Source organism: Rhizobium alarense (assembly GCF_021555155.1).
Classification (GTDB): domain Bacteria; phylum Pseudomonadota; class Alphaproteobacteria; order Rhizobiales; family Rhizobiaceae; genus Rhizobium_D; species Rhizobium_D alarense.
Map to the genome: position 1 here is coordinate 1 of NZ_JAKGBU010000013.1, position 53881 is coordinate 53881.

Consider the following 53881-nt stretch of genomic DNA (forward strand, 5'->3'; position numbering starts at 1 on the left):
CCCGCTCGCCGATCACGCCGCAATCCTCCCAGACTGCGGTCCAGAACGCCGCCCGGTCGTCGACGGACCAGGCATGCAGGGCATCGTAGTCGGCCAGCGGCCGACCGGCGCGGGTCTCGCAGGCGCGTCGGAAAAGAGCCATCGGGCTCGTCTCAAGAATTTCGTCCGTCGGCTGCCAAAGAGGTATTTCTGTCGTCATGCGCTCCTCCACTCCATCGGGGCTTCTATATCATGTTGCGGCGCAATAAGAAGAGTGGTCCGCCAGACTGCGGCAGGCGGTGCTGCAATTTGGCCACCCCCATTTGATTTCTGCCGCATGAACGCCTATTGCCAAACCGCAGGCTGCGCACACGGCCGAGGACCACCCGCCCCATGTTTCCGTTCCGATTCCTTCAGACCCGTTTTCTTTTAAGGACGTTCCTGCTGCTCGTCGTCTTCGGCGCGATCACCCGGATTGCCGCCCCTTATCTGCTGCCGAGTGCCGCGATGGAGCGGGAACTCAAGTCGGCAATATCTGCCTGGACCGGCACGGAATTCACCAGCGGGTCGCCGGCAAGCTTCAGTTTCTGGCCCTATCCGCAGGTCAGGATAGAGCAGATTCGGCTGAAGCGGCCGGCCGATGCCGAAAGCACCGCCTTGATGGAAGCGGATTCGATTTCGGCAACCTTCAGTCTGCTCGGCTCGGCCTTCGGCGAACCGGATTTCGACGGTTTCGAGATCGTGCGGCCGGTCTTCACGCTCGCCTGGGACGACACCGGGACGCTCAACTGGCCGAGAAGCGCCTGGATGGAGCGCGCGGTGGCGGATGCCGCCGACCGCGACGAGGACCGGGCGCTGCCGCACAGCCGCATCGGCACCGTGACACTCGTCGACGCCAGGATCAGCGTCGACAACCGCAAGCGGAAGGAGCGTTATGAGGTTACCGACGTCAACGGCACGATACGCTGGCCGGGCGTATCGGGCAGGCTCGACGTCACGCTGCGCGGCGTGCTGAAGGGCGAAGTCGCGACCTGGACGCTGGAGACGAACGAGCCGCTCAAGCTTGTCGCCGGCGAGAACGCGGCGATCACCACGGCTTTTACGTCGGATCCGCTGACGGTCGGCTTCGAAGGCATCGGCAATCTGTCGGCAAACGCCTTCATATCCGGCAAGCTGCAGCTTCATGCGCCTTCGATCAGCCACCTGCTCGACTGGCGCGGCGCGGACCTGCCGGGTGCGGCGGAACTGGGCGGCGTCTCGCTGGAGGCAACGGTCACCACCGCAGGGCACACGGCGAAACTCGACGACCTGACGCTTCGCCTGCAGGAATCGCAGGCGACAGGCGTCCTCGACGTGGCGCTGCCCGGTGGCACGCGTCCATCGATCGGCGGCACGCTCGCCTTCGATACGGTCGATCTCGCCACGCTCTATCGCTCGCTGACCGCCCCCGCCGCCGCCAACGGTCCCGACGACCGGACCCGATCGATTCCGCAGCGCATCGGGCTCGACCTGCGCCTGTCGGCGCGACAGGCAGCCCTTTCGCCCGTCACGCTGAACGATCTTGCCGCCGGCATCCGGACGGATGGCCCGGTGACGTCGCTCGACATCGGCGACGCCGCCATTTTCGGCGGCCGGATGAACGGTCGCCTGACGCTGGTGGAGCATGGGCAACGCGGCGGTCAGATGCAGCTTTCGTTCAACGATGTCGATCTCGGCGCACTTTCCGGCGCCTTCCGCCTCGTCGGCCCCCTGCCGACCGGACGCAGCAGGGCGGACATCACCCTTTCTTCGTCCGAACCGCTCGACGCGTTCACCGGCGAAGACCTCAGCGGCACCTTCCGCATCGCCATCCGCGACGGTGTCATTCCGAATTTCGACCAGGGCGCATTCCTCGATCTCGCGAGCAAAAGCCGCTATTTCCGCATGAGCGACGCGGCCGACGGCAGCTTCGCCTTCGCTGCGGCGCTGATCCAGGGCAAGATCGACAGGGGGCTTGCGGAGATCGATAAAGCGACCTTCGAAGGGACGGACAAGCACCTCGACCTCTCAGGCGTCATCCCCTATCGCAGCGGCAGCCTGGCGCTCGCCGGCACGCTGGCGGACAAGCCCGGCGCCAGTGGCGTGACGACACCGTCGACGAATTTCTTCGTCGGCGGCGCCTGGCCGGAACCGCTCATCTCGCCGATTTCGGTCCTGACGCGCCAGCCGCAGCCGTGACCGCCGTCACCTGCCGGCGAAGGCCGCCTGCTCGTCGCGCTGGCGCTGCATCTCGCGCCGCTTCGTCATGATGGAGGCAATGACCACGCCGACGGCGACGACGGCGATGAGCAGCGTGCAGGCCGCGTTGATTTCCGGTGTAACGCCGAGGCGCACCTGGCTGTAGATCTTCATCGGCAGGGTCGTGGCGCCCGGCCCCGAGGTGAAGCTCGCGATGACGAGATCGTCCAGCGACAGCGTGAAAGCCAGCACCCAGCCGGAAAACACCGCCGGCGCGATGACCGGAAGAGTAACCTCGAAGAACGTCTTCACCGGCGTAGCCCCGAGATCCATCGCCGCCTCCTCGATCGAGCGGTCGAAGGAAAGAAGCCGTGACTGCACGACCACGGTAACGAAACACATGGTCAGCGTTATATGCGCCAGCGTCACCGTCCAGAAGCCGCGATCGAAACCGATCGCCACGAAGAGCAGCAGGAGCGACAGGCCGGTGATGACCTCCGGCATGACGAGCGGTGCATAGACCATGCCCGAGAACAACAGCCGTCCGCGGAAGCGGGTGTAGCGCACCAGCGCCAGCGCCGCCATCGTCCCGAGGATCGTTGCGACCGTCGCCGAAACGAGGGCGACCCGGATCGTGACCCAGGCGGCGTCGATGAGGCTCTGGTTGCGGAAGAGCGCGCTGTACCACTGCGTCGAGAAGCCGGCCCAGACGGTAACGAGCCTCGAGGCATTGAACGAGAAGATCACCAGAAGCACGATCGGCAGGTAGAGGAAGGCGAAGCCGAGCACGACCGAGACGATGTTGAACCGGGTCCATTTCATGGCCGCTATTTCCCCTGTTCCTCGGCTTTCGCCTGGGCGTTCTGGAAGAAGACGATCGGTATGACGAGGATCAGGAGCAGGATCGTCGCGACCGCCGCGGAGACCGGCCAGTCACGATTGACGTTGAACTCCGTCCAGAGCGTCTTGCCGATCATCAGGGTCTGCGATCCGCCGAGCAGATCGGGGATGACGAACTCGCCGACCGCCGGGATGAAGACGAGCATGCAGCCCGCGACGACGCCGGCGAGGGACAGCGGGAACGTCACTTTCCAGAAGGCGGCGACCGGCGGACAACCGAGATCCTGCGCCGCCTCGATCAGTGAGTGGTCCATCTTTTCGAGCGCCGAGTAGATCGGCAGCACCATGAAGGGGAGGTAGGAATAGACGATGCCGATATAGATCGCCCAGTTCGTGTTGAGGATGATCAGCGGCTGGTCGATCGCGCCGAGCGACAGCAGCAACTGGTTGAGCAGGCCCTCGGGCTTCAGGATGGCGATCCAGGCATAGACGCGGATCAGGAAGCTCGTCCAGAACGGCAGGATCACCATCATCAGCAACATGGGCCGCAGCGTGCGCGGCGCCTGCGCCATGCCATAGGCGATCGGGTAACCGATGAGCAGCGTCAGGAATGTCGACACCCCGGCGATCCAGAGGCTCGACAGATAGGCGTTGAAATAGAGCGCGTCCTCCGTCAGCCAGACGAAGTTGTCGAGGCTCAGATCGCCGATTTTCTGCCAGATGCCGGAGAGACCGTCCGCCAGCGAGAAGACGGGTTCATACGGCGGCTGGGCGATCGCCGTCGTCGACAGCGAGATGCGGAAGACGATGAAAAAGGGAATGAGGAAGAAGAACAGCAGCCAGGCATAGGGCAGGAGGATGACGAGGCGGCTGAAGATTGCGGAGCCGAGCTTTGTCATCGCCTTAATCCCTCAGGACGACGCCGGCGGTCTCGTTGAACGAGACCCAGACCTTTTCATCGTAGGCGATCGGATCCTCGACCTCGCGTTGTGCGTTGAGCATCGAGGCCTTGACCACTTTGCCGCTTGCCAGCCTGACATAGACAACCGTCATGTCGCCGAGATAGCCGATGTCCCAGACCTCGCCTTCGGCGGCGTTGACGGTGGCATCGGCGGGTGCCGCACGGCTGACGCGCAGCTTCTCCGGGCGGATGGCGAAGCTGGCGCTGGCGCCCGACGCCGGACTTTCGGAACTGGCGGTCCGGATGTTGAACCCGTCGGTGCCGACAAGCTCGATCTTGCCGTTGCCATTGGCCGAGACCTTGCCCTCCAGGATGTTCACGTCGCCGATGAAGTCGGCGACGAAGCGCGAGTTCGGCGCCTCGTAGATTTCGGCGGGCGTGGCGACCTGGACGACCTTGCCGTGGCTCATGACCGCGATGCGGTCGGCCATCGTCATCGCCTCCTCCTGGTCGTGAGTGACGACGACGAAGGTGAGACCGAGTTCCTGCTGCAGGTCCATGAGCTCGAACTGCGTCTCCTCGCGCAGCTTCTTGTCGAGCGCGCCGAGCGGTTCGTCGAGCAGCAGCACCTTTGGCCGCTTGGCAAGCGAACGGGCCAGCGCCACGCGCTGGCGCTGGCCGCCCGAGAGCTGGTGCGGCTTGCGTTTGGCGAACTGCTCAAGCTTCACGAGCTTCAGCATCTGGGTGACGCGCTCGGCGATTTCCGTCTTCGGCATGCCGTCCTGTCGGAGACCGAAGCCGATATTGCTCTCGACCGTCATGTGCGGAAAGAGCGCGTAGGACTGGAACATCATATTGACGGGACGCCGGTAGGGCGGGATGGCGGCGATGTCCTGCCCGTCCAGCACGATCTCGCCCGAGGTCGGCTTTTCGAAGCCGGCAAGCATGCGCAGCAGCGTCGATTTTCCGCAGCCGGAGGCACCGAGCAGGGCGAAGAACTCACGGTGATAGATATTGAGGGTGAGGTCGTCGACGGCGGTGAAATCACCGAACTTCTTGGTGACATTCCTGAAGGATATGAAGGGCTTCGCGCTTGGGTCCGTCCACGGCGAAAAGGATCGACGGATATTGCCGAGAGATTTCATCACCTGTCCCCGATTATCGTTCTTGGCAGTCCATAGAAAATTGCCCGGAAGAGCGTTCCGGGCAATTCGTTTGTGGGGCTTACTGACCCGTGACCACCTTGGTCCAGATCCGGGTGACGATGCGTTGCGTCTTCGGATCGTAGGGATCCTTGGTGTAGAGCTTGCCCATCGTTTCCGCCGACGGGTAGATCGCCGGGTCGTCGAGCACTTCCTTGTCGACGAACTGCTGCGACGCCTTGTTGCCGTTCGCGTAGAAGACGTAGTTCGACGCCTTGGCGATGACTTCCGGTTTCATCAGGTAGTTGATGAAGGCATGCGCCTCCTCGACATGCTGCGCATCGGTCGGGATCGCCATCAGGTCGAACCACATCTGTGCGCCGCCGTCCGGAATGGAATAGTTCACCTCGACGCCGGCATTGGCCTCAGCCGCGCGGTCGCGGGCCTGCAGCACGTCGCCGGACCAGCCGAGCGCTAGGCAGATGTCGCCGTTGGCGAGCGCGTTGATATATTCCGACGAATGGAACTTGCGGATCGACGGACGGACCGTCATCAGGAGTTCGCCGGCCTTGTCGAGATCGGCCTGGTCCTTCGAGTTGGGGTCGAGGCCGAGGTAGTTGAGCGCCGCCGGGATCACCTCGTCAGCCGTGTCGAGGAAATAGACGCCGCAATCCTTGAACTTCTCGATGACCTCGGGCTTGAAAAGCACGTCCCAGGTCGGTGCCGCGTCCGTGCCGAGGATTTCCTTCGTCTTGGCGACGTTGTAGCCGATGCCCGTCGTGCCCCACATGTAGTCGACGGCATAGTCGTTGCCGGGATCGTAGCGCGCGACGCGCTCCTGGACCACGTCCCACATGTTCGAGAGATTGGGGATCTTCGACTTGTCGAGTTTCTGGAAGACGCCGGCCTGGATCTGGCGCTGCAGGAAGCTGCCGGTCGGGACGACGATATCGTAACCGCTGCCGCCCGCAAGCAGCTTGGTTTCCAGCGTCTCGTTGCTGTCGAAGACGTCGTAGACGACCTTGATGCCGGTCTCCTTGGTGAAATCCGCAAGGATCGACTCGTCGATATAGTCGGACCAGTTGTAGACGTTCAGGACCTTTTCCTGCGCGACCGCCGGACCGCCCGACAGGCCAGAAACTGCGGCGACCGTGGCGGCCACCAGAAATGTGCGTCTTATCATTGATATTGCTCCCAGTTTTTATCTTGCTGATCGTTCAGGATGATAGACGGCTACCGATTATGGAGTTTTTTTGAGGCACCACAAGCATCATTCTGCAACGCAACAGATCGAATATTGCTATCACATTTTCTTATTTTCTATCATATTTGAAATCGGTTCTGCCGCGGAAATCAAGCGAAAATTTACTGGAAGTCGAAAAGGCTGAGGCCCGCGACCATTTCATCAAGGCCGAGCGGCCGTGTCACCGGCGGTTCGGCGCGCGCCAGACAGCCCTGCCGCTCGCACAGCCGGCAGGCGGTACCCACCGCCACGTGCGCCCCGCGCGCCGCAGCCGCACCATAGACCGTCTCGCCGGCAAGAGCCGCATCGCAGCCGATCAGCACTGCCGTGCGCCGCACGCGCTCCTCGAACGCGCCCTGCGGCCCTTCGAGCGTGCGCGACACCGTGAGGAAGGAAGCGCCGTCGGGCATCTCGACCGTCTCCACCAGGATCTGGCCCGGCTGGGCGAAGGCGGTGTGAAGCGCGAGCTTCGGACAGCCGCCGCCGAAACGGGCCTGCGGAAAACCCTGCGCGCCGGCACGGCGGAAGCGGTGGCCGGCGCTGTCGACCTCCAGGATGAAGAAGGGAATACCGGCCCGGCCCGGCCGTTGCAGCATCGTCAGGCGGTTCGCCGCCTGCTCGAAGGACACTCCGAAGCGCGACCGCAGGACATCAATGTCGTAGCGCGCGCGCTGGGCCGCGGAGAGGAACGCCTCGTAGGGCATCATGAGCGCATGCGCCGCATAGCGCGCCAGCTCGAAACGGGCGATGCGGCGGGCCTCCGCCGTCGACAGCGCCAGAGCATCGAGTTCCGCAAACAGCTCCTCCTGCAGCGCGATCTGGGCGGTTTCCATTGCCACTTCGCGAAGCTGATCGAAAGGTGACAGGCGTTCGGAGAGGAAGAGGCGCATCGAGTGGCGGTCGAACCGGCGGCGGAGGTTCGGCATGGTATGGACCGGAAGCAAGCGGACGACGACGCCGTGCTCCTTTCGCAGCCAGCCCTTAATGGCATTTGTGAGGTCGTCGCCGGGCGACAGCGCCGCGTGAAACCGCTCCGCCGCCTCGTCCAGCCGCGCGAAATGGTTCGACCGGCCCTCCAGCCGCTCGCGCACTTCGTCCATCGGCAACGTCGCGCCGGCCAGCGATGTCGCATGCCCCTCCCGCGCGAGGAGTTCGGCGAGATCGGTCAGGCGCGATGCCTGTTCGCGATAGGCACGATAGAGCTTCAGGATGCCGCCCGCCACGTTCGGAGCCGCGTCGGCGATCTCGATGAGTTCCTGCTCGCCCGGCAGCTCCCCGGCAAGCAGCGGATCGGAGAAGACGGCGCGCAGTTCCTTGACGCTGCCGCCGCTGTCGCCCTGCAATTCGTCGAGGTCCACCTTGTAGACGGAGGCGAGCCGCAGCAAGAGCTGTACCGTCAGCGGACGCTGATTGCGCTCGATGAGGTTCAGGTAGGAAGGCGAGATCGACAGCCCCTCCGCCATCGCGGTCTGCGTCAACCCCAGGGCATTGCGGATACGTCGCACCTTGGGGCCAGCAAAGATCTTGTTCTCCGACAAATGTCAATTCCTTTACAAACCCGCCAGACGATGCCTGGATTGGACATTTACAGAATTTACATTTTTACAATACGTGCCGGTCAAAGGCAACACATCGTAACTTCAATTTTCTCCCGAAAACCAATTAAATCTCGCAAGTTTGTGCGTCGCGATGTAAATCATGTCACACGACTTGAAACACATCTGAGATCAAAAGCTCGCTTCAAAGGCGCGACATTCAGGCAGGAGGATACTATGACTGATTTTTACACACTCGTTCCGAGTGCACCGCAGGGCCGCTTCGACGGTGTCGAGCGCCCCTACACCGCCGAGGACGTCAAGCGGCTGCGCGGTTCCGTCGAGATTCGCCACTCGCTGGCCGAGATGGGGGCGAACCGCCTCTGGAAGCTCATCCACGACGAAGACTTCGTCAACGCGCTCGGCGCGCTCTCCGGCAACCAGGCCATGCAGATGGTCCGCGCCGGGCTGAAGGCGATCTACCTCTCCGGTTGGCAGGTTGCGGCCGACGCGAACACGGCCTCCGCCATGTATCCCGACCAGTCGCTCTATCCGGCCAATGCGGCGCCCGAGCTCGCCAAGCGTATCAACCGCACGCTCCAGCGCGCCGACCAGATCGAGACCTCCGAGGGCAAGGGGCTGTCGGTCGACACCTGGTTCGCCCCGATCGTCGCCGACGCCGAGGCCGGCTTCGGCGGTCCGCTCAATGCCTTCGAAATCATGAAGGCCTTCATCGAGGCGGGTGCGGCCGGCGTCCATTACGAAGACCAGCTCGCATCGGAGAAGAAATGCGGCCATCTCGGCGGCAAGGTTCTGATCCCGACCGCCGCCCACATCCGCAACCTGAACGCCGCGCGGCTGGCCGCGGACGTCATGGGCGTGCCGACGCTCGTCATCGCCCGGACGGACGCGGAAGCGGCGAAGCTGCTGACCTCCGACATCGACGAGCGCGACCGCCCGTTCGTCGACTACGACGCCGGCCGGACCGTCGAGGGTTTCTATCAGGTCAGGAACGGCCTTGAACCCTGCATCGCACGCGCCGTCGCCTATGCGCCAAATTGCGACCTCATCTGGTGCGAGACGTCGAAGCCCGACCTCGATCAGGCCAGGCGCTTTGCCGAAGGGGTCCACAAGGTCCATCCGGGCAAGCTCCTCGCCTACAACTGCTCGCCGTCGTTCAACTGGAAGAAAAACCTCGACGACGCGACGATCGCCAAATTCCAGCGGGAACTCGGCGCAATGGGCTACAAGTTCCAGTTCATCACGCTTGCCGGCTTCCATCAGTTGAACTTCGGCATGTTCGAACTGGCGCGCGGCTACAAGGATCGGCAGATGGCCGCCTATTCCGAGCTGCAGGAGGCCGAATTCGCAGCCGAGGTAAACGGCTACACCGCGACGAAGCACCAGCGCGAGGTCGGCACCGGCTATTTCGACGCCGTGTCCCTGGCGATCACCGGCGGCAAGTCGTCGACGACCGCCATGAAGGAATCGACCGAGCACGACCAGTTCCGCCCGGCAGCCGAATGAACCTTCCCCTCCCCGTCCTCCGATGCGGATGGGCGGGGAGGCCCTGCGATACCGTCAAGAACCCCGAAGAGAGAGGAGAAATGCCATGACAGTCCAGACCCGGGTCAAGGAGCGCGCCGAGGAACAGTCCTCCGCCATGACACCCGAACAACAGGCGGCGATCCGCATGGTCGCAAACGACCTGCATCGTCTCAACCAGTCCGTCATGAAGGCCGTCGAGGCGGGCGTGTCGGTCGAACTCGTGCGTTCCGCCCGTCATCATGGCGGCGAAGGCAACTGGGGCGACCTGCTGATTCCCGTCATCGTGACGCAGGGCCGGGGCTGAGGCGATGTTGTTCGTGACAGCCTGCTGCATTCTCCTGGCGACGATGCGGATGCCGGTAGCAAGGCCGGCACGGGCGGCAATCGGCGCTCGTCGCCGACGCTGACCCGCGCAACATGTTCCCCAGTTCTCCGGGCCCGGCTCCCCGCCGGGCCTTTTGCCGTCAGCCGCTGCGTTGCGGACGGCGTCCCGCGAAGAGATCGGAATGGCTCTTGAGGAGCCGGAAGAGCCGGTCGGAGACCGTGCGGATATCGCGCCGGTGGCGGTCTTCCGTGTTGGTCACGATCCATTGCTGGTAACGCAACGCCTTTATTTCGCCGCCGCTCCGCTCGAGCGCCGGATCAAGGTCGCCGACGAAGCAGGGCAGGACCGCCTGACCGGCCCCGGCGCGCGCGAGATCGAGAAGGGACCGGGGCCGGCTTGCCACCACGGCGATCCTGCCGCCGGCATTGTCGTGCGGCCAGCGCAGATAGGGCGATATCGCGTCCTCCTCGCCAACGGCAAGCCAGCCGCCGGTCTCGCCATCCGCCGTGTTGCGGCGGCGATAGGCGGCATAGGCTACGTCGCCCGCCAACCGTCGCATCAGGTGCGGCTCGTCGGGCAGAACCGCCCGCACGCCGATGTCGCTCTCCCGATGCGCCAGCGTCGCGCGCCGCTCCGAGACGGAGAGATCGACGCGGAAGGTGTCACGCTCCGTCCGGATCGCCGGAAAGTTCTCGCAGAGAAGCCACGTGACCCAGGTGCCGGCCATCAGGCGCACGATCGTCGCACCGGCCCCCTCGTCGCGCCAGGCATCGACCGCGCGGGAGGCCGATTCCATCGCCTGCACCTGTGCGAGAAGCGCCTGCCCGTCCGCAGTGAGGCTGTAGCCCGTCTGCCGGCGCACGAAGAGCTGGCGCCCGAGCGCGTCTTCCAGCTCGAGGATGCGCCGGCCGACCGTCGCAGGGCTGGTTCCGGCCGCCTGTGCGCTGCCGGTCAGCCCGCCATGGCGGGCAACAAGCAGGAAAACCTGATAGAGATCCCAGGCGACATTTTTCATGAATGAAAGACATCGCACGGATGTCGCCGTATGTGAAGCAGTTCCTGAACGGTAGATTTTGATTGGCGAGGCCTTGCCGACGAGCGTCCCCTCTGTCCGGCACCACCCGCCGCCACGTCAGTCCCATTCAAGGAATAGCGACATGCACGACATATTTGGCACAGTGCTTCTGGTGGAACTCTTCTCCCGGCGGCCCTTCATCGAGGTGCTGACGGGGCAGCCGGGTGCTGTCGGACCGCAACGCCAGCCGGAAACCGCCAAGCCAGCGTCAAGCACTCCCGACGGAGAGCCGCGTGGCATATTCCGGCGCTGGCGGTCGTCCGCGGCGTCGCACAAACGAAAAGGGGCCGCCCAGGACGACCCCTCCTCGGATTTCTGACCGCAACCGCCGTCAGGCGGCGCGCTGCGCACGGCCGGCGCCGCCCTGTCCGTTCGCCTCGAAGCGGAACTGCGCGACGAGCGTCATCAGCTCGTCGGCCTGGCTCGCGAGCTGGCGGCTGGCGCCGGTGGTCCGTTCGACCATCGAGGCGTTCTGCTGGGTCATCTGGTCCATCTGGTTGACGGAACCATTCACCTCCTGCAGGGCGGCGGACTGGTCGCGGCTGGCCGTCGCGATCACCTCGACATGCTGGCTGATGGCAACGATCTGCTGGCTGATGGACGCGAGAACCGCACCGGTTTCCTGCACGAAGCGCGCACCGGTCGAGACTTCCTGCGTCGACTTGTCGATGAGCCCCTTGATCTCGCGCGCCGCATCGGCCGAGCGCTGGGCGAGTTCGCGGACTTCCTGCGCGACGACTGCGAAGCCCTTGCCGGCTTCGCCTGCGCGCGCGGCCTCGATGCCGGCATTGAGCGCGAGCAGGTTCGTCTGGAAGGCGATGTCGTCGATCACCTCGATGATCTGCTCGATCTTCTGAGAGGCTTCCTCGATGCGGCCCATCGCGTCGATCGCATTGGCGACGACGGTGCTGGAATTGTCCGCGCTGCGCTTCGTCTCGGCAACCTTCTGGTTGGCCTCATGGGCGCGTTCCGCGGAATTGCGCACGGTCACCGTGATCTCGTCGACCGCCGCAGCCGTTTCCTCGAGCGAGGCGGCCTGGGATTCGGTACGCCGCGAAAGGTCGTCGGCGGACTGGTGCATCTCGGTGCCGTTCGCCTGGATCGCCTGGGCGTTCGCGCGGATGCGGCCGAGGGTATCCTGCAGGCGGGCGAGCGAGCCGTTGAAATCCTCGCGGAGCTGCTCCAGACGGCCGGTGAACGGCGTGTCGATCGTGCGCGAGAGGTCACCCTGCGACAGGCGGCCGAGGCCGGCCGCGAGCTGTTCGACCGCGAAGTCGATCTGGCGGTCGAGTTCGTGCTTCTCCGCGTCGCTCAGGGCGCGGAGATTGGCCGCCTCGCTATCGCGCTCGGCGGCTTCGCGCTCGATCGCGATCTTGTTCAGGGCGTTGTCACGGAAGACGGCGAGCGCCCTTGCGATGCGACCGAATTCATTGGCCTTCTCAAGGCCGGGAATATCGGAGTCGAGACGTCCTTCCGCAATGCCGGAAACCGCGTCGATCAGCGCACGAAGCGGCTTTGTCGCATAGCGGATCGCAACGAAGGCGAGACAGCCGAAGATCAGCATGGAGATGAGCCCTGCTGCGATCGACAGGTATTGGAGGTCGTGGATCTTCTGGAAATAGACTTCCATCGGGATGCCGATGAAGAGAATGCCCACATTGGCGCCGGCCGTGTTCTTGACCGGGAAATAACCCGTCATGAAGTCGCGGCCGAAAAGCTGCGCCGGGCCGAAATAGGCTGTGCCCTTGGCGAGCACGGCCTGTGCCGGATGTTCGGGGGCAAGCTTGGTGCCGACGGCACGGCTGCCGTCCTCCTTCTTCACATTCGTCGAGATGCGGACGTAGTCGTTGCCCTGCTTGGCGAAGACCGTCGCCACGCCGGAAATCGACTGCGCCGTGCGATCGACCAATGTATGGTCGGCGATCTCCGGCATCGTCTCGGCACCGACCGCCGCGAGTTGCTCATCCTTGACCGTGATCGTCGCGTCGCCATTCGCCGCGCCGTAGAGAACCGCCATGGTCCGTGTGGCGTCGCGGGCATCGTTGGCCGCATCCTGCAAAACATAGGAGCGAAGCCCCAGATGCATGGCGCCGACCATGGCCGCCGCACTGAGGAAGATGAATGCCACGGTCATTGCGGCATATTGCACCGCTACCGAAGACTTGAAGATGCGCATGATGGTGAACCCCCGTAACTCGCGGAAGAGTTTCATGTAAAATAAATAACAAATGCTAAAATTTAGCCACCCGCCGGCGGATGGCTCCCGGTTTCACCGGAAGGGGCCCAAAAGCATTCCGCAAGGACGCTGCGGAGCGCGCGACCTTCACCGCGCGCTCCGGTTTCCATCAGGCATTTTTAGCGAACCTGCCGCCTTGTTTCCTCAGGCGGCTCTGTAGTCCGAATGCGGCCGTTCGTCGGACGGCTCGAGCCGGAACTGCTCGACAAGCATCATCAACGTGTCCGCCTCGCCGGCAAGCTGACGGCTCGCCGACGTGGTGAGTTCCACCATGGATGCATTCTGCTGGGTCATCTGGTCCATCTGGTTGACGGAGCCGTTGACTTCGTTGAGGGCCATCGCCTGGTCGCGGCTCGCGGTCGCCATCGTGTCCACATGCTGGCTGACGGTGACGATCTGCCGGCTGATTGCCGCAAGAACGGTTCCGGTCTCCTCTACGAGCCGCGCGCCGGCGCTGACTTCCGTCGACGACTTGCTGATGAGGCCCTTGATCTCCCGCGCGGCTTCGGCCGAGCGCTGGGCAAGCTCGCGCACTTCCTGCGCGACGACGGCAAAGCCCTTGCCCGCCTCGCCGGCGCGCGCCGCCTCGATGCCGGCATTGAGCGCGAGCAGGTTGGTCTGGAAGGCAATGTCGTCGATCACTTCGATGATCTGCTCGATCTTCTGCGAGGCTTCCTCGATGCGCCCCATGGCGTCGATCGCGTTGGCCACGACGCCTGCCGAATCGTCGGCGCTCTTCTTCGTTTCGGCCACGACGAGATTGGCTTCATGCGCCCGTTCGGCGGAAGACCGGACGGTCACGGTGATTTCCTCGACGGCTGCGGCCGTCTCTTCGAGCGACGCAGCCTGGGATTCGGTGCGCTTCGAAAGCTGGTCGGCGGATTCGCGCAGCTGCGTGCCGCTCGACTGGATCGACAGCGCATTGTTGCGGATCTGGCCGAGCGTGTCCTGCAGGCGCACGAGGGAGACGTTGAAGTCCTGGCGCAACTGCTCGAGACGACCGGTGAAGGGCGTGTCGATCTGCCGGGACACATCGCCCTGCGCCAGGCGACCGAGACCGGCGGCGAGCGCATTGACCGCGAAGTCGATTTGCCGGTCCATGTCCTGCTTCTCGGCATCGTTGCGCGCCCGCTCCGCCTCGGCGACGGCACGCTGCTCCTCGCTCTCGGCCTCGATGCGGATCTTTGACAGGGCGTTCTCCTTGAAGACGCCGAGCGCACGTGCCATGTCGCCGATCTCGTCCCGCCGGTTCTCGCCCGAAATGCCGGTATCGAGGAACCCGTCAGCGAGCCGGCGCATGGCGCTGGTGATCTGGCCGATCGGCCCCTTCAGCGTCAGCACGAGCGCACCGCCCGCGACAAGCGCGATGAAAATGCCGGAGACGGTGGCGAGGAGCGACACCTGGTTCGCCTTCTCCCGCTCACTGCCGGCGCTCGTCTTCTGATCCTCGGCAAATTCGCTGAGCTGATTCCAGATACGGTCGATCGAAGCGCCGGCCGCCTTGAAATCCTCGACGCGCGTCGCGCTGATCTTGACCAGTTCGGCGCTGTCCACATCCATCTTCTTCAAAGCCGGCATCAGCGTCTCGCCGACACTGTCGAAGAACGTCAGGCCGCTGGCGCTGCCGCGCAGGCCGTCCATGTCGCTCTCAACGAGCCGAAGTTCGCTCAACAGCTTCTGGCGGTTTTCCTCCGACGTCTGGCCGAGGAAGCGCGCGGCGGCAATCTGGATGGCGTAGACCGAATTCACCAGCTTGCGGGTGGCGACGAGGATTGCCTCGGAGCGGATGATCGGCTCGTCGAGTTCGCCGAAGATGCGGGTCGCCTCGCGCATCTTTTCGCCGGCTGCCGTCTGGAGTTGGATGCTGATCGTCCGGAAGCGGGCAACGCGACGCGTAACTTCCGCAACGGTGACGTCCACCGGCTCCGACGAGCCGACCAGCTTGCTGATTTCCTTGGCCGTGTTGCTGATCGTGCCGGCGACGCTCTTCTGCGACTTCGGCAATACGGTCGAGACGGCGCGCTGCGTCTTCGTAATGAAGGGGAAGCGCTCTTTGACGAGTTTCAGCTTGTCTTCCGGCGTGCGCGCCTTCGCATAGTCCGTGCCGAATTCGGCGAAGAACTTGCTGCCGTTCGTCAGGCGGTCCGCCTCGCGCAACATGCTCTTCGCGGCATTTTCGTCCTGGCGCACGGAGCGCTGCAGTTTCGTGGCCTCCTCGAGAATCTTGACCTGTTCACCGGAGAGAAAATTGAGGTTCTTCGACATCGCCTGGCGAAGGTCCACTTCGCCGACATAGAGGGTCCAGAGGCCTTCCATGCGGGCTTCGATGTCGGCGGTCTGGGTCTGGGCCTGCTCGAGCTTCGACCGGTCGGCGTCCGGCGCGAGACCGTTCATCGTCGCCGCAAGAACCTCCTTCTGCGCTGTCAGCCGCTGGTAAACGGTGTCGCGGTTCTCCTCGCTGGTGTTTTGCAGGAACTGATTCATGCCGGCATAGACATCCTTGAAGCCGCTCAAGGATTGCAGGACGCTGTTCGAGATCTCCATGCGCCCCTGCAGCAGGCCCGAGGCGTAGAGTCCCGTGAAGCCGACGGCGCAAATGCTGACGACGAAGGGCAGGATGAACAGCAGCACCTTCGTCTGGATCTTGAAGCGGGCGAGAATCTTGTCGATGAACATGGCGGACATCCCAGGTCGGCAACGGACCACCCAGCCCCGAAATCGAGGACTCCCAAGGTCTCACCTGCCGAATAATTCAGATGACATGCGGAGTTGCGCCGCGGTTCCGGAACGCAGTCATTGCAGCGTCGCGCCCCAAGCCGTTCGGGTTCGCGCACGTCCGGAATCTCAATCGATTATATTCAGCATCAATCTTTAACAATTCATGCCATCGCCGGCCGAATGGCGGCGAGGGTTGCGGGCGGTGCGCGGACGCGGGGTGAACAGGCGGCCGGACAGCGCAATCAGGCCCAGAACGCGATCACCGCGCACAGGAAGGTTCCGGCGGCGAGAGCGTGGAGGGCGATGGCGCGGCGCTGCTCAGCTATGGCAGCGGCAATCGCAATGGCGCGGGCACGACGGTGCATATGGGACATGGGCCTTGAACTCCGGCAACGACAAACACGCCCGGCTGATCCGGCTTGTCGGCCCACATCATGTTGTTTCCGGCTGTCTGCGGAGCGGAAGCCTCGGGCTTGCCAATGCCGGAAACGCCGACATCCCAGCAGGATCGCCCCGGCGCGTTAAGGAACCGTGAAGAGCCGTCCCCCGAACGCCTTGCCTCAGGCGTGTTGTCCGGCAGCGTGACCGGACGCCCAGGCCCACTGGAAATTGTAGCCGCCCAGCCAGCCGGTCACGTCGACTGCCTCCCCGACGAAAAACAGGCCCGGCACCGCCTTTGCGGCCATCGTGCGGGAATCGAGATGCGACGTGTCGATGCCGCCAAGCGTCACCTCCGCCGTCCTGTAGCCCTCCGATCCGGCCGGGCGGACGCGCCAGTTGCGCAGGAGGTCGTCCAGCGCCGCCAGCCGCTTGCCGGAAAGATCGGCGAGCGTACCGTCGATCGACGCCTTCGCAAGCGCCAGGGCGGCGAGCTTGCGCGGCAGATGCAGCGAGAGCGCGCTCAGCACGGACTGCCTGCCGTTCTCCCGTCGCGCGGCGGCGAGCGCCTCGGAAACGGACAGATCCGGAACGAGATGGAGCGCGACCTCGTCCCCCTCGCGCCAGAAGGAGGATATCTGCAGGATGGCGGGCCCGCTGAGGCCGCGGTGTGTGAAGAGCATCGCTTCGCGGAAGGCCGTCCGGCCGCGGCGGGCGATGACGTCGACGGAGATGCCGGGGAGTTCACCATGTTCTGCAAGGAGCGCCGGATCGAGCGTCAGCGGCACGAGCGCCGGTCGGGTCTCGACGACGGGGAGGCCGAATTGTTCGGCGACGCGATAGGCGAAGCCCGTCGCCCCCATCTTCGGAATGGATTTGCCGCCGGTGGCGATCACCAGCGAGGCACAGTCGATCGGCCCGTCGCCGGTCGCAATCCGGAACCGGCCGCCGTCATGCGCGATCTCGCCGACCGTCGTCTGCAGCCTGAGCGCCGCACCGCCCGCCCTCATCTCGGCCAGCAGCATCGCGATGATGTCCTTCGCCGAATGGTCGCAGAAGAGCTGGCCAAGCGTCTTTTCGTGCCAGGCGATCCCGTGACGCTCGACGAGATCGAGGAAATGGCGCGGCGTATAGCGCGCGAGCGCCGACTTGCAGAAATGCGGATTGGCCGAGAGGAAGTTGCCGGGAGCCGAATGAATGTTGGTGAAGTTGCAGCGGCCGCCGCCCGAGATGCGGATTTTTTCCCCCGGCGCGCGCGCATGGTCGAGAACGAGGACATCGCGTCCCCGCTTTCCCGCCTCGATCGCGCACATCATGCCAGCGGCACCGGCGCCGATGATGACGACGTCCCGCCGTTCCATCCGTCCTGCAATCCCGTTTCGCCTCTCCCTTGGCTTTGCCGCCGCTCAAAAGTCAACCGCCGCACGTTCCGCCCGCAAATGCACAGCGACGGCAGGCGGGTCCCGCCGAGCCCTCTAGCAAAGGTTTCATCTCCGGCTATGATGCGTCATCTGAAACCCAACCCGGTGTGTCATGCCCTCAAGGAAAGCCGTTACCGCGACGATCGAGAAAACCAGCCGTACCCGAAAAGTTCCTCCCGCCCTCACCGCATCGCGCGGCGTCAAGACCTGGAAAGAGGCGGCGGACTGGCTGAAGATCCGCGGTATCGAGGACATCGAGTGCATCACGCCGGATCTTGCGGGCGTGCCGCGCGGCAAGATGATGCCGTCGTCGAAATTCACCTCCAACACCTCGCTGGCACTGCCCTCGGCGCTCTACCGCCACACGATCTCCGGTGAATATCCCGAGGAGACGGGCAATTTCCGCTATGAGCCGCGCGACAGCGATCTGAAGCTCGTACCGGATCTTTCGACCCTGTCCGTCGTGCCCTGGGAGAGCGACCCGACGGCGCAGGTGATCTGCGACATCGTCGGATCGACCGGCGAGAACGTGCCCTACGCGCCGCGCAACGTCCTGAAGAACGTCGTGCGGCTCTATCGGGAACGCGGCTGGAAGCCGGTGGTGGCGCCCGAGATCGAATTCTATCTCGTCGCCATGAACGACGATCCCGACTACCCGCTGCATCCGCCGAAGGGCCGGTCCGGCCGCTCCATTCTCAGCGGCCAGGGCTATTCCATCGCCGGCATCAACGAGTTCGACGAGCTGATCGACGACATCTACCATTTCTCCGAGAAGCAGGGCCTCGAAATCGACACGCTGATCCACGAGGAAGGCCCGGCGCAGCTGGAGATCAACCTGCGCCACGGCGACCCGATCGAACTCGCGGACCAGGTCTTCATGTTCAAGCGCACGATCCGCGAGGCGGCGCTGAAACACGGCATCTATGCCACCTTCATGGCCAAGCCGATGCAGGGCCAGGCGGGATCGGCGATGCACATTCACCAGTCGGTCGTCGACATCAAGACCGGGAAGAACGTCTTCTCGAATCCGGACGGTACGGAATCGAAGGCGTTCTTCCAGTTCATCGCGGGCATGCAGACCTATGTCCCGAAGGCGCTCGTCATGATGGCGCCCTACGTGAATTCCTACCGCCGGCTGACGCCCGAAATGTCGGCACCGGTCAACAATGCCTGGGGTTACGACAACCGCACCACGGCTTTCCGCGTTCCGCTTTCGGACGCGGCGGCCCGGCGCATCGAGAACCGCCTGCCGAGTTCGGACGCCAATCCCTATCTCGCGCTCGCCGCCTCGCTCGGCTCCGGCCTGCTCGGCATCATGAACGCGCTGGAACCGAGCCTTCCGACCGAGGACACCGCGAACGAAGGGGCGATCGACCTGCCGCGCGGCCTGCTCGAAGCCGTCTCGCTGCTCGAATCCGAGCCGGCGCTCGCGCAGGTGCTGAGCGCCGAGTTCATCGGGCTCTATGCCGGCGTCAAGCGCGGCGAGTTCGAGACCTTCATGCAGGTGATCAGCCCCTGGGAGCGGGAATTCCTGCTGCTCAACGTCTGATCCCTGCCGGCGCGGCGGGACGCCCGAGTGAACGATACGGACATGGTGAGGGTGCCCGCCTCCCCTCGCCGACCCCCTTCATCGCGAGTAGACCCATGCCTTGGCAGAGCCCGATTTCCCCCGGCATTTCCTGGTACGAAGCAACGGTTGGCGAACGGCCGGACTATCCGCCGCTCGCCGGTTCCTGCGATGCCGACGTCGCCATCGTCGGCGGCGGCTTCACCGGATTGCAGGCAGCCTACAACCTCGCGCGCAAGGGCGTGCGCGTCGTGCTGATCGACGCCAACCGCTTCGGCGACGGCGCGTCGGGACGCAACGGCGGCCAGCTCGGCACCGGCCAGCGCGCCTGGCCGGAGGAGCACGAAGCGACGTTCGGCTTCGAACGCGCCAAGGCGCTTTTCGACCTTGCGGAAAACGCCAAGCAGCACATTCTCGATTTCGCCGAAACCCACCAGATCGACATCGAATTCGTCCGCGGCCATCTCAACGTCTCGCACAAGCCGAGCGAGGAGAAGGATTTCCGCCAGAATGCGGAGCTTGCCGCCACGCGCTACGGCTATCCGCACACGGCCTTCATGGACAGGGCCGAGACGCAGGAACGGCTCGGGTCGACCCGCTATGTCTGTGGCGTGCGCGACACAGGCACCGGCCATATCCATCCGATGAAGCTGCTCGTCGGACTTGCACGCGCCGCGAGCCGGGCCGGCGCGGCACTTTACGAACAGACGGCGGCACGGACGATCGAGCGCATCGGCGGCAAGGCGGTGATCACGACGGTTTCCGGCACGATCACCGCGGACCGGGCGCTGATCGCCTGCAATGCCCATATCGGCAATCTCGAGCCGAAGACGGCGGCGCATGTCATGCCGATCCGCTCCTTCATCGGCGCGACCCCGGTGCTCGACAGCCATCCGGCGGTCATTCCCGGCGGCGAATCCGTCTCCGATTCCCGCTTCGTCGTGCGCTACTTCCGCAAGAGCCGCGATGGGCGCCTGCTGTTCGGCGGGCGCGAGGCCTATACGGCCGACAATCCGCGCGACATCACCGAGCATATCCGCCGGCAGGTCGCGGAAATCTACCCCGGGCTGAAGGACGTCGAGTTGACCCATGCCTGGGGCGGCTCGGTCGGCATCACCATGCCGCGCCAGCCCTATGTGCGGGAGGTCATGCCCGGCATCACCTCGATCGGCGGCTATTCCGGCCATGGCGTCATGCTGTCAAACTATTGCGGCAAGCTCTATGCCGAGGAGGTGACGGGCGGCAGCAGCGAACTCGAGCAGCTGAAGGCGCTGAAGATTGCGTCCTTCCCGGGCGGCGCGCGCTTCCGTTCGCCGCTGCTCTTCCTGGCGCTCACCTGGTACGCGCTGCGCGACAGGCTATGAAGGCCCGGTGGAACGGATTTTGTTGCGTTGCACTCTGGCGTTTTTAAATCGATTAGATTATAAACCGAACCAACCCGAAAGAGATCGAGAATTCCGATGAGCAGCCAGATCATTCCCGTTGAGCCCTTCGACTACGTCGTCTTCGGCGGCACGGGCGACCTCGCCGAGCGCAAGCTTCTGCCGGCGCTCTATCATCGCCAGCTGGCCGGCCAGCTCTCCGACCCGACCCGCATCATCGGCGCCTCGCGTTCCGCACTTTCCCATGCGGAATATCGCAAGTTCGCGACGGATGCGCTGAGGGAGCACCTGAAGCAGGGCGAATTCGACGAGGCGCAGGTCAAGGCGTTCTGCGACCGCCTGTTCTACATTTCCGTCGATGCGAAATCGGACCAGGGCTGGGACAAGCTCAAGGAAATCCTCGACGAGGCCAAGGACCGGGTCCGCGCCTTCTATCTCGCGGTCGCCCCCGCGATCTTCGGCGATATTTCGGAGAGGATCCGCGACAACAAGCTGATCACCAAGCAGACCCGCATCGTCGTCGAAAAGCCGATCGGACGTGACCTGGCCTCTGCGACCGAGCTCAACAACACGATCGGCAAGGTCTTCCGCGAAGAGCAGATCTTCCGCATCGACCACTATCTCGGCAAGGAGACGGTGCAGAACCTGATGGCGCTGCGCTTCGCCAACGCGCTCTACGAGCCGCTGTGGAATTCGGCGCATATCGACCACGTGCAGATCACGGTCGCCGAGGCCGTCGGCCTCGAAAGCCGCGCCGGCTACTATGACAAGGCCGGCGCGCTGCGCGACATGGTGCAGAACCACATTCTCCAGCTTCTCTGCCTTGTCGCGATGGAAGTGCCCTCGTCGATGGATGCGGAAGCCGTGCGCGACGAGAAGCTGAAGGTGCTTCGCGCGCTGAAGCCGATCGACCAGTACAATGTCGAACGCCTCACCGTGCGCGGCCAGTACCGTGCCGGGGCCTCCGCCGGCGGCCCGGTCAAGGGTTATCTCGAAGAGCTGGAGGGCGGCGTCTCCAACACGGAAACCTTCGTCGGCATCAAGGCGGAAATCGGCAACTGGCGCTGGGCGGGCGTGCCCTTCTACATCCGGACCGGCAAGCGCCTTGCCGGGCGCATGTCGGAGATCGTCATCACCTTCAAGCCGATCCCGCACTCGATTTTCGACAGCGCGGCCGGCCGCATCGAGGCGAACCAGCTCATCATCCGCCTGCAGCCCGACGAGGGCGTCAAGCAGTCGCTGATGATCAAGGATCCCGGGCCGGGCGGCATGCGGCTGCGCAACGTCTCGCTCGACATGAGCTTCGCGGAAGCCTTCGACGCCCGCAATGCCGACGCCTACGAGCGCCTGCTGCTCGACGTCATCCGCAACAACCAGACGCTGTTCATGCGGCGCGACGAGGTCGAGGCGGCGTGGAAATGGGTCGATCCGATCCTGAAGGCATGGGAGGCGACCGGCCAGCAGGTGCAGGGCTACACGGCCGGCACCTGGGGACCGAGCCAGGCGATCGCCCTCATCGAGCGCGACGGCCGCACATGGCATGAGAATTGAGGACGGCATGGCAGCACGAATGCACGTATTCGCCGACGGATCGGCGCTTGCCGAGGGGCTGGCGGATGCCGTCGCCGCCGCTCTCGGCGCGGCGATCGAAGCCCGCGGAGCGGCCAGCCTTGCCGTCTCCGGCGGTTCCACGCCGAAGGCTTTCTTCAAGGCGCTGGCGACCCGCGATCTCGACTGGTCCAAGGTGACGATCACGCTGGTCGACGAGCGTTTCGTGCCTGCCGACAATCCGCGCTCCAACCACCTTCTCGTTGCCGAGAACCTGCTGCGCGACAAGGCCTCCGTCGCGAAATTCCTGCCGCTTTACAGCGCCGCCGCATCGGTGGAGGATGCGGCGAAGGCTGCGACCGTTTCGGCGGCAGCGCTCGGCGCACCCTTCGACGTCGCAATCCTCGGCATGGGAACGGATGGCCATACGGCATCCTTCTTCCCGGGCGGCAGCGATCTGGCGGTGGCGCTCGATCCGGCCACACCGCGCGGCGTCATCACCATGGAGGCGGCGGGCGCGGGCGAAACCCGGCTCACCTTCACCTTCTCGGCCCTTGAGGACGCGCGCCTGCTGGTGCTGCACATCGAGGGGCAGGGCAAGAAGGACGTGCTCGACAAGGCGAACGCGCCAGGCGACGAAACGGACATGCCGATCCGCGCCGTGCTGCGCCGGGCATCGACCCCGGTCGACATCTACTGGGCGCCCTAGGCGCCGCCCCGCCGGCTTGCCGGCATGAACACCGCGGCCCGTGGCAGCTCGGCAATGCCGGCAGACGGCCGCACAAACCATGAAATCGAGAGGTCAGGATCGTCCCATGTCCGCCGATTCCCGCATCCAAGCCATCACGCATCGTATCGTCGAGCGTTCGAAACCCTTCCGCGAACCCTATCTTGACCGGGTCAGGAAAGCCGCCGCCAAGGGCGTGCAACGCTCGGTTCTCTCGTGCGGCAACCTCGCGCACGGCTTCGCCGTCTGTTCCCCCGCCGAGAAGACGGCGCTTGCGGGCGACCGCGTGCCCAATCTCGGCATCATCACCGCCTACAACGACATGCTGTCGGCGCACCAGCCCTTCGAGACCTATCCGGCGCTGATCCGCGCGGCTGCCGCGGAGGCCGGCGGGGTAGCACAGGTGGCCGGCGGGGTGCCGGCGATGTGCGACGGCGTGACCCAGGGTCAGCCCGGCATGGAGCTGTCGCTTTTTTCGCGCGACCTCATCGCGATGTCGGCCGGCGTCGGCCTGTCGCACAACATGTTCGATTCGGTCGTCTATCTCGGCGTTTGCGACAAGATTGTGCCGGGGCTTGTGATCGCGGCGCTGACCTTCGGCCACCTGCCGGCCGTCTTCGTGCCCGCCGGTCCGATGACCACCGGCCTGCCGAACGACGAGAAGGCCCGCATACGCCAGCTCTATGCCGAGGGCAAGGTCGGCCGCGCCGAACTCCTGGAAGCGGAATCGAAGTCCTATCACGGCCCCGGTACCTGTACGTTCTACGGTACCGCCAATTCCAACCAGATGCTGATGGAGATCATGGGCTTCCACATGCCCGGCGCCTCCTTCATCAATCCGGGCACGCCGCTGCGCGACGCGCTGACGAAGGAATCGGCCAGGCGCGCGCTTGCCATCACCGCCCAGGGCAACGAGTTTACGCCGGCGGGCGAGATGATCGACGAGCGTTCGGTGGTCAACGGCGTCGTCGGCCTGCATGCGACGGGCGGTTCGACCAACCACACACTGCATCTGCTCGCCATGGCGCGCGCCGCAGGCATCCTGCTGACCTGGAAGGACATTTCCGATCTGTCTGACATCGTTCCCCTGCTTGCCCGCGTCTATCCGAACGGGCTTTCGGACGTGAACCACTTCCATGCGGCCGGCGGCATGGGCTTCCTCATCAAGGAGCTTCTGAAGGGCGGCCTGCTGCACGACGACGTGCGCACGGTCTACGGCCAGGGTCTGCACGCCTATACGATCGACCCGAAGCTCGGCGACAACGGTGCGGTTCTGCGCGAACCCTCGCCAGAGAAAAGCCACGAGCCGAAGATCCTCGCCAATATCGAGACGCCGTTCCAGCCGACCGGCGGCCTTAAGATGCTGTCCGGCAACCTCGGCAGCGCCGTCATCAAGATCTCCGCGGTGAAGCCGGAACGCCACGTCATCGAGGCGCCGGCAAAGGTGTTCCACAACCAGCTCGAACTGAACGACGCCTTCAAGAACGGCGCGCTCGAGGGCGATTTCATCGCGGTCGTGCGCTTCCAGGGCCCGAAGGCCAACGGCATGCCGGAGTTGCACAAGCTGACGACCATCCTCGGCATCCTGCAGGACCGTGGCCAGAAGGTGGCGCTCCTGACCGACGGGCGCATGTCGGGTGCCTCCGGCAAGGTGCCGGCCGCGATCCACGTGACGCCGGAAGCCGTCGACAACGGCCCGATCGCCCGCATCCAGGAGGGCGACATGATCCGGCTCGACGCGGTGCACGGAACGTTGCAGGTGCTGGTCGACGCCAAGGAACTCGGCGCGCGCATACCCGCTTCCCCGGATCTTTCTGGCAATGACTTCGGCATGGGGCGCGAACTCTTCGCCCCCTTCCGCGCCGTCGCCGGACCGGCGGACCAGGGCGCGAGCGTGCTCTTCGCCTGACGGACGTGAACCCCTCAAGACAAAAGCCGCGGCGGAAACGCACGCGGCCGTTGTCTTGATCGAAGCAGGCCGCCGCTCAGCCGTAGATGTCGAGCGTGCGGTTCTGGTGGTTGCGGTGGGTGCTGTAGACGAAGATGCGCTGCAGGTCCTTGTCGGTGAGCAGCCGCAGGAAGCGCGCCTCGACGATGTCGTTGGCGTGCACGCGCTGGACGAGGCAACCGATCATCGGAATGCGGGCGCTCTGGATATCAAGATAGAAGTTCTTCGGCAGCTTGAACTTCGTGGAGATGGCGAGCGCGGCCCCGCTGCGCGAGAGCTTGATGATCTGGCAGCGGCGCGACACCAGGTTGACGATGCCGCCATTTTCGGTGAATTCGATCCGCGCCTCGTTGCAGGTATCCTCCATCGGGAAGCTTTTCTCCCGATCGTACATGAAGGATTCTTCCTTGTTGAGGTAATTGTTGCGCGGCGGCTGAACCTGAACGCCCATCTTTCAAGTCTCCCCTAGACCCTTTCTCGTTGAATTGAAGTCTAGGGGAAAACCTTTAACATCGGGTTGAACCGTCCACGCGCAATGCGGGAAATCGAAGGCCGCGCTACTTCGCGCGGTAGCTCACGCCGCCCGTGTCGAAGAGATGGAGCTTTGCCCGGTCGGCCGTGAAATGGACCTTGTCGCCCCGCTTGACGCCGAGGATTCCGGGCGCCTTGGCGATGATCGGCTCACCGGCAACCAGGCCTTCGATGTAGAGAAGCGTCACTTCGCCGAGCGCCTCGACGATCGACACGACACCTTCGAAGAGGAAATCATCGCCTGTCGTGATCTGGAGATCTTCGGGACGAACGCCGAACGTCGCCGATTTTCCGGCTTCCGACGCGGCGGTGGCGATGTCCAGCGTGGAGGACCGGCCGCCGACGAGCTCGACCGTGGTGGACGGACCGGCTGCCGTGATCTTCGCCGGGATGACGTTCATCGCCGGCGACCCGATGAACCGGGCGACGAACAGATTGGCCGGCCGCTCGTAGAGTTCGAGGGGCGGCCCGACCTGTTCGATGTGGCCCTGCGACAGGACGACGATGCGGTCGGCGAGCGTCATCGCCTCCACCTGGTCGTGCGTCACGTAGATCATGGTCGTATCGGCCATCTGTTCGGAGAGCCTGGCGATCTCGATGCGCGTCGCGACTCGGAGCGCCGCATCGAGATTCGACAACGGCTCGTCGAAAAGGAAGACCTTCGGGTTGCGGCAGATGGCGCGGCCGATGGCGACGCGCTGCCTCTGTCCGCCCGAAAGCGCCTTCGGCAGCCGGTCCAGGTACTTCGTGAGCTGCAGGATGTCAGCCGCCGCGCGCACGCGCCGGTCGATCTCCTCCTTGCTTTCCTTGGCGATGCGCATCCCGAAGGCCATGTTGTCGTAGACCGTCATGTGCGGATAGAGCGCGTAGGACTGGAACACCATGGCGATGCCGCGCTTGGAGGGCGGCACGTCATTGACCTTCTCGCCGTCGATCATCATGTCGCCGCCGGTGATCTCCTCAAGGCCGGCGATCATGCGCAGGAGCGTCGATTTCCCGCAGCCGGACGGGCCGACGAAGACGATGAACTCGCCCTGCTTGATGTCGAGGTTGATCCCGTGGATCACGTCGACCGCGCCGTAGGACTTGCGGATATCCTTCAGTATCAGTCCTGTCATGCTTACCTCCCCTTTTTCCGTTACGCGTAGCGGGCGAAGAACCCGCTCCAGGCCGGAAGTTCGATCTTGTCACCCTCGATCCGGCTGTCGTAGCCGTGACCGTCCAGAATCTCGACCGGCTCTGCGGGCCGGTCGACCGCGCGCGGCACCGGGCTCATGTTGAACGCGCAGAAGAGACGTTCGTTGCCGTACGAGCGCACGAAGGCGAGCACCGCCCCTTCCGCAGTCTCGAATGCGATCTCGCCCTTGGCGAGCGCCGGATGCTGCCTGCGGAACGCGAGAAAGCGGCGATAGTGGTGCAGCACCGAGTCTGAATCCGCCTCCTGTGCCGCGACGGTCCGTCCGAGATGCGCCTCCGGCACCGGCAGCCAGGGCTTGCCGGAGGAAAACCCTCCGGCAGACACCGCGCGGTCCCAGACCATCGGCGTGCGGCAGCCGTCGCGTCCCTTGAAGTCCGGCCAGAACTGAATGCCGTAGGGGTCCTGCAGGTCCTCGTAGGCGAGTTCCGCCTCCGGCAGCGCCAGCTCCTCCCCCTGGTAGATACAGACGGAACCGCGCAGGGAGAGCAGCAGGCTTGCGAGCAGCTTCGCATGGGCATCGTGATCGGTAACCCCGAGACCCCAGCGGCTGACGTGGCGCACCACGTCGTGGTTCGAGAAGGCCCAGCAGACCCATCCTTCCGGTGCGGCCTTCTCCAGTGCGTGCTGCGTCTCCGCAATGAAGGCGGGCGTCAGCGGATCAGGCGCCAGGAACTCGAAGGCGTAGCACATGTGCATCTTGTCGCCGCCGGACGTGTATTCGCCGGCGATCTCCAGCCCGCGCTGGCTGTCGCCGACCTCGCCGACCGCGGCGATCGCCGGGAACTCCTCCATCAGCGCGCGGAAACGCTTGAGGAAGTCGAGGTTTTCCGGGCGGTTCTTGTCGTAGAGATGTTCCTGGTAGTTGTAGGGGTTCACCGCCGGCGCCGTCTGGGCGTTGCGCCGCTCGGGTGCGAGCGACGGATTGTCCCGCAGCTCCTTGTCGTGGAAATAGAAGTTGATCGTGTCCAGCCGGAAGCCGTCGACGCCGCGCTCCAGCCAGAAGCGGCCGACCGAAAGCAGCGCGTCCTGAACCTCGGGATTGTGGAGGTTGAGATCGGGCTGGGAGGTCAGGAAGTTGTGCATGAAGTATTGCAGGCGCGTCGGATCCCATTGCCAGGCGGAACCGCCGAAGATCGACAGCCAGTTGGTGGGCGGCGTGCCGTCCGGCTTGGAATCCGCCCAGACATACCAGTCCGCCTTCGGGTTCGACCGGCTCGACCGGCTCTCGACGAACCAGGGATGTTTGTCGGACGTGTGCGACAGCACGAGGTCGATCATCACGCGAATGCCGAGACGGTGCGCCTCGGCGATCAGCAGATCAAAATCGGCCAGTCCCCCGAAAATCGGATCGACGTCCTGGTAGTCGGCGACATCATAGCCGAAATCCTTCATCGGCGACGTGAAGAACGGCGAAATCCAGATCGCATCCGCCCCGAGCGAGGCGACATGCGAAAGGCGCTCGGTAATGCCCTTCAGGTCGCCGATGCCGTCACCATTCGTATCCTGGAAGGAGCGCGGATAGATCTGGTAGATCACCGCGCCACGCCACCAGTCCTTGTCCGGCGAGAGGGGGGATACGCTTGCAATCGTCATTCTCTGTTCCTGTTGTCTCAGCACGTCAGCCGCCCTTGACCGACCCCGCCAGCAGGCCCCTGACGAGATAACGCTGCAGGCTGAAGAAGACGATGAGCGGCACGATGATGGTAATGAAGGCGGATGCCGTCAGGATCTCCCAGTTGCCGCCGCGCGAGCCGAGCAGGTTCACAAGGCGTCCGGTCAGCACCAGTTCGTCATTGCCGGTGCCGAGGAAGACCATGGCGACCAGCAGGTCGTTCCAGGTCCACAGGAACTGGAAGATCGCGAAGGAGGCGAGCGCCGGGAAGGACAGCGGCAGGATAATCTTGACGAAAATGTCGAAATCGCTCGCCCCGTCGACGCGGGCGGATTCCATGATCTCGCGCGGCAGGCCGGCCATGTAGTTGCGCAGGAGATAGATCGCCAGCGGCAGGCCGAACCCCATATGCGCGATCCAGATCCCGACATAGGTCTTGGCCGGCACGCCGAAGAAGGCCCCGACGCCGTTGTAGAGCTTGAGCAGCGGGATGAGCGACATCTGCAGCGGCACGACGAGCAGGCCGACGACGACGGCGATCAGCACCGCCCGGCCCGGAAAGGGCATCCAAGCCAGGGCATAGGCGCAGAAGGCGGCAACCAGGATCGGGATGATGGTGGAGGGGATCGCTACGGTCAGCGAGTTGATGAAGGATGAGCCGATGCCCTCGGCATTCAGCACTTCGCGGTAGTTGTCCAGCGTGAAGCGCGGCGGCACGCCGGCGGTCACGAAGATGCGCTGGCCACGGCCTCCCTCCATTTTGACGTCGGACTCGATCTCGAAGCTGCCATCGGCCTGGACCGTCAGGCGCTCGCCGTCGTTCAGCTCCGCCGTCTGACCCGGCTCGAAGGCGGTCGGCTCGCGGCTGGAGAAGCCGAAGGCGGTGACCTGCCCCGAGCCGCCGTCCAGGATATTGCCGGAAAGCACGAACTTGCCGTCACGCTCGACCTGCTCCTCCGGCGCGGGCGCACGGAAGACGAGGTTCTGCCCGGAGGTGGCAAGCGCCGTCCACCAGCCGGAGACGGCGAGTTGGTCCTTGTCGCGCAGCGACGAGATGAGAAGGCCGGCCGTCGGCAGAGTCCACAGCGCGACGAGCAGGATGACGGAGAGATGGACGACGTAGATCAGCGGTGAGCGGGATGATCCGAGCATCTCAGTGGCCCTCCATTTCCTTGGTCGCGTTGCGGATGTTCCAGACCATGATCGGAATGACGAGGACCATGATGATGACGGCAATTGCCGCACCGCGGCCGAAGTCGCCGCCGCCCCGGAACATCCAGTCGAACATCAGGTTGGCGAGAACCTGCGTCTGCCATTGACCGTTGGTCATGGCGAGCACGATGTCGAAGACCTTCAGGACCAGGATGGTGATGGTCGTCCAGACGACGGCGATCGTGCCCCAGATCTGCGGCACCATGATCTTGAAAAAGATCTGGAAGCCGTTCGCACCGTCGATGACCGCGGCCTCGATCGTCTCTTCCGGGATACCGCGCAGCGCGGCCGAGAGGATGACCATCGCGAAACCCGTCTGGATCCAGATGAGGATGACCATCAGAGCGAAATTGTTCCAGAACGGCAGCGTGACCCAGGCCTCGGGCGTGCCGCCGAACGCCACGACGATCGCGTTCAGGAGGCCGATCTGCTCGTTGCCCTCTGAACGGAAGTCGTAGATGAACTTCCAGATGACCGCAGCACCGACGAAGGAGATCGCCATCGGCATGAAGATCAGCGTCTTGGCGATGTTTCCCCACCAGATCCGATCGGTCAGTGCCGCGATGACGAGGCCGAAGAACGTCGAGAACGCGGGCACGACGAGCAGCCAGAGGAAGTTGTTGAAGATCGACTGGCGGAATTCGCCGTCGTTGAACATCCAGACGAAGTTGCTCAGGCCGACGAATGCGCGGCCGTCGCGGCCGTGGAGGCTGAGACGCACCGACTCGAAGACCGGATAGACGAGGTAGATCGCCAGGGCGGCAAGCGCCGGCGCCATGAAGAGCCACGGGCGGATCGCATTGGTAATGCGAAGATTTTCCGAAGCCTTCTTTCCGGAAAGACCCTTCGACGGAAAGAGGCGGTCGAGCAGCCAGTTGGTGCCGAAGAAATAGGCGGCACAGGCCAGTACACCGGCCACCATTGTCATGATGGCAAACAAGAGCTGCTGCATGTTGTCCTCCCCGGAAAATGCGTGCGGCTGCGTCTATCTTGTTGGCGGTCAGCGACTAGTCCGCCGGCACGACCGCGAATGCCGGAGATGGAGACGCCGGCGGGCAGGCCCGCCGGCGTCCGGATTTACTTGACGGAATCCCAGGCCTTCTGGATATCGGCACCGACATCGGCCGCCGGCTTGCCGCCGGTGAAGTCGATCATGCCGGTCCAGAACGCGCCGGCGCCGATCTTGCCCGGCATGAGGTCCGAGCCGTCGAAGCGGAACGTGGTGGAGTTCAGCAGAATCTCGCCCTGCTTCTTCATCGGCGCGTTGGCATAGGCCTCCGGGTTGGCGCTCTTGAAGGGCGTCAGGAAGCTCGACTGCGCCATCCATACCTCGTGCGCGATCGGCGTCTTGAGGAATTCGATGAAGGCGCGCGAAGCCGGCGTGTCCTTGGTGATCATCACCAGCGTACCGGCGCCGAGCACCGGCTTGCCGAGATCCGGCTTGTTCTCATAGGCCGGCATGTAGAAGAAGTCCGCGTCCTGGCCGACCACCGTGCCTTCCGGGAAGAAGGACGGGACGAAGGATGCCTGATGGTGCAGGTAGCACTTCGGCGGCGAGGCGAAGAGGCCCTTCGGCGAGTCGCGGAAGTCGGTCGAGGCGACGGCCGCGGCACCACCATCGACGAACTTGTCGTTCTTGGCGAACCAGCCGAATTCGTCGAGCGCGCCGACGACGGCCGCGTCGGTGAAGGGGATCTCGTTGCGCACCCACTTGTCGTAGGTTTCGGGCGTCTGGGTGCGCAGCATCAGGTCTTCCACCCAGTCGGTCGCCGGCCAGCCGGTGGCACCGCCGGAACCCAGCCCGATGCACCAGGGCGTCTCGCCATCGGCGACGATCTGCTCGGTCAGCGCCTTCAGTTGCTCCATGGTCTCCGGCACCTCGTAGCCGGCGTCCTCGAAGTTCTCCGGCACGTACCATACGAGTGACTTCACGTCGATCTTGTAGGGGAAGGCATAGAGCGCCGCCGCGCCGTCCTTACCCTTGTAGGTGGACAGGTCCACCCACGACTGGCCGGCAGCATAATTCTCGAGCAGCCAGCTCTTCGTCTCGTCCCCGAGCGGCACCAGGTGGCCCTTGGCGGCGAGATCGGCAATCAGGCCCGGCTGCGGCAAGACCGCGATGTCCGGCGGACTGCCGGCCTGCGTGTCGATGACGATCTGCTGCTCGTAGTTTTCGGAGGAGGAATATTTGACCTCCGCGCCGGTCGCCTCACGGAAATAATCGAGCACGGATTCGACGAGCGCCTGGTCCTCGCCGCGCCAGGGACCGAAGATGGTCAGCGTCTGGCCCTTGAGGTCGTTGGCGGATTTGAACTGGTCGAAGCTTGCCCAATTGAACTTGGAATCCTCGCCCGGCTTGAACTTCAGTTCCGCGGCATTCGCACCGCCGATCAGCAGCGCCGTCGCAGCGGCGGTCGTCAGAAGAAACGCTCTCACGTGATTAGCCTCCCATCACCTTGCAGCCGACATTCAAACTGCCGGCATCCTCCGATTTATTTTCAAAGCGCTTTGGATATACACTCATCCCATTAGATGCTTGCCTTCGTCAAGAGCCGCATCACCCTCTGTGGTGAAAAATGTCGCATACATGTGCGCCGCAGCGCAATTTTGCGCCGCAAAATCACGCAATTTGCTTTGGTGTCTCCAGATGCAGGTGCTAGACCATCATAGCGCTTTGGAGGAGAATTTCCCACATACCGTCGGCGAAATTCAAAGCGCTTCGACTATCGACTGGGCTAAACATGTGAATCTGAAGCAATTATCCCAATTGCTGGGCCTGTCTCAAACGACGATCAGCAGGGCGCTGAACGGCTATCCCGAGGTCAATGCCGACACACGCCAGCGTGTGCTCGAAGCCGCGCGCAAGACCGGCTATCGCCCGAACCGGGCTGCACAGCGGCTGGCGACCGGCCGCGCAGGCTCGATCGGCCTTGTCATGCCGACGGCGGACGGCCACGATTCCGACGTGCATTTCGGCGAATTTCTCGCGGGCCTTGGCGACGAGGCGGTGAAATACGATTTTCAGTTCGTGATCTCGCCCAGCCACCCGGACGACGAGGAGGCGACCTGCCGACGGCTGGTGGCGAGCGGCAACATCGACGCGGTCTTCCTCGCCTATATGCGGGAAAAGGATGATCGCATCGCGATGCTGCGGTCGCTCGGAACGCCCTTCGTCGTGCACGGCCGCTCGATCGGCATCCCGACGGATTACCCCTATCTCGACATCGACAATACCGGGGCGTTCTACGATGCGACGCGCCTGCTCGTGCAACTCGGGCACAGCCGCATCGCACTTCTCAACGGGCCCGAACACCTCACCTTCGCAATCCGCCGCAGGAAGGGCACGCTGAAGGCGCTCGGGGAGAAGGGACTGACGCTGCCCGAGAACCTGATGCAGCATTCCGCCATGACGGACGAGCATGGTTTCCGCGCCGTAGAGCGGTTCCTGCAACTCGACAATCCGCCGACGGCGGTCCTGTGTTCGAGCACGGTGCTCGCGCTCGGCGCGGTGCGCGCCGTCAACCGCGCAGGGCTGAAGCTCGGCAAGGACATTTCACTGATCGCGCATGACGACGTGCTGCCGATGCTGCGCCCTGAGAACTTCACCGTGCCGCTGACAACGACGCGCTCGTCGCTGCGCGCCGCCGGATCGCGCATCGCCAAGCGGCTGATCGCGCGCATCCTCGGCCAGGAACCGCTGCCCGAGCAGGAACTCTGGAAGACCGACCTGATCGTGCGCGCCTCGACGGGCCCGGCGCCCCGCCGCTGACTGGAGCGGCCGCGGCGCCCCCCGCGGCAAAATCAGAACTTCGGCGGCTTGCGGCCGGCGCTGCGATAGGCGGCGATCACCGTGTTCGCCATCAGCATGGCGATCGTCATCGGGCCGACGCCGCCTGGCACCGGCGTGATGACGGCCGCCACCCTGACGCAATCCTCGAAATCCACGTCGCCGACAAGACGCGACTTGCCCTCGCCCCTGTCGGGCGCCGGCACGCGATTGATGCCGACATCGATCACCGTCGCGCCGGGCTTTACCCAATCCGCCTTGACCATCTGCGGCCGGCCGACCGCGGCAACCAGGATATCGGCGTTGCGGCAAACGGCGGGCAAATCCTTCGTGCGCGAATGGGCCGTCGTGACCGTCGCATTGGCGGCGAGAAGAAGCTGCGCCATCGGCTTGCCGAACAGGTTGGAGCGGCCGATCACCACCGCGTTCAGACCGGAAAGATCTTCACCGTGGGTCCGGCGCACGAAAACCATGGCGCCGGCGGGCGTGCAGGAGAGCAGGCCGCCTTCGAGGTCCCCCGTCGCGAGCTTGCCCGCATTGACCACATGGAGCCCGTCAACGTCCTTCTCCGGCAGGATCGCCTGGATGATGGGTTCCGAATTCAGATGCCTGGGCAGCGGAAGCTGCACCAGAATGCCATGGATCGTATCGTCGCGGTTCAACGTCTCGACGAGCGCCGCCAGTTGCTCCTGGGTCGTCTCGACCGGCAGCGTATGCTGGACCGAGATGAAGCCGCATTCCTTCGCCATCCTGCTCTTCGAGGAGACATAGGCATGACTCGCCGGATCGTCACCGACAATGACGACGGCAAGACCGGTTCTCACGCCTGCATCGACCTCCAGCGCGCGCGCGGCGGCCTTGACGGCGTCGATCACGGAAGCGGCGACCTGCTTCCCGTCAATGATGATGGTCACGGTGTGTCTCTCCCTCGAAATCCGGCCGGACAATATCGGGCGCGCGCCGCAGCCGATGGCCTTTAAGCGCCCTATGCTGTCCAATTCGATTATTTGCAAGTGCAAGATGCCGGACCGGCGGCCGGCTGCACCACTTCCCCTCACCTCTGAGAGGCTGCGCCACACGGACCGTCACGGCTGAAAACGACTGCGCCTTTTTGAACCAGTGTTTTTTCGCCTCCGTTTCCTCCGCCGGCCATTGCACGGGGAGAGGCTTTCAAAAATTATGGAGTTATTTCAATAGATTGATGTGACATAACACGCAAGGTTAACGCTGCGTTGCCGCTTGTGCCGGCATTTGAGCCTTTAAGTTAAACGGCTGTTTTTTCGTCCCTGCTACAGCTTTTCGCAACAACGCCATGACAGCGGAAAATCATGCAAGCAGCAGGCACAACTGATCTTGACCATGTTTACGGGACGGAGCGTGGCACCGCCTCGAACGGGCTGAGCTGCCGGCTGTTCGAGGTGGGCCGATGAATCTCTCTTCCGGAAATCCGATCGTCGCCTCGCAGCGTGACATCCTCGGTGTGCCCGTATGCGACCTCGACTGGGCGAGTGCCTTCACCTTCGCCGAAGAAATCGCCACCATGCCCTTCGGCCAGACGGTCATCGCCTTCCTGAACGCCAACAACGCCAACCTGATGTTGCGTGATCGCAGCTATCGCGACGTGCTCGACCGCCAGGTCGTCTTCCCCGACGGGGCGGGCGTCGATATCGCCTCGATCGTGTTTCACGGCCGGAAATTTCCGGCGAACCTGAACGGAACCGACTTCGTGCCGGCGCTCATGACCTATATCGAACGGCCGATGACGGTCGCGATGATCGGCGCGAGGCGCGACACGCTGCACCGTGCCGCCGCGCAGTTGCAGCACCACGCGCCGTGGCATCGCTTCATCCCGGTCGCCGATGGTTACTTCGACCGCTCCCAGTCGGATGCCGTCATGGAACGGGTGCGCGAGATCGCTCCCGACATCCTGCTCGTCGCGATGGGCAGCCCGATGCAGGAAAAATGGATCGACCGGCATGTCGGGCCGAGCCATGCAAGGCTCGTGCTGAGCGTCGGCGCACTCTTCGACTTCGTCGCAGGTGACATGCCGCGTGCGCCGCTGAAGATCAGGAAGCTTCGGCTGGAATGGCTCTACCGCCTGATACGCGAGCCGCGCCGCCTGTGGCACCGCTATATCGTCGGCAATCCGCTGTTTCTCTACCATGTTGCCCGCTACAAGCTGAGCGGCATGGTCGTGCCGCGCCGGGATCCGCCGCAGGCGCCGGCCCTGCCGCGCTGAGGCAGCAGGGTCCGCAAACGGCTCAGTGACCGCTGCTGCTCGGCTCGGCCGCCTCGACCTCGCCCTTGGCGATGGTGACGCCGCGCTTGGGCGCCGCGTTCACCGCCTCGGCTTTCGTGATGTAATCGATCTGCTCCACCAGCACGTCGGCGACGACCTCCTCGCCGAAGCGCTCGTTGAGGCCGTCCTTCACCGTCTTGCGGAACAGGTCGAGATCGAAGCTCTGGAGATTGTCGACATCGATCATCTTCTTGCCGATGAGCACCGAGTAGAGCTGATCCGTGATCATCTGCGCCACCGGAACCGCTTGTTTCGCCGCCAGCTCCCTGTTCGCGACATAGGTCAGCCGCGCCAGGAAATGCCCCTTCACCTCCCCGTCGGCAATCACCGGTATCGTCGAGACGTTGCCGTTGACGACCTCGAGCGCCGCCTGCCGGTCGGCCGCTTCCTGGTCGATCTTCGGCGCGGCCGCCATCTGCAGGGAAAAATAGACCGATGCCAGGGTGACGATGCAGACCCAGACCCCGGTGGCGATCAGCTTGATCACGGCTGATACCCCATGCGGAACTGCTCCTGCGAGTAGGTGCCGTCACCTTCCTGCTCACGCACCGCGTCCTTCAGCAACTGGACCACCGAGCGGACGGCGTCGAGCTGGGAGGACAGGCGCCGCGCGTTCTCGACGAGTTTGCCGCGGACCGTGCGCATCTGTTCGGTAAAGGCCTTCGGCAGATCCTCCGGCAGCATGTCGCGCGTCAGCATCGCCAGTTCATAGAGGCAACGGCTCTTGTGTGCATTCGACGTCTGCAGATCGAAGTTCGGGTCGCGGCCGATACGGCTGTTCTCCATATCGATGATCGCCTCAAGGCGCCCGAGAACCGTACGAAGGCGCAGATCGGTCGTTGCTATGTCCATGGATTGTTTCCTTGCTTCAGGACTTCTTGTTGCTGTCGATGCCGGGGGTCAGGTCGGCAAAGGTCTCGCGCTGCAGCTCCTGCACCATGGCAGAGGAGGCGTTCGACGCATTGCCCTTGTCGGTGACCGTCCCGCGCGAAGACGTGTCGAGGTCGACGTCCTTCATCAGCGTTGACGCGATGCCGACGCCTCCGCGGCGCGAGATGACGTCACCGATCTGGTCGGCCATCATGCTGCGCCACATCTCGCCCGCCGTGCCCTTGCCGTAGAGTTCTTCGCTATCGGCAGGCAGCATCGACTTGACGAAGTTCTGCAGCACCATCGCCTCGAACTTGCGGTAGGTTTCCGGGATCGCCTTGCTGCCGACCGCTTTCGTCTCCGCCGATGCGGAGGACGTCGCACTGTCACGGCTGAGGATGCCGACCGCCGCGTTAAAGCCGCTGCCGGCCTCGGCGAGACTGGTTGCCTCGAAGGTGGCCCTGTTCGACTTGAGCTTCGCCTGGGCTTCCTGCACCGATGCAGGATCGGCGGCCCGCACGACATCGAGCACCAGGTCGCTGGGGGGTGAGATTGCCACGTCTGTTCGCCTCTCGGATAGACCGTATGACTGCCTGCGCCGTCATGGCGAATGCCGTCCAATTCCCTCCGAACCCGCCTGTCCGCCACGAAATTCCGCGGGCGTCGTCAAGCCGCTTCATTCACTGGCTTCGACAGACTTTCATCTTCGTCGTGGTTTGGACTATCGCTGTTCAACCTTACGGGAGGCTGGTGCCATATCATGCACTCATGAAGGCCGAGCTCGGCGCGGCCTGCACATCTACTCGTCGGTTCCGCTGGCGATGCGCTGATCGATGAGGTCGTAGAGGGCCGCGTCCTCGCGGTCGCGGTCTTCGGTCGCGCGGGCGTCCTGCATGTGCTCCTCCAGCCGATCGCCTTTCGTGCGCTCGCGAAGCACGCGCATCTCGTGCATCTGCTGCACACCCGCCAGCATCGTGTCCTTCTGCCGCAGCTTGCCGATCTGGGCAGAGTAGATATGGGAAAAGGTCCGGTGCAGCGGATCGAGCGAATTGATCGCCCCCGCCATGACATCCATGGTTTCCGCGACCTCCTGGCGCTGCTGGGTCGTCGTGGCGAGGTCGATCTCCGCCATCTGCTCCAGATGGCGCTGGACGGCGACGAGGCGCTTGAGCTTTTCCGAGCGGGATTTCATGGCCTTGCTTCTCCTTGAGCGACCCGTCAGCGGCCCTCGAAAACCGGAATGAACGCGGCGGCGAAGATTTCGAGCATCGACGAGATGCCGAAATAGACGAGGAACAGGCCGCCGCAGATGAGGAAGGGCAGCGAGATGAAGTAGATCGGAATCTGCGGCGCCAGCTTGTTGACGAGGCCGACGGCGATGTTGAAAAGCAGGCCGTAGACGATGAAGGGACTGGCGAGCCTCAGCATGATGTCGAAGGTCTGCTTCAGCGTATCGGCAAGCGTGATGAGCGCACCCTGCGGATTGAAGCCCGCACCGAGCGGCATCGTCGTGTAGGACTCGACGAGCGCGCGCAGGATCACATGATGGAAATCAAGCAGGAACAGGACCATCAGCGCCGCGAAGCTGATGAGGTTCGTGAGCTGGTTTTCGGCCGTGTCCTCGATGACGTCGGGCGACGGCGGCGCGTTGAAGCCGATCATCATGGTGAGCACGGTCCCGGCGAACTGCAGGCCGAGCACGAAATACCGCGCGATGAGACCGATGACGGCGCCCGTCAGCGTTTCGAAGACGATGAGACGAACGTAGCTCGCCACGGGATCCGCCGCCCGTGGATAGATCGTATCCCAGAGAAGCGGCAGGATCGCCATCGAAATGGCAACCGCGAGGAACAGCCGGATCTGCATGGGCAGCCGGGCCGACGAAAAGCCGGGCAGGAGCATGAAACATCCGCCCACGCGGCAGAAGGCTGCGAAGAGCGCAAGCACCGTGCCCTGCGGATCCTCGATCATGAGATCGAGCCGAGGATCTTGATCTCGATGCCCTTGGCAAGCTCGACATGGGAGAGAACCGGCAGTGTCGCGAAGAGACGCTCGATGATCATGCGCACATAAGAACGGGATTCGGGCGACGTGACCAGCACGAAAGGCGTGCCGCGATCGAGAAATTCGCGGATGACCTTCGTCGCCTGCTCGCTGAACTCCTCGAGCTGGCGCGGATCGATGTCGAATTCGACAACTTCGCCCTTGGCGTCGCGTTTCAGCGCCTGGTGGAAGATCATGTCCCATTTGTTGCCGAGACGGAGCACCGGCAGGACGCCGTTTTCGGCGAGGTCGCCGCAGATCTGCTGTGCCATGCGGATGCGCACATGTTCGACGATCTGCTCGGTCTTGCGGACATGCGGCGCGAGTTCGGCAACGGCTTCCAGGATGAGATGCAGGTTGCGGATCGAGACGCGCTCCGCAAGCAGCAGCTTGAGAACGGCCTGCAGCCCGGAATAGGACATGTGCGACGAGCAGATCTCGTCGGCGAGCTTGCGGTATTCCGGATCCAGGCGCTCGATCAGCACCTTCACGTCCTTGTAGGACAGAAGCTGCGGCAGGTTGTTGCGGATCACCTCCGACAGGTGGGTCAGAACGACGGAAACGTTGTCGATCGGGTGGAAACCCTCGCGGCGCAGGTCGTCGACGAAGGCCTCCAGCACCGAGACCGCCGGCATTCCGAATGCGGGCTCGCGGATGTCGTCTCCCGGAACGCTCGGCTTCCTGCCGCCGCCCGTGACGACGAGCACCTCGCCGACGCGCACGATGTTGGAGGCGATCGTCGTGCCGTGGATGCGGATCTGGTAGGCCTTGTCGGGAATGCTGATGTCGTCCGACACCTTGATCTCCGGAACCACGAAGCCGTACTGGACCGCGAATTTCTTGCGCATCTTGCCGACACGGAAGGCCAGTTCCTGGTGCGCGCCGAGAAGCCGCGTGGAGACCTGCTTGCCGAGCAGCAGTTCGATTTCGGCCGTCTTGAGGACGGACTTGACCGAATCCTTGTCCTGGTCCTTGGTCTGCTGCGCCTTCTGCAGTTCCTGTTCCCGCTTGATGCGGTTCTCTTCCTCGATGCGCCGCGGGATGATCCAGCCGCCGAAGGCCATGACGCCGCCGAGCACCATGAAGGGAATGAAGGGAAGTCCAGGCATGATCGCCAGCAGGAACATCAGGCCCGCAGCGACCATCAGGGCGCGGGGATAACCGCTCAGTTGGTTGACGACCGCCTGGTCGGTCGAACCCGGCGCGCTGCCACGCGAGACGAGCAGGCCGGCGGCGAGCGAGACGATCAGGGCCGGGATCTGCGAGACCACACCGTCGCCGACCGACAGCTTGACGAACACGTCGGCCGCCTCGCCGACCTCCATGCCATGGCGGAAATAGCCGATGATGATGCCGCCGAAGACGTTGATGGCGGTGATGATGAGGCCGGCGATCGCATCGCCGCGCACGAATTTCGACGCACCGTCCATTGAGCCGAAGAACGAGCTTTCGTCCTCCAGTTCCCGGCGGCGGCGCTGCGCCTCCTGTTCGTTGATCAGGCCCGCCGAGAGGTCGGCATCGATCGACATCTGCTTGCCGGGGATGGCGTCGAGGGTGAAGCGCGCGCCCACTTCGGCGATACGCGTGGCACCTTTGGTGATCACGATGAAGTTCACGGTGATGAGGATGAGGAACACGATCAGGCCGATCACGAAATCGCCGGACATGACGAGGTTGGCGAAGCCGGCAATGACGCCGCCCGCCGCATCGTGGCCCTGATGCCCGTGCGAAAGGATGACGCGCGTCGTCGCGATGTTGAGCGACAGGCGGATCATCGTCGCGATCAGCAGGATGGTCGGGAAGGACGAGAAGTCGAGCGGACGCTGGATCCAGAGCGCCACCATCAGGATCAGAACCGAGAAGGCGATGGAGAATGCGAGGCCCATGTCGATGAGGAACACCGGAATGGGCAGGAACAGAATCGACAGGATGAGTACGATGCCGAGCGCGAACGCGATGTCGCGCATGCTCGGGGCAACCTTCGGAATAGTCAGAACAGGTACTTGCGCCATCTTCTTTCCCGTCTCGTCATGAGAGGGGCCGCCCCGGTCAGGATCCGGCCACAGTGCGGACCGGTTCTAGCGCGCGAAACTTGTGCGAGGATGGCATGGCCCGCCGCGCGTCAGAAGCCGGACTCTATTCGGGAGAAGACGATATTGGTGAAGATCGAGATCTGCGCGCCGATGAAGGGCGCGGAAATCGCCACCGTCACCATGATGGCGAGGATCTTCGGTACGAAGGTGAGCGTGATTTCCTGTACCTGGGTCAGGGCCTGGATGAAGGCGATCGTTACGCCAACGATCATCGCCGCCAGCACAGCCGGTCCGGAAGCGACGATCACCGTCCAGATCGCCGCCTGCGCTATGTCGAGGGCGTCTGCCTCATTCATCCACGTTCACTCTTCATGAGTGCGGTTTGGACGTCAGCTCTCGTCTGCCGTCGTCTCAGTCGTCTCGTCTGTGGTCGTATCGCTCACCACCACGCCGGGGCCGATCACCAGCTCCTCGCCCGAATCAAGGGTCGCGACGATACCGTCGGTGTATAGCGTGACTTCCGTGACCACACCAGTAATCTCGCCGTCTTCGCTGGTGACCGTGCGGCCGATGACGGAATTCGCTTCCTGAAGCGACGTCCGCTGCAGAAGGCTTTCGAGATTGCTGTTCGTCTTGATGGTCTGCTCGACCTGGGAGAAGGTCGCAAGCTGCGCCATCTGCTCCGTCGCGTCCATCGGCTCGGTCGGATCCTGGTTCTGGAGCTGAGCGACGAAGAGCTGCAGGAAGCTCTCGTAGTTCAGCGTCGCATCCGCCGCATCTGTCGACGACTCGGTCGCCGTGACGGTGGGCGTGTAGCTGGAGGTGGTCGTCGTGGATGTGGCCGAAACCGGGGTTACCATCGGGCAATCTCCTTGCGAATGTGCTCGACCGTCGCCGGCGTCATTTCGCGGTTGTTCAAAATCTGGTCCTCAAGCGGATAGAGGCCGCGGATCGCCTTCAGCGCCTCGAAGGCACGTCCCTGCGTGACCAGCCCGTCGATGCGCTTCAGTTCCGAGAGCACCTCTTCGTTCTTGAAGCAGCTCAGGAGCATGATGATCGACTTGCGGAACATCGCCGTCGACTGCTTGGCGCCTTCGGGATTGATGAGAATCATCTGGGCGATGAAATAAAGCTGCCGCAGCGGCGTCGTCGCCTGTTCCGGCTGCAGGACATGGTTTTCCAGAAGGAACGTCACGTCGTTCAGGAACTCCAGAGCGACCTTGCGATCGACGCGCAGAACGGCGCCGTTGACGAAGATGCGCTCACCGGACTTGAGTGAAATACGCAACGTGCTTTTCATTTTATGCCATCCCTGATGATGGTTGTTATGTCGATGATCCCCTGGAAGTTGTCGGACTCGCGCTTTCGGATCCGCTCCGTCTCTCCCAGTATCCAGATCGCGATGGAGATCAGATTGGCGCGCAGTTCCCCGTCCAGCTGGTTTTCCGGGTCGCCGAGATCCTCGATAAAGCGGATCCAGAGGCGACGCGTGAAATAGACTGCCTCGATCGCTTCCTTTCCGTAGGTCTCGCAGCGCTTCGCCGTCTCCAGCAGCGCTACCGACCGGTCGAGAACCTGTCTCTCCCTGTCCCTGGACGTGGCTACGCCGTCCTCCATGATCTCGACGTATGAGAACTGGTACATTCAGACACCCTTCATGTTTGTCCGCGCCCCCGATAATCAGAGGTAGTTGATCAAGCTCATGTTCTGGATACGCGACGTGAGCGTGTAGGCGAGTGAAAGCTGGCTTTCGAGCGTCGTGATCCGGACTGCCGTTTCCGACGTGTCGACGGCTTCGAGATTGTTGATGCTCGTGGTCAGGATCGTGATCTGGGCATCGAGCGACACATTGGCCTCCGTCACCCGCGCCTCCGATATGCCGAGCGTGCTGCGCTCGGAATCGATGCCGCTGACGGACTGCCCGATATAGTCGAGCGCCGAATCGCTCACCACGGTACGCGTCTCGTCCGAGAGATCCAGATTGAGCAGTTCGTAACCGATGACCGCGCCGAGTGCGAACTTGCGCATGCCTTCGACATTGCTGTTCGTGGAGCTCTGGATGACCTCCGTATTGCTGATCCGGCTCGTCATGTTCTCGTCGGACGCGTTGGACCAGTTGGTGTTCCAGTCGGCGCCGAGGAACGACGTTTCGAGATCGGCGATGAAGGCCGTCATATCGGCCTCCGTGATGTCTGCCGTCTGGGCGTCGTCCTGCGCGAAGCCGAAGGTGGCGAGGAAAGCCGCGTCGAAGGCGTCTTTCGCGGTCGAACCGGTCGCCATGTAGTCGTTGATCGGCACAATGTCCGAATTGATGCCGGCGAAGAGATATTCACCGCTGAACGACGTGTTTGCCGAAGCGGTAAAGAGCGATATTGCGTCCGCAAAACTGTCCTTGGCGAGATCGAGCTGGTCCTGAGAGTCGGTGCCGGAGAGCGCGATGATGGTTTCCATCGCGGAATTGGCAGCTTCCGACATCAGGCCGAGCGCTTCCTGCGAGGCGGCCAGGCGCTGGGTGGTGAGCGCGTTGGTGCTCGACAGGGACTCGAGCCGCTGCAGGTCGCGATGCAGGTTGAGCGTGCGTGCGGTCTTTGCGCCGAGCACCGTGCCGACGTCGGCATGACGTTCCGTGACCAGCTCCTCGTTCAGGCGCACCAGCTCCTGCTGCGCCTTGGCGATGGCCTGCGTCATCGTGTTCTGCATCGACAGGTTCGAAACGAACGAAGTCTTCATAACTTGTTATCCTGCGGCTTCGAGGAGCGCGGCCATCATTTCATCGACCGCCGCGACCAGTTTGGCAGATGCCTTGTAGGACTGCTCGAGATCGAGCAGCAGCGCCAGTTCCTCATCGAGGCTGACCGACGTGACGTTCTGCAGGGCCTCCTGCGTCCGGTTGAGCAGCGCCGTCTTGTCGCTGCTCGCCGTGGTCGCCGCGCTGCGAAGCTGCTCGACCCAGCCGACCGAAGCCGTCGAAAATTCAAGGACGCTCAGCGACGTGTCGAGACCGCTCGTCACGTCGAAAGTCATCTCGGTTTCGAATGCTGCGGCATATCCGTCGAGCACGTCCGAGAAGCTCGCGTAGTCGTCCGGGTTCTGGTCGAGATTGACGCCGTCGCGCAGCAGCATCGGGTCTCCGCCCTCGGCGGTGATCAGGGCCGGATTGACCATGATGCTGCCAGCGAGACCGGGCTCGAGCGCGGCCGGGACGACGGTCGACTGCGTGGCGCCGTCCATCCAGGTGAAGAGGCCGGGCATGCCGTCATCTTCGAACATGGTGATCAGACCGCGCGCAATTTCGTCGATCTGGGCCTGGTAGGTCGGCGCGATGTCGTCGCGAATCTGCAGAAGCGCGGCGATCGAGCCCCGGGCGCTGGAATTGCCGCCGCTTCCGGCCTCGATTTCGACACCGTCGATAAGGACGGGGAGACCGTCGACCGTCGCGTCGTAGGTCATGGTTTGCGAGAAGGACACCTCGCGCGGAAGCGTCTCGAACAGCACCGTCCCGTCGCTCGTGTAGAGCGCGATGTCGTTGTTGGTCCGGGTCACGACACTGATGCCGACGATTGCGGAAATCTCGCTCAGCAGCTTGTCGCGCTGATCGAGCGCATCGTTGACATCGCTTCCGGATGCGGTACCCGAGACCACCTGGTCGTTGTATGTCTTGAATTCACCAAGCAGGCGGTTGAGCTCATCGACGGCATCCGCGATGTCGGCATCCGCCTCGGCGCGCAGCTTCTGCACTTCTTTCGTGGCGCTGTTCAGCGAATTCGCGACATCGGTGGCGTTCGCGATGACGGTCTCCGCCAGCGAAGCCTCGCTCGGCTTGTCGGCAAAGGTCTGGAGGTTGTCGCGCAGCTGGGCGATGTAGGTGGAGGGCGCCAGTTCGTATTCGTCACCGCCAAACAACGTCTTGAGGCGTTCGAGCCCCGCCAGCGTGGTGTCCTGGGCGGAGGATTTCGAGATGCTGAGCAGGTTCTGCTTCTGCAATGCGGCGTTCTGCGCGCGCTGGGTCTCGACAACGATGGCACCGCTGGCGGCCGTCGCGAGGATGGCCGCCCGGCGCGAGTAGTTGGTGTCGCTTGCATTCGAAACGTTCTTCGACGCGACCGCCGTCTGGGTGGCCGTGTTGGTGAAATTCGACTGCGCAGTCTTCATTGCTGCTGAAAGCGACATCCTATCACCTACTCTGTTTCACAGTGTTGCGTTCACGTCACCGCTTGAGGTTGACGAGGACTTCCATCAGTTCGGAGCCGGTCTGAAAGACCTTGGAGTTGGCCGTATAGTTGCGCTGCGACTCGATCATGCTCGTCAGCTCTTCGGCAATATCGACGTTGGAATCCTCCAGCGCGCCGGAGAGGATACTGCCGTATCCGCCGGTCCCTGCGTAACCCATGACGATGACACCGGAGTCGTTGCTCTGCGTATAGACGTTGCCGGGCAGCGGGGTGAGGTTGTCCGGGCTTTGGACGGAAGCCATGGCAATCCGGTACTTGGGGACGAGCGTGTTGTCGTCGTACTTCAGGGAGACGACTCCGTCATCGCTGATCTCATAGCCCGTCACCTTGCTGGCCGCCTTGCCGTCAATGTCGCCGTCCGACACTTCGAAATCGGAGGCAAGCTGGGTCGAGCCCGCGATGTCGATCGTCAACGCGCCGAGTTCGGCGCCGGCTATCGTCTGTGCGGTGGTGGTGATCTCCGCCGGCGAGGGCGAGATCAGCGTGCCGTCTGAGTCGAATTCCATCGCAATCGGCCCGGCGATCGACGTACCGTCGTAGGTGACTTCCACTTCCCACTCATTGTCGGCCGTCTTGGTATAGGTGAAGTCGAGCAGGCGCGTGTTGCCCTGGCTGTCGTATGCGACGAGCGACGTCGCTTTGACGTAGCCGGCGGCCTCGTTGGAGGGCAAGTTGACGTCGAGCGTGCCGGTGGTCGACGCTTCCGCGTTGAGGGAGCCGGACGAAAGGTTGATCTCGCTCAATCCGTCGAAGCCGTTGACGACAATCGTCGGGTCGTCCGTCGAGGAATATTCGTAGCCCATCAGCGTGAAGCCGGCGGAATTCTGCAGGGTTCCGTCGTCCATTGCGGTGAAGGCGCCGGCACGCGTCAGATACTCGACGCCGTCCGAACCCTGCACGATGAAGAAGCCTTCGCCGTTGATGGCAAGGTCGGTCGCCGAGGTGGTATAGGTGAAGGTACCCTGGGCGGAGATCGAATAACGGACATCCGTGGTGACGCCGCCGGAGTTGTAGGCTCCGCCCGTCGTCGGCAGGATCAGGGATGAAAACTGCGTCGACGCCTTCTTGTAGCCGGTCGTGTTCGCATTGGCGATGTTGTCGGCCACCGTGCTCAGGCGGTTCGCCTGTGCATTCATGCCCGATACGCCGGTTCTCATCGTTCCGTAGAGACTCATGGCAATTCCTCGTTTTGATCTGGCCCGAGACTAGGTGACGGGCCTTGCGTGAAGCTGTTCGGCCCGGTCCGCCGCCGGGCAGAACAACGAGGGGCGCCGAAGCGCCCCAGACAGTCAGTTCCAGTCGATGCAGTAGCCAAGGAAGCGCTTGGAATCGATCGGGTCGAAGCCGAGCTTCTTGCGCAGCTTCTTGCGCAGCTTGCTGATGTGGCTCTCGACGACATTCTCCTCGACGTCCTCGTCGAAGATGCCGTAGATCGCGTTGAATATCTGCGTCTTGGAAAGCCGGCGGCCGCGATTGGCGACCAAATATTCCAGAATGCGGCGCTCGCGGCGCGGCAGGGCGAAGACCTCGCCATGGAGCTCCGGATCCCGCCCATCCGAAAAGACGCGGATGGGACCGATGTCGGTATGTTGCACGAGCGCCTTCAGGCGGCGGCGGATCGCCGCGGCCCGGGCCAGAATCTCGCGCGGGTGAACCGGCTTGCGAACCACGTCGTCGACGCCGCAGTCGAAGAGCGCGAGCGTCGTCTCGAGAGAAGGTGTGTCGCTGACCGCGATGACCGGTGCCTGCGAGCGATCCCGGATCGCACGCGGCAGTTCCAGAGTGTGCTGGCCCTGGCCGATCAGGAACGCCTCGACGGCGTCGATGTCATTGTCGGCCGCGGAGCTGACCCACTCGCCGAACTCTCTCGGATCAAAGCCGGTCGAGGGCACGCCCTCGCGACCAAATAGAGATGTGTATCCGTCCTTAACGAGCTCCCGCTCATCAACCACTACGATCATTCGTCCGCCTCCGAATCAGTGTGGTGCCTCGATGGAACAGTCGTACGAATCAGGCGAATCACCGGCAACTAGATGAAATCATCAGGTGATTTTAATAGTTGATTAAGAATTATGTGCCGATTTGATCTACATATAGTAGGTGTCAGGGAAAATAGCCACAATGAAACAGTGGAAAAGTTAACAAAGGCCGGATTCTCCTCTTGCCCTGCCTTAAGTTCGCACATTCCCGCCACATTGCTGCAGGCGCGAATTGGCTCAATTTTTAGGTGTATTAATTGCAAAAGCGACGGGCGTTCGTCGTCCACTGTCCATACCCTGTCGCGACCAGATTCGCGATCACGCGGCAGACGTAGCGCTTCTGCGCCGGATCGTTGTTGGGGCCCGCATGGTAACGCGCCACCGCCATCGTCCAGGTCTCGTGGCGGGCATGGAGGTCGGCCAGGAAACGGGCCGCATAGTCGACGTTGCGCTGCGGATTGAACATTTCCGCCGGAGACGCGAATTCGCCGCCGTGGAAATGGTGGTTGATCTGCATGCAGCCGAGGTCGATCAGCTTGGCGCCGCGCGACCGCGCCGCCTCGAAAGCGGCAAGCGCCTCGCGCTTGTCGGCGGCGAAGACCGCCTTGCCTTCGATGTTCAACGCATATGGCTGCAGAGAACCCTTGCGGCCGGTCTCCGTCAATCCCACGGAATAGAGAATGCCGGCCGGCACTTGGTATTTCTGTGCCGCCCGCAGGATCTCGCGCTCGCAGAGGCCGGTGCTCGCGCAGGCGTTAGAGATAGACGCCGCCGCGGCCAGACTGAACGCCAGAAGAGACAGCGCTTTCTGCCAGGCTGCGGTCATAGGATGCTCCATCGTTGCCGGCGCTGTTCTGGCCGCTGAAGGTCTGCTGGTTGCCGCCCTGTCGACCGCCATTGCCCTCGTGGGTCTGCTGCTGCCCGGCAAAGGCCGCCTGGCCGTTGCCCTGGCTGTTGGCCGAAGACCGGTCGGTCGGGCTGAACTGGACCGTCACCTGATCGACGGCGAAGCCCTGGGCCTTGAGAGCCTTGACGATGCCGTCCTGGTCGCCGGAGAGCTGCCGGTAGGCCTCTCCCGTCTCCACCTGCAGATTGACGACGAGTTCGTCGCCCGAGAGCCGCAGCGTCGCCGTGACGCTGCCGAGGTCGATCGGCTGCATCTGGATCTTCAGCGTGTGCACGGCCTTGCCCGTGACCGCATCGTCCGCCATCGTGGCTGCGCCGGATGTCAACTGGCTCGCCCATTCGGCATCCTGCGCGATCGCCGCCGTCACGGCCGCCGAATTGGTGGTCGAGGCGAGCCCAAGGTAACGGCGCGAGTCGAGCACCGTCACGGTATCATCCGCCACCGATAGGGGGGCATCCTTGACCGTCGCCACGTCGCCGCGTCCGCCGATGGCGAGCTCGATCTCTTTGCCCTTGCCGTCCGCGCGGACGAATTTGAAGATCTGGTCCGCTGCGGACGGTCCGACCTCGCCGGATGCGGCGTTGCCGTCGGTCGCCGGCAAGGCTTGATCCGAGGACGACGACGTGCCGCCGAGGCGGGCCACAGACTTGCTCTCCGCCTTCTCGCCGGCGACCTGCTTCACGGTCCGCCCGTTGGCCTGCTGCCCGATCATCGGATCCTGCGCGCCAACCGCTGCCTGCAGCGCCTGCATCGTTTCGGCATCGGTGTCGCCAGCCGTCTGCGGCGCGGCATCCGTCCGGCCTGCCGGCTGTTGCGCGGTCGCGGTCCCATTGTCCTTTGCGACCTGGGATGCTGCATCGAGCAGCGCCAGAAGGTCGTCACCGTCTTCGTCCGTCCCGTCGTCCCCCGTCTCGTCGCCAGCGGCATGCCGCACCCTGTCGGCCGCGCGCTTGCCCTCCTTGCCGACGGTTGCCGGATCATCCCCGACAGCCTCGCCGTTTTCCAGCAGATGCGACTGCGCCTCGCCGAGCGTATCCGTGGCTGCGGCCTTGGTGTGGTCCTTGGCCGGTTCCGGCTGGTCGGTCGAGGTGTCCGATGCACCGGCCTTGTTTTGCGATATCGCGACCCGCGACGCAACACTGGTTCCGCCGTCCGTCGAGAAGACCCGTGCCAGGCTGTAGCGGCTCTCGCCGTCCTCTTTTGACTGCTGACCACTGCCGCCACTCGACTTCTCGAAGACGGATTCGAATTCGCGACCTCGCGACACGCTCTCGGCTTCCGTCGAACTCTGTTTGCTTCCGACCTTGGCGGACGATGCGTTTCCAACCGGCAGTCCGGCCGCAGCGATGTTCAGGTTGCTCAACCGCCTTCTCCTTTCAGCAGGGCGTCGATCTCGTCGAGTTTCGACTTTCCGGACGCGACGAAGCCGTCGAATGCCGGGTCGAGGCCCCTGTCCTCTTGCGGGCCGCCATCGTTGGCGGCCTCCGTGTCAACGGCTTCCGCCGGCTGCTCGACGGCAACTGCCGTCGGGTTCATGTCATCATCTTCCGCCGCGATGCCCGCCGGCGCCGGACGCTGATCCCGATCCGCGCTTTCCGCCTTTTCCTGCTCCTGGAGCACGGGAACCTTCAGAACCTCCTCCGCCACGACGCGCGCCGCTTCCTTCAGCGCCCGGTCCTTGGCCGAGAGCTTTTCGTCCGGCAGCGCAATGATGGTTTCCATAGCCTGGCTGACGTCGCTCGAGGGCACCGAAGCGAGGCTCGAATAGAGATCGGCGAGCAGGCGCGGCACGGATTCTCCGTCGCCGGAAAGCCCCTGGGCACGCTCGGCGGCGAGACTTGCGAGCCGCTGCTTGCCGGAAATCGCCGCCAGCCGCGCCATGCGCAGATAGACCTCCTGACGTCTCGGCACGTCCATGAACGAGAGCACTTCCAGTATATCGTCTTCCGATACCGTGTCGGAATGGTCGACCGAGAGCTTGACGAAAAGGTCCGCGAACTGGCTCGCATAGGGCGAACGCAGGAAACGCCGGGCATAGCGGTTCGAATAGGTCACGCCCTTTTCGACCCAGCCGTTCTCGACGGCGACATAGATCGAACGGCGAAGCGCCGCCTCCTCGACAATCGTTCCCGGCGCGGTGAGCCGGGCCCAGTCGAAATAGGTGAGCGCCAGCGCAGGATCCTTGCGGATGACCGAATTCGCCGACACCAGCGCCAGATAGGGACCGATCTGGCGATCCTTGTATTCGGGAAAGATCTCGGCGAGCGACTTGGCCGTCACGGAGCCACGCCCGCCGAGATAGTTTCTCACCGCATCCGTGACCCGTGTGTCGAAATGGCCGTCGACGTCGGCTTCCGCCAGCTTGTCGAGGGTCGACGGATTGCCGCCGCTCATCGCATAGACCAGCGCGGCATCGACGTTGCGCGGATCGTCGAACATGGAAGGGCCGCCGGTCAGCAGCCGGTCGTCGATCGTCCCGAGCAGGAAGCGCTGCATCTCCATCGCGGAATGATCGCCGAGCACGACCGAGTCCTGAACATATTGCAGCGACCGGATCATCTTGTAGGGCGCCAGATCCTCCGTGCCCTCGCCATGCGCGAGGGGCGGCAGGAGATGTCCCGCCGCCATGATCATTCCGCAGATCAGCATCCGTCGCGCGGACCGCATGATGTCAGCCCTCGTCCGACTGGAGAAGGATTTCGATGCGGCGGTTGACGTCGGCGAACGGGTCTTCCGGTACCTTCAGTCTCCGGTCGGCAAAGCCGCTGACCTGGCTGACGCGCCGCTCGTCGAGCCCGGCGCGAACCAGCATGTAATAGGCGCTCTGCGCACGCGTCATGGAAAGCCGCCAGTTGTCGTTTTCGCCCCCCTTGAAGGGACGGCCGTCGGTATGCCCGCGGATGGCGACAGCGCCTTTCCGCTCGGCGAGGATTTTGCCGATTTTCTCCATGGCGAGCACCATTTCCTTGCGCGGCACGGAAGAGCCCACATTGAACATCGCGGCATTGGTCTGATCCGTCAGGCTGACGAGCAGCCCGCCCTCCGCAGGCGTCACCGTGAGCCCCTCGGCCAGCTTGCCGAGAGCGCCGATCTCCTTCGCGATCTGCTTCTGCAGCCGGTCGGCCTCCGCGGCCTCCTTCGCGGTCTCGTTCTGCGCCGCCTCGTCCTCTGCCGCGCCGGCGGTCTTCTGCTCCGCGTCTTCGGCGGCCTTCGTTTCGGCAGCCCCTGCCGGAGCGGCCTCGACCTTGGCGGTCTCCTGAGCGTTTTCGGCCTCATGCGCCGTGGATGACGCCTCGGTGACCTCCACCTGCTGCGTCCAGAAATCCGGATCGAAAGGATCGCGGTAGGCCTCGCCGCCGCTCGCACCGGTCGCCGGGCCGGAATTGTCCGCGCCGCCTTCGCCCTTGGCGCTGACATTGGCCTGCTGGCCGACTTCCTGGGCGATCTCCGAAAGGACCGAATAGGGGTTCTCGAAGAAATCCGCCTCGGAGAACTGCGTCTCCTCGCCGGCGGCGGTGCTCTGGTCCGTGCCCTTCTGCTCGCCGTTGCCGGCGGCTTGTTTCTCACCGGCTTCCTTGGACTTGTCCTGGGTGTTCTCGCCCTCCGCATCCTTGCCGGGCTTTTCGACCGACTTGTCGGCCGGGCGGTCGTCGGTCAGCTTGATCGGATTGAAATAGGAGGCGACCGACGCCTTCGTCTCCTCGTTGGCCGCGTTTACGAGCCACATGACGAGGAAGAACGCCATCATCGCCGTCATGAAGTCCGCATAGGCGATTTTCCAGGCGGCCGAATGGTGGTCGCCGTCATGGTCGCCGTGACGCTTGACGATGATGATCTCGTTCTTGCCGTGATGGTGGTTCTCTTCGCTCATGCCAGCACCTTCCGCACCGTATCGGCCCAGGCTGCCATGCGCGTGACGAGGATCGTCTCGCCGAATTCAACGGTAAGGTCCGTGTCGTCCGCCGGCTGGTGACGGAACGCCGCGACGTCGTCGAAATGCGCCCTCAGCATCTCGAAGAGCGCGTCGGAGCCGCGCACGGTGACCGTGACGCCCTCGCCGGCCTGAAGCCCGTTGCGGATCATCTGCGCCAGATTTGCCACGGCCTCGCGCGCAAGAACCTCCTCCATCACCGGGGCGATGACATGGGCGACCTGCTCCGCAACAAGATCGCCGACCTTCTCGACCATGCCGGAGAACCGCTCGGCGAGCCGCGCGGCGTAGTCGCGCTCGAACTGTTCCCGCAAAGTGTCCAGTTCCGCCCTGTGGCGCGCCGACAGCTCGGCGATCTCGCGCCGATGCTGCTCGGCAAGGGTATCGGTCGCGGCCTGATGCCCCGCTTCGTAGGCTTCGGCGCGTTCCGCCTCGATGTCGACGGCCGGTTCCGGGCTCTGCATGGGGATAGCCTTGTCCGCACCCATCCGCAGGTCGCCGTGCAGGCCTGCCGTCTGGAAGAGCGGCGACGGGCGCGGTTTGGGCGGGGTGAAATCCTTGAGGTAACGCGCCAGCTGAACGTTCATGCCCCGTCTCCCGCGCGGATGCCGGACGGCATGGCGTGACGGTCGACACCTGACCGGATCTGGGACGAACTTTCGTTTCTGCGCTTCTGCAACACCGCTGACATGTCTCCCGGACCTCGCGCATTTCCTGATTCGCGCGCAATCTTCCTGATTGTGAGGGCGAGGCTAGCGGGCCAAACTTGTGCGAGGATGAAGGTATTGGGCCGCGCCAGGGCAATAGCGCGGCCCAACCTCCGCCGGCACCGGATGACCCACGGCACGGCGGCTCGGAATGCTTGTCGCCTTACTGGCGGAAGAGCTGGAGGATGTTCTCCGAGGAGGTATTGGCGATCGACAGCGACTGGATGGCGAGCTGCTGCTGGGTCTGCAGCGCCTTCAGGCGGGTCGATTCCTCGTTCATGTCGGCGTCGACCAATCGGCCGATGCCGGAATCGATCACGTCGGTCAGCGTCGCGACGAAGCCTTCCTGCATCTCGATACGGGTGGAGATCGCACCCAGGTCGGCGGCGGCGCTCGTCATCGACTCGAGTGCCGTATCGACCATCTTGAGCAGGCCGTCGAGCTGGGTGGTCGTGGTGCTGTTGTCGATTGCCAGCGTATCGACGGAAGAGGTCGTCGCGACGGCGAGGTTGGTCGTGTCGACGGCCCAGAGACTGCCGCCCGAGTCCTCGTAGGCGACCTCCTGGTTGGTGACCGTCGTCTGGTCGACGGCAATCACCCAGGTGTCGTCGTCGACCTTGACATAATCGTTGGTCCCGTCGGTAGCGTAGCTTCCGTCGAAGGTCGATGCACCGGCGCCGGCCGTGATGACCTCCTCGGTGGTGAAGGCTGCCACGGTGTACTGGCTGATGACGCCGCCCACATTGACGTTGAGCGCGACCGCAGCGCCTTCGATGACTGCCGTCAGGTCGAGAATGCCGAGGTCGCCGCCCTCGTCGAAGAGGACCGTCGTGGAGTCGAGCGTATAGTCGACCTTCTTGACCGAGACGTCACCGGAGGCGCTGCGAACGAAGGATGCCACGACGCTCTTCGTTTCGGAGCCGCCGGCGGTCGTCAGGTCGGTCTGCAGCCAGTTCTCGCCGGAGAAGGAAGCCCCTTCCGCGATGCTCACGAGCTGGGCCTGGAGCTGGGTGATTTCTTCCTGGATCTTGTCCTTGTCGACACCTTCTTCGGTGGCGGCAACGAGCTTGGTCCGGATTTCCGTGACGACCTCGATGGCCGATTCCATACCGGCATAGGCCGTGTCGACCTTTGCGGCACCGAGACCGAGCGCGTCCTGCACGGTCGAAAGCGCGCGGTTGTCGGAGCGCATGGTGGTCGCGATCGACCAATAAGCGGCATTGTCGGCAGCCGTCTCGACGCGGAGGCCGGAGGATACCCGCGCTTGCGTCGTCTCGAGGCTTCTGTCGATTGAACGGAGTGTCTGCAGCGCCGCCATGGCGCCGGAATTCGTCAGGATACTGGTCATCTGGCTTCTGCCCTGTCTGGAGTCGTCTTCTGGGGAGACATTCCGGAGTGAGGACCGGTAACGACAGAGGCCGCGTCATGCGCACCGCCACCTGTTTTGCCCTGGGTGGCGGGCCGTCATTCTTAACCAAGGGTTAACGAGCAATGGTTAACAAATGGTTAACACGTAACGAAGTCTTAACAAAGATGAAGAAATCGTAAATTTTTCGGTCCGTTGAAACCTGGCCCGATTGCGATGATGCGCGGCCGGAACGCAAAAAGCCGCCTCTCGGACGAGAGACGGCTCTGAGCTGTGGATGTCGGCCGGGAACGACGTCCCGGCCGGCCGCTTCTATTAACGGAAGAGCGTCAGGATGTTTTCCGAGGCGCTGTTTGCAATCGACAGGGACTGGATGGCGAGCTGCTGCTGGGTCTGCAGGGCCTTCAGGCGGGTCGATTCCTCGTTCATGTCGGCGTCGACGAG

48 protein-coding genes are annotated in these 53881 nt (G+C 63.7%); 10 read left to right on the forward strand and 38 right to left on the reverse strand.

Annotated elements, in window-relative coordinates; genetic code table 11:
* Positions 1-372: 372 nt before the first annotated feature.
* Positions 373-2196 (forward strand): AsmA family protein, encoded by a 1824-nt coding sequence (locus LXM94_RS06020; RefSeq protein ID WP_235770256.1) that lies wholly within the window; start codon positions 373-375, stop codon positions 2194-2196.
* 6 nt (positions 2197-2202) lie between these two features.
* On the opposite strand, the gene LXM94_RS06025 is transcribed toward LXM94_RS06020, so the two are convergent.
* The 5 genes from LXM94_RS06025 to LXM94_RS06045 form a co-directional block, all read right to left on the reverse strand.
* Complete coding sequence (locus LXM94_RS06025; RefSeq protein ID WP_235770257.1) at positions 2203-3018, reverse strand: ABC transporter permease subunit; 816 nt, start codon at positions 3016-3018, stop codon at positions 2203-2205.
* Positions 3019-3023: 5 nt separating this feature from the next.
* Positions 3024-3935 (reverse strand): ABC transporter permease subunit, encoded by a 912-nt coding sequence (locus tag LXM94_RS06030; protein ID WP_235770258.1) that lies wholly within the window; start codon positions 3933-3935, stop codon positions 3024-3026.
* Between the two features lie 4 nt (positions 3936-3939).
* The gene (locus LXM94_RS06035) at positions 3940-5082 is read right to left on the reverse strand and encodes an ABC transporter ATP-binding protein (protein ID WP_235770259.1); all 1143 of its coding nucleotides are present in this window, start codon (positions 5080-5082) and stop codon (positions 3940-3942) included.
* Positions 5083-5161: 79 nt separating this feature from the next.
* Positions 5162-6262 carry a polyamine ABC transporter substrate-binding protein gene (locus tag LXM94_RS06040; protein ID WP_235770260.1) on the reverse strand — a complete coding sequence of 367 codons (1101 nt, stop codon included), beginning with the start codon at positions 6260-6262 and terminating at the stop codon, positions 5162-5164.
* Positions 6263-6444: 182 nt separating this feature from the next.
* Positions 6445-7860: a helix-turn-helix domain-containing protein gene (locus LXM94_RS06045; RefSeq protein ID WP_235770261.1), complete on the reverse strand. Its 1416-nt coding sequence runs from the start codon at positions 7858-7860 to the stop codon at positions 6445-6447.
* 234 nt (positions 7861-8094) lie between these two features.
* Between LXM94_RS06045 and aceA the strand changes: the two genes are divergently transcribed.
* Both aceA and LXM94_RS06055 read left to right on the forward strand, forming a co-directional pair.
* Positions 8095-9384 carry an isocitrate lyase gene (gene aceA / locus LXM94_RS06050; RefSeq protein WP_235770262.1) on the forward strand — a complete coding sequence of 430 codons (1290 nt, stop codon included), beginning with the start codon at positions 8095-8097 and terminating at the stop codon, positions 9382-9384.
* An 85-nt stretch (positions 9385-9469) separates the two neighbouring features.
* Positions 9470-9709 carry an SMc00767 family acetate metabolism repressor gene (locus tag LXM94_RS06055; RefSeq protein ID WP_235770263.1) on the forward strand — a complete coding sequence of 80 codons (240 nt, stop codon included), beginning with the start codon at positions 9470-9472 and terminating at the stop codon, positions 9707-9709.
* A gap of 160 nt (positions 9710-9869) precedes the next feature.
* On the opposite strand, the gene LXM94_RS06060 is transcribed toward LXM94_RS06055, so the two are convergent.
* The 5 genes from LXM94_RS06060 to LXM94_RS06075 all read right to left on the reverse strand — a co-directional run bounded on the left by LXM94_RS06060 (position 9870) and on the right by LXM94_RS06075 (position 17498).
* A complete protein-coding gene (locus tag LXM94_RS06060) occupies positions 9870-10745 on the reverse strand; it encodes a LysR family transcriptional regulator (RefSeq protein WP_235770264.1) in 876 nt (291 codons plus the stop codon).
* A 391-nt stretch (positions 10746-11136) separates the two neighbouring features.
* Positions 11137-12984 carry a methyl-accepting chemotaxis protein gene (locus LXM94_RS06065; RefSeq protein ID WP_235770322.1) on the reverse strand — a complete coding sequence of 616 codons (1848 nt, stop codon included), beginning with the start codon at positions 12982-12984 and terminating at the stop codon, positions 11137-11139.
* Between the two features lie 201 nt (positions 12985-13185).
* Positions 13186-15717, reverse strand: coding sequence for a methyl-accepting chemotaxis protein (locus LXM94_RS06070; RefSeq protein WP_235770265.1), 2532 nt, complete (start codon positions 15715-15717; stop codon positions 13186-13188).
* 284 nt (positions 15718-16001) lie between these two features.
* Positions 16002-16133 carry a hypothetical protein gene (locus tag LXM94_RS26035; RefSeq protein WP_268965034.1) on the reverse strand — a complete coding sequence of 44 codons (132 nt, stop codon included), beginning with the start codon at positions 16131-16133 and terminating at the stop codon, positions 16002-16004.
* A 186-nt stretch (positions 16134-16319) separates the two neighbouring features.
* Positions 16320-17498, reverse strand: coding sequence for a BaiN/RdsA family NAD(P)/FAD-dependent oxidoreductase (locus tag LXM94_RS06075; protein ID WP_235770266.1), 1179 nt, complete (start codon positions 17496-17498; stop codon positions 16320-16322).
* A 172-nt stretch (positions 17499-17670) separates the two neighbouring features.
* On the opposite strand from LXM94_RS06075, the gene LXM94_RS06080 reads away from it, so the two are divergent.
* The 5 genes from LXM94_RS06080 (at position 17671) to edd (ending at position 24691) form a co-directional block, all read left to right on the forward strand.
* Positions 17671-19107 (forward strand): glutamine synthetase family protein, encoded by a 1437-nt coding sequence (locus LXM94_RS06080; RefSeq protein ID WP_235770267.1) that lies wholly within the window; start codon positions 17671-17673, stop codon positions 19105-19107.
* Positions 19108-19202: 95 nt separating this feature from the next.
* Positions 19203-20489 carry an NAD(P)/FAD-dependent oxidoreductase gene (locus LXM94_RS06085; protein ID WP_235770268.1) on the forward strand — a complete coding sequence of 429 codons (1287 nt, stop codon included), beginning with the start codon at positions 19203-19205 and terminating at the stop codon, positions 20487-20489.
* 96 nt (positions 20490-20585) lie between these two features.
* Positions 20586-22058 (forward strand): glucose-6-phosphate dehydrogenase, encoded by a 1473-nt coding sequence (gene zwf / locus LXM94_RS06090; RefSeq protein WP_235770269.1) that lies wholly within the window; start codon positions 20586-20588, stop codon positions 22056-22058.
* Positions 22059-22065: 7 nt separating this feature from the next.
* Positions 22066-22764 carry a 6-phosphogluconolactonase gene (gene pgl, locus LXM94_RS06095; RefSeq protein ID WP_235770270.1) on the forward strand — a complete coding sequence of 233 codons (699 nt, stop codon included), beginning with the start codon at positions 22066-22068 and terminating at the stop codon, positions 22762-22764.
* Between the two features lie 106 nt (positions 22765-22870).
* Positions 22871-24691, forward strand: coding sequence for a phosphogluconate dehydratase (edd, locus tag LXM94_RS06100; RefSeq protein WP_235770271.1), 1821 nt, complete (start codon positions 22871-22873; stop codon positions 24689-24691).
* Between the two features lie 76 nt (positions 24692-24767).
* Here the strand turns inward: edd and LXM94_RS06105 are convergent, their stop codons facing one another.
* The 6 genes from LXM94_RS06105 to LXM94_RS06130 form a co-directional block, all read right to left on the reverse strand.
* On the reverse strand, positions 24768-25181 hold the full coding sequence (locus LXM94_RS06105) for a hypothetical protein (protein ID WP_235770272.1): 414 nt from the start codon (positions 25179-25181) through the stop codon (positions 24768-24770).
* 106 nt (positions 25182-25287) lie between these two features.
* Positions 25288-26379 (reverse strand): ABC transporter ATP-binding protein, encoded by a 1092-nt coding sequence (locus tag LXM94_RS06110; protein ID WP_235770273.1) that lies wholly within the window; start codon positions 26377-26379, stop codon positions 25288-25290.
* Positions 26380-26399: 20 nt separating this feature from the next.
* Positions 26400-28052, reverse strand: coding sequence for a beta-galactosidase BglA (gene bglA / locus LXM94_RS06115; RefSeq protein WP_235770274.1), 1653 nt, complete (start codon positions 28050-28052; stop codon positions 26400-26402).
* A gap of 25 nt (positions 28053-28077) precedes the next feature.
* On the reverse strand, positions 28078-29223 hold the full coding sequence (locus LXM94_RS06120) for a carbohydrate ABC transporter permease (protein ID WP_235770275.1): 1146 nt from the start codon (positions 29221-29223) through the stop codon (positions 28078-28080).
* A gap of 1 nt (position 29224) precedes the next feature.
* Positions 29225-30235: a carbohydrate ABC transporter permease gene (locus LXM94_RS06125; RefSeq protein ID WP_235770276.1), complete on the reverse strand. Its 1011-nt coding sequence runs from the start codon at positions 30233-30235 to the stop codon at positions 29225-29227.
* 125 nt (positions 30236-30360) lie between these two features.
* A complete protein-coding gene (locus LXM94_RS06130; protein WP_235770277.1) occupies positions 30361-31719 on the reverse strand; it encodes an ABC transporter substrate-binding protein in 1359 nt (452 codons plus the stop codon).
* A 307-nt stretch (positions 31720-32026) separates the two neighbouring features.
* Here LXM94_RS06130 and LXM94_RS06135 point away from each other — a divergent pair, with 307 nt between their 5' ends.
* Positions 32027-33052, forward strand: coding sequence for a LacI family DNA-binding transcriptional regulator (locus LXM94_RS06135; RefSeq protein WP_235770278.1), 1026 nt, complete (start codon positions 32027-32029; stop codon positions 33050-33052).
* A gap of 32 nt (positions 33053-33084) precedes the next feature.
* Here LXM94_RS06135 and folD read toward each other — a convergent pair whose 3' ends face one another.
* Positions 33085-33984, reverse strand: coding sequence for a bifunctional methylenetetrahydrofolate dehydrogenase/methenyltetrahydrofolate cyclohydrolase FolD (folD, locus tag LXM94_RS06140; protein WP_235770279.1), 900 nt, complete (start codon positions 33982-33984; stop codon positions 33085-33087).
* Between the two features lie 512 nt (positions 33985-34496).
* Between folD and LXM94_RS06145 the strand changes: the two genes are divergently transcribed.
* Positions 34497-35309, forward strand: coding sequence for a WecB/TagA/CpsF family glycosyltransferase (locus LXM94_RS06145; RefSeq protein ID WP_235770280.1), 813 nt, complete (start codon positions 34497-34499; stop codon positions 35307-35309).
* A gap of 22 nt (positions 35310-35331) precedes the next feature.
* Here LXM94_RS06145 and LXM94_RS06150 read toward each other — a convergent pair whose 3' ends face one another.
* The 21 genes from LXM94_RS06150 to LXM94_RS06250 form a co-directional block, all read right to left on the reverse strand.
* The gene (locus LXM94_RS06150) at positions 35332-35856 is read right to left on the reverse strand and encodes a hypothetical protein (RefSeq protein ID WP_235770281.1); all 525 of its coding nucleotides are present in this window, start codon (positions 35854-35856) and stop codon (positions 35332-35334) included.
* Entirely contained in the window at positions 35853-36221 is a 369-nt protein-coding gene (locus LXM94_RS06155; RefSeq protein ID WP_235770282.1) for a hypothetical protein, read from the reverse strand. Before LXM94_RS06155 ends, LXM94_RS06150 begins: the two co-directional genes overlap by 4 nt.
* 16 nt (positions 36222-36237) lie before the next feature.
* Entirely contained in the window at positions 36238-36798 is a 561-nt protein-coding gene (locus LXM94_RS06160) for a rod-binding protein (protein ID WP_235770283.1), read from the reverse strand.
* Positions 36799-37038: 240 nt separating this feature from the next.
* A complete protein-coding gene (locus LXM94_RS06165) occupies positions 37039-37431 on the reverse strand; it encodes a hypothetical protein (RefSeq protein WP_235770284.1) in 393 nt (130 codons plus the stop codon).
* Between the two features lie 26 nt (positions 37432-37457).
* On the reverse strand, positions 37458-38210 hold the full coding sequence (gene fliR / locus LXM94_RS06170) for a flagellar biosynthetic protein FliR (protein WP_235770285.1): 753 nt from the start codon (positions 38208-38210) through the stop codon (positions 37458-37460).
* Positions 38207-40294, reverse strand: a complete 2088-nt coding sequence (flhA, locus tag LXM94_RS06175; RefSeq protein ID WP_235770286.1) for a flagellar biosynthesis protein FlhA — start codon at positions 40292-40294, stop codon at positions 38207-38209. The genes fliR and flhA overlap by 4 nt, the downstream gene beginning before the upstream one ends.
* 110 nt (positions 40295-40404) lie before the next feature.
* Positions 40405-40671 (reverse strand): flagellar biosynthetic protein FliQ, encoded by a 267-nt coding sequence (locus LXM94_RS06180; RefSeq protein ID WP_235770287.1) that lies wholly within the window; start codon positions 40669-40671, stop codon positions 40405-40407.
* Positions 40672-40704: 33 nt separating this feature from the next.
* The gene (flgD, locus tag LXM94_RS06185; RefSeq protein ID WP_235770288.1) at positions 40705-41175 is read right to left on the reverse strand and encodes a flagellar hook assembly protein FlgD; all 471 of its coding nucleotides are present in this window, start codon (positions 41173-41175) and stop codon (positions 40705-40707) included.
* Entirely contained in the window at positions 41169-41615 is a 447-nt protein-coding gene (flbT, locus tag LXM94_RS06190) for a flagellar biosynthesis repressor FlbT (RefSeq protein ID WP_235770289.1), read from the reverse strand. The genes flgD and flbT overlap by 7 nt, the downstream gene beginning before the upstream one ends.
* The gene (gene flaF, locus LXM94_RS06195) at positions 41612-41959 is read right to left on the reverse strand and encodes a flagellar biosynthesis regulator FlaF (RefSeq protein WP_235770290.1); all 348 of its coding nucleotides are present in this window, start codon (positions 41957-41959) and stop codon (positions 41612-41614) included. Before flaF ends, flbT begins: the two co-directional genes overlap by 4 nt.
* Positions 41960-41995: 36 nt before the next feature.
* The gene (locus LXM94_RS06200) at positions 41996-43045 is read right to left on the reverse strand and encodes a flagellar hook-associated family protein (RefSeq protein WP_235770291.1); all 1050 of its coding nucleotides are present in this window, start codon (positions 43043-43045) and stop codon (positions 41996-41998) included.
* A gap of 6 nt (positions 43046-43051) precedes the next feature.
* Positions 43052-44485, reverse strand: a complete 1434-nt coding sequence (gene flgK / locus LXM94_RS06205; RefSeq protein WP_235770292.1) for a flagellar hook-associated protein FlgK — start codon at positions 44483-44485, stop codon at positions 43052-43054.
* Between the two features lie 37 nt (positions 44486-44522).
* A complete protein-coding gene (locus LXM94_RS06210) occupies positions 44523-45722 on the reverse strand; it encodes a flagellar hook protein FlgE (protein ID WP_235770293.1) in 1200 nt (399 codons plus the stop codon).
* 114 nt (positions 45723-45836) lie between these two features.
* On the reverse strand, positions 45837-46508 hold the full coding sequence (rem, locus tag LXM94_RS06215; protein WP_235770294.1) for a transcriptional activator Rem: 672 nt from the start codon (positions 46506-46508) through the stop codon (positions 45837-45839).
* Between the two features lie 271 nt (positions 46509-46779).
* Positions 46780-47352, reverse strand: coding sequence for a transglycosylase SLT domain-containing protein (locus tag LXM94_RS06220; RefSeq protein WP_235770295.1), 573 nt, complete (start codon positions 47350-47352; stop codon positions 46780-46782).
* Positions 47282-48796 carry a flagellar hook-length control protein FliK gene (fliK, locus tag LXM94_RS06225; protein WP_235770296.1) on the reverse strand — a complete coding sequence of 505 codons (1515 nt, stop codon included), beginning with the start codon at positions 48794-48796 and terminating at the stop codon, positions 47282-47284. Before fliK ends, LXM94_RS06220 begins: the two co-directional genes overlap by 71 nt.
* Complete coding sequence (motC, locus tag LXM94_RS06230) at positions 48793-50067, reverse strand: chemotaxis protein MotC (protein ID WP_408015592.1); 1275 nt, start codon at positions 50065-50067, stop codon at positions 48793-48795. Before motC ends, fliK begins: the two co-directional genes overlap by 4 nt.
* A gap of 37 nt (positions 50068-50104) precedes the next feature.
* Positions 50105-51304 (reverse strand): MotB family protein, encoded by a 1200-nt coding sequence (locus tag LXM94_RS06235; protein ID WP_235770298.1) that lies wholly within the window; start codon positions 51302-51304, stop codon positions 50105-50107.
* Positions 51301-51951 (reverse strand): hypothetical protein, encoded by a 651-nt coding sequence (locus LXM94_RS06240; RefSeq protein ID WP_235770299.1) that lies wholly within the window; start codon positions 51949-51951, stop codon positions 51301-51303. The genes LXM94_RS06235 and LXM94_RS06240 overlap by 4 nt, the downstream gene beginning before the upstream one ends.
* Positions 51952-52234: 283 nt before the next feature.
* Entirely contained in the window at positions 52235-53419 is a 1185-nt protein-coding gene (locus LXM94_RS06245) for a flagellin N-terminal helical domain-containing protein (RefSeq protein ID WP_235770300.1), read from the reverse strand.
* Positions 53420-53752: 333 nt separating this feature from the next.
* Positions 53753-53881 (reverse strand): flagellin (locus LXM94_RS06250; RefSeq protein WP_268965039.1); only part of this gene is annotated, 129 nt, incomplete at its 5' end.

Coding starts and splice junctions, on each gene's coding strand:
- LXM94_RS06020 (WP_235770256.1), top strand. CDS start 373: ATGTTTCCGTTCCGATTCCTTCAGACCCGTTTTCTTTTAAGGACGTTC.
- LXM94_RS06025 (WP_235770257.1), bottom strand. CDS start 3,018: ATGAAATGGACCCGGTTCAACATCGTCTCGGTCGTGCTCGGCTTCGCC.
- LXM94_RS06030 (WP_235770258.1), bottom strand. CDS start 3,935: ATGACAAAGCTCGGCTCCGCAATCTTCAGCCGCCTCGTCATCCTCCTG.
- LXM94_RS06035 (WP_235770259.1), bottom strand. CDS start 5,082: ATGAAATCTCTCGGCAATATCCGTCGATCCTTTTCGCCGTGGACGGAC.
- LXM94_RS06040 (WP_235770260.1), bottom strand. CDS start 6,262: ATGATAAGACGCACATTTCTGGTGGCCGCCACGGTCGCCGCAGTTTCT.
- aceA (WP_235770262.1), top strand. CDS start 8,095: ATGACTGATTTTTACACACTCGTTCCGAGTGCACCGCAGGGCCGCTTC.
- LXM94_RS06055 (WP_235770263.1), top strand. CDS start 9,470: ATGACAGTCCAGACCCGGGTCAAGGAGCGCGCCGAGGAACAGTCCTCC.
- LXM94_RS06060 (WP_235770264.1), bottom strand. CDS start 10,745: ATGAAAAATGTCGCCTGGGATCTCTATCAGGTTTTCCTGCTTGTTGCC.
- LXM94_RS06070 (WP_235770265.1), bottom strand. CDS start 15,717: ATGTTCATCGACAAGATTCTCGCCCGCTTCAAGATCCAGACGAAGGTG.
- LXM94_RS26035 (WP_268965034.1), bottom strand. CDS start 16,133: ATGTCCCATATGCACCGTCGTGCCCGCGCCATTGCGATTGCCGCTGCC.
- LXM94_RS06075 (WP_235770266.1), bottom strand. CDS start 17,498: ATGGAACGGCGGGACGTCGTCATCATCGGCGCCGGTGCCGCTGGCATG.
- LXM94_RS06080 (WP_235770267.1), top strand. CDS start 17,671: ATGCCCTCAAGGAAAGCCGTTACCGCGACGATCGAGAAAACCAGCCGT.
- LXM94_RS06085 (WP_235770268.1), top strand. CDS start 19,203: ATGCCTTGGCAGAGCCCGATTTCCCCCGGCATTTCCTGGTACGAAGCA.
- zwf (WP_235770269.1), top strand. CDS start 20,586: ATGAGCAGCCAGATCATTCCCGTTGAGCCCTTCGACTACGTCGTCTTC.
- pgl (WP_235770270.1), top strand. CDS start 22,066: ATGGCAGCACGAATGCACGTATTCGCCGACGGATCGGCGCTTGCCGAG.
- edd (WP_235770271.1), top strand. CDS start 22,871: ATGTCCGCCGATTCCCGCATCCAAGCCATCACGCATCGTATCGTCGAG.
- LXM94_RS06105 (WP_235770272.1), bottom strand. CDS start 25,181: ATGGGCGTTCAGGTTCAGCCGCCGCGCAACAATTACCTCAACAAGGAA.
- LXM94_RS06110 (WP_235770273.1), bottom strand. CDS start 26,379: ATGACAGGACTGATACTGAAGGATATCCGCAAGTCCTACGGCGCGGTC.
- bglA (WP_235770274.1), bottom strand. CDS start 28,052: ATGACGATTGCAAGCGTATCCCCCCTCTCGCCGGACAAGGACTGGTGG.
- LXM94_RS06120 (WP_235770275.1), bottom strand. CDS start 29,223: ATGCTCGGATCATCCCGCTCACCGCTGATCTACGTCGTCCATCTCTCC.
- LXM94_RS06125 (WP_235770276.1), bottom strand. CDS start 30,235: ATGCAGCAGCTCTTGTTTGCCATCATGACAATGGTGGCCGGTGTACTG.
- LXM94_RS06145 (WP_235770280.1), top strand. CDS start 34,497: ATGAATCTCTCTTCCGGAAATCCGATCGTCGCCTCGCAGCGTGACATC.
- LXM94_RS06155 (WP_235770282.1), bottom strand. CDS start 36,221: ATGGACATAGCAACGACCGATCTGCGCCTTCGTACGGTTCTCGGGCGC.
- LXM94_RS06165 (WP_235770284.1), bottom strand. CDS start 37,431: ATGAAATCCCGCTCGGAAAAGCTCAAGCGCCTCGTCGCCGTCCAGCGC.
- fliR (WP_235770285.1), bottom strand. CDS start 38,210: ATGATCGAGGATCCGCAGGGCACGGTGCTTGCGCTCTTCGCAGCCTTC.
- flhA (WP_235770286.1), bottom strand. CDS start 40,294: ATGGCGCAAGTACCTGTTCTGACTATTCCGAAGGTTGCCCCGAGCATG.
- LXM94_RS06180 (WP_235770287.1), bottom strand. CDS start 40,671: ATGAATGAGGCAGACGCCCTCGACATAGCGCAGGCGGCGATCTGGACG.
- flgD (WP_235770288.1), bottom strand. CDS start 41,175: ATGGTAACCCCGGTTTCGGCCACATCCACGACGACCACCTCCAGCTAC.
- flbT (WP_235770289.1), bottom strand. CDS start 41,615: ATGAAAAGCACGTTGCGTATTTCACTCAAGTCCGGTGAGCGCATCTTC.
- flaF (WP_235770290.1), bottom strand. CDS start 41,959: ATGTACCAGTTCTCATACGTCGAGATCATGGAGGACGGCGTAGCCACG.
- LXM94_RS06200 (WP_235770291.1), bottom strand. CDS start 43,045: ATGAAGACTTCGTTCGTTTCGAACCTGTCGATGCAGAACACGATGACG.
- flgK (WP_235770292.1), bottom strand. CDS start 44,485: ATGTCGCTTTCAGCAGCAATGAAGACTGCGCAGTCGAATTTCACCAAC.
- LXM94_RS06210 (WP_235770293.1), bottom strand. CDS start 45,722: ATGAGTCTCTACGGAACGATGAGAACCGGCGTATCGGGCATGAATGCA.
- rem (WP_235770294.1), bottom strand. CDS start 46,508: ATGATCGTAGTGGTTGATGAGCGGGAGCTCGTTAAGGACGGATACACA.
- LXM94_RS06220 (WP_235770295.1), bottom strand. CDS start 47,352: ATGACCGCAGCCTGGCAGAAAGCGCTGTCTCTTCTGGCGTTCAGTCTG.
- motC (WP_408015592.1), bottom strand. CDS start 50,067: ATGATCATGGCGGCGGGACATCTCCTGCCGCCCCTCGCGCATGGCGAG.
- LXM94_RS06235 (WP_235770298.1), bottom strand. CDS start 51,304: ATGAGCGAAGAGAACCACCATCACGGCAAGAACGAGATCATCATCGTC.
- LXM94_RS06240 (WP_235770299.1), bottom strand. CDS start 51,951: ATGAACGTTCAGCTGGCGCGTTACCTCAAGGATTTCACCCCGCCCAAA.
- LXM94_RS06245 (WP_235770300.1), bottom strand. CDS start 53,419: ATGACCAGTATCCTGACGAATTCCGGCGCCATGGCGGCGCTGCAGACA.